This is a genomic window from Cytobacillus firmus, assembly GCF_023715565.1.
Lineage (GTDB): Bacteria > Bacillota > Bacilli > Bacillales > Cytobacillaceae > Cytobacillus > Cytobacillus firmus_C.
The window spans coordinates 57,672-115,342 of sequence record NZ_JAMBOJ010000005.1; the positions used below are offsets into that span (position 1 = coordinate 57,672).

At 41.9% G+C, this 57,671-nt stretch carries 54 protein-coding genes and 1 pseudogene (2 of these 55 cut by a window edge); 6 read left to right on the forward strand and 49 right to left on the reverse strand.

Annotated elements, in window-relative coordinates; genetic code table 11:
- On the reverse strand, positions 1-1,145 hold the 5' portion of the coding sequence (locus M3205_RS03050; protein WP_251168575.1) for a sigma-54 interaction domain-containing protein. Its footprint begins 640 nt before the window's first position; 1,145 of the gene's 1,785 nt are visible here — the first part of the coding sequence; the start codon lies at positions 1,143-1,145; its stop codon lies beyond the left edge, outside the window.
- Between the two features lie 512 nt (positions 1,146-1,657).
- Here M3205_RS03050 and M3205_RS03055 point away from each other — a divergent pair.
- Positions 1,658-2,698 carry a UvrB/UvrC motif-containing protein gene (locus M3205_RS03055; protein ID WP_251168576.1) on the forward strand — a complete coding sequence of 347 codons (1,041 nt, stop codon included), beginning with the start codon at positions 1,658-1,660 and terminating at the stop codon, positions 2,696-2,698.
- 41 nt (positions 2,699-2,739) lie between these two features.
- Here the strand turns inward: M3205_RS03055 and M3205_RS03060 are convergent, their stop codons facing one another.
- The gene (locus M3205_RS03060) at positions 2,740-3,831 is read right to left on the reverse strand and encodes a tetratricopeptide repeat protein (protein ID WP_251168577.1); all 1,092 of its coding nucleotides are present in this window, start codon (positions 3,829-3,831) and stop codon (positions 2,740-2,742) included.
- Between the two features lie 174 nt (positions 3,832-4,005).
- On the opposite strand from M3205_RS03060, the gene M3205_RS03065 reads away from it, so the two are divergent.
- Complete coding sequence (locus M3205_RS03065; RefSeq protein ID WP_251168578.1) at positions 4,006-4,509, forward strand: DinB family protein; 504 nt, start codon at positions 4,006-4,008, stop codon at positions 4,507-4,509.
- Between the two features lie 517 nt (positions 4,510-5,026).
- Here M3205_RS03065 and M3205_RS03070 read toward each other — a convergent pair.
- A complete protein-coding gene (locus M3205_RS03070; RefSeq protein WP_251168579.1) occupies positions 5,027-5,491 on the reverse strand; it encodes a hypothetical protein in 465 nt (154 codons plus the stop codon).
- Positions 5,492-5,890: 399 nt separating this feature from the next.
- On the opposite strand from M3205_RS03070, the gene M3205_RS03075 reads away from it, so the two are divergent.
- On the forward strand, positions 5,891-7,231 hold the full coding sequence (locus M3205_RS03075) for a D-serine ammonia-lyase (protein WP_251168580.1): 1,341 nt from the start codon (positions 5,891-5,893) through the stop codon (positions 7,229-7,231).
- A gap of 403 nt (positions 7,232-7,634) precedes the next feature.
- Here M3205_RS03075 and vanY read toward each other — a convergent pair whose 3' ends face one another.
- The 7 genes from vanY to M3205_RS03110 form a co-directional block, all read right to left on the reverse strand.
- On the reverse strand, positions 7,635-8,483 hold the full coding sequence (gene vanY, locus M3205_RS03080; protein WP_251168581.1) for a VanY-A/VanY-F/VanY-M family D-Ala-D-Ala carboxypeptidase: 849 nt from the start codon (positions 8,481-8,483) through the stop codon (positions 7,635-7,637).
- Between the two features lie 95 nt (positions 8,484-8,578).
- Positions 8,579-9,691, reverse strand: coding sequence for a sensor histidine kinase (locus tag M3205_RS03085; protein ID WP_251168582.1), 1,113 nt, complete (start codon positions 9,689-9,691; stop codon positions 8,579-8,581).
- A complete protein-coding gene (gene vanR / locus M3205_RS03090) occupies positions 9,684-10,379 on the reverse strand; it encodes a vancomycin resistance response regulator transcription factor, VanR-F/VanR-M family (RefSeq protein WP_251168583.1) in 696 nt (231 codons plus the stop codon). The genes M3205_RS03085 and vanR overlap by 8 nt, the downstream gene beginning before the upstream one ends.
- A 205-nt stretch (positions 10,380-10,584) precedes the next feature.
- Positions 10,585-11,013, reverse strand: coding sequence for an organic hydroperoxide resistance protein (locus M3205_RS03095; RefSeq protein ID WP_251168584.1), 429 nt, complete (start codon positions 11,011-11,013; stop codon positions 10,585-10,587).
- Positions 11,014-11,160: 147 nt separating this feature from the next.
- A complete protein-coding gene (locus M3205_RS03100) occupies positions 11,161-12,336 on the reverse strand; it encodes a styrene monooxygenase/indole monooxygenase family protein (protein ID WP_251168585.1) in 1,176 nt (391 codons plus the stop codon).
- 268 nt (positions 12,337-12,604) lie between these two features.
- A complete protein-coding gene (locus M3205_RS03105) occupies positions 12,605-13,435 on the reverse strand; it encodes a sugar nucleotide-binding protein (protein WP_251168586.1) in 831 nt (276 codons plus the stop codon).
- 72 nt (positions 13,436-13,507) lie between these two features.
- A complete protein-coding gene (locus tag M3205_RS03110) occupies positions 13,508-14,176 on the reverse strand; it encodes a Type 1 glutamine amidotransferase-like domain-containing protein (protein ID WP_251168629.1) in 669 nt (222 codons plus the stop codon).
- A gap of 707 nt (positions 14,177-14,883) precedes the next feature.
- Here M3205_RS03110 and M3205_RS03115 point away from each other — a divergent pair.
- Positions 14,884-15,078 carry a hypothetical protein gene (locus tag M3205_RS03115; RefSeq protein ID WP_251168587.1) on the forward strand — a complete coding sequence of 65 codons (195 nt, stop codon included), beginning with the start codon at positions 14,884-14,886 and terminating at the stop codon, positions 15,076-15,078.
- 169 nt (positions 15,079-15,247) lie between these two features.
- Here the strand turns inward: M3205_RS03115 and M3205_RS03120 are convergent, their stop codons facing one another.
- The 10 genes from M3205_RS03120 to M3205_RS03165 form a co-directional block, all read right to left on the reverse strand.
- Positions 15,248-16,201, reverse strand: coding sequence for a branched-chain amino acid ABC transporter permease (locus M3205_RS03120; RefSeq protein ID WP_251168630.1), 954 nt, complete (start codon positions 16,199-16,201; stop codon positions 15,248-15,250).
- 41 nt (positions 16,202-16,242) lie between these two features.
- Positions 16,243-17,112 (reverse strand): branched-chain amino acid ABC transporter permease, encoded by an 870-nt coding sequence (locus tag M3205_RS03125; protein WP_251168588.1) that lies wholly within the window; start codon positions 17,110-17,112, stop codon positions 16,243-16,245.
- Positions 17,113-17,131: 19 nt separating this feature from the next.
- Positions 17,132-17,836: an ABC transporter ATP-binding protein gene (locus M3205_RS03130; RefSeq protein WP_251168589.1), complete on the reverse strand. Its 705-nt coding sequence runs from the start codon at positions 17,834-17,836 to the stop codon at positions 17,132-17,134.
- Positions 17,814-18,587 carry an ABC transporter ATP-binding protein gene (locus M3205_RS03135; protein ID WP_251168590.1) on the reverse strand — a complete coding sequence of 258 codons (774 nt, stop codon included), beginning with the start codon at positions 18,585-18,587 and terminating at the stop codon, positions 17,814-17,816. Before M3205_RS03135 ends, M3205_RS03130 begins: the two co-directional genes overlap by 23 nt.
- Positions 18,588-18,612: 25 nt before the next feature.
- On the reverse strand, positions 18,613-19,791 hold the full coding sequence (locus M3205_RS03140) for a substrate-binding domain-containing protein (RefSeq protein WP_396105062.1): 1,179 nt from the start codon (positions 19,789-19,791) through the stop codon (positions 18,613-18,615).
- A 101-nt stretch (positions 19,792-19,892) separates the two neighbouring features.
- A complete protein-coding gene (locus M3205_RS03145; RefSeq protein WP_251168592.1) occupies positions 19,893-20,897 on the reverse strand; it encodes a 3-oxoacyl-ACP synthase in 1,005 nt (334 codons plus the stop codon).
- Positions 20,897-21,313 carry a MaoC family dehydratase gene (locus tag M3205_RS03150; RefSeq protein WP_251168593.1) on the reverse strand — a complete coding sequence of 139 codons (417 nt, stop codon included), beginning with the start codon at positions 21,311-21,313 and terminating at the stop codon, positions 20,897-20,899. Before M3205_RS03150 ends, M3205_RS03145 begins: the two co-directional genes overlap by 1 nt.
- 4 nt (positions 21,314-21,317) lie before the next feature.
- The gene (locus M3205_RS03155; RefSeq protein ID WP_251168594.1) at positions 21,318-22,799 is read right to left on the reverse strand and encodes an o-succinylbenzoate--CoA ligase; all 1,482 of its coding nucleotides are present in this window, start codon (positions 22,797-22,799) and stop codon (positions 21,318-21,320) included.
- Positions 22,800-22,813: 14 nt separating this feature from the next.
- A complete protein-coding gene (locus M3205_RS03160) occupies positions 22,814-23,398 on the reverse strand; it encodes a TetR/AcrR family transcriptional regulator (protein WP_396105064.1) in 585 nt (194 codons plus the stop codon).
- A gap of 174 nt (positions 23,399-23,572) precedes the next feature.
- Positions 23,573-24,463 carry a Vgb family protein gene (locus M3205_RS03165; RefSeq protein WP_251168631.1) on the reverse strand — a complete coding sequence of 297 codons (891 nt, stop codon included), beginning with the start codon at positions 24,461-24,463 and terminating at the stop codon, positions 23,573-23,575.
- A gap of 443 nt (positions 24,464-24,906) precedes the next feature.
- Here M3205_RS03165 and M3205_RS03170 point away from each other — a divergent pair, with 443 nt between their 5' ends.
- A complete protein-coding gene (locus M3205_RS03170) occupies positions 24,907-26,163 on the forward strand; it encodes a dicarboxylate/amino acid:cation symporter (protein ID WP_251168596.1) in 1,257 nt (418 codons plus the stop codon).
- A gap of 95 nt (positions 26,164-26,258) precedes the next feature.
- On the opposite strand, the gene M3205_RS03175 is transcribed toward M3205_RS03170, so the two are convergent.
- The 19 genes and pseudogenes from M3205_RS03175 to M3205_RS03265 form a co-directional block, all read right to left on the reverse strand.
- Positions 26,259-28,010: an ABC transporter ATP-binding protein gene (locus M3205_RS03175; RefSeq protein WP_251168597.1), complete on the reverse strand. Its 1,752-nt coding sequence runs from the start codon at positions 28,008-28,010 to the stop codon at positions 26,259-26,261.
- A 24-nt stretch (positions 28,011-28,034) separates the two neighbouring features.
- The gene (locus tag M3205_RS03180; RefSeq protein ID WP_251168598.1) at positions 28,035-28,847 is read right to left on the reverse strand and encodes an energy-coupling factor transporter transmembrane component T family protein; all 813 of its coding nucleotides are present in this window, start codon (positions 28,845-28,847) and stop codon (positions 28,035-28,037) included.
- Between the two features lie 30 nt (positions 28,848-28,877).
- Positions 28,878-29,447 (reverse strand): MptD family putative ECF transporter S component, encoded by a 570-nt coding sequence (locus M3205_RS03185; RefSeq protein WP_251168599.1) that lies wholly within the window; start codon positions 29,445-29,447, stop codon positions 28,878-28,880.
- A 32-nt stretch (positions 29,448-29,479) separates the two neighbouring features.
- Positions 29,480-30,532 (reverse strand): NAD/NADP-dependent octopine/nopaline dehydrogenase family protein, encoded by a 1,053-nt coding sequence (locus M3205_RS03190; protein ID WP_251168600.1) that lies wholly within the window; start codon positions 30,530-30,532, stop codon positions 29,480-29,482.
- Positions 30,533-30,550: 18 nt separating this feature from the next.
- Entirely contained in the window at positions 30,551-31,231 is a 681-nt protein-coding gene (locus M3205_RS03195; protein WP_251168601.1) for a GntR family transcriptional regulator, read from the reverse strand.
- A gap of 160 nt (positions 31,232-31,391) precedes the next feature.
- Entirely contained in the window at positions 31,392-32,363 is a 972-nt protein-coding gene (locus M3205_RS03200; protein ID WP_251168602.1) for an N-acetylglucosamine kinase, read from the reverse strand.
- A 186-nt stretch (positions 32,364-32,549) separates the two neighbouring features.
- Positions 32,550-32,903, reverse strand: coding sequence for a GIY-YIG nuclease family protein (locus M3205_RS03205; RefSeq protein ID WP_251168603.1), 354 nt, complete (start codon positions 32,901-32,903; stop codon positions 32,550-32,552).
- 17 nt (positions 32,904-32,920) lie between these two features.
- Positions 32,921-33,676 (reverse strand): DUF2087 domain-containing protein, encoded by a 756-nt coding sequence (locus M3205_RS03210; protein WP_251168604.1) that lies wholly within the window; start codon positions 33,674-33,676, stop codon positions 32,921-32,923.
- Between the two features lie 212 nt (positions 33,677-33,888).
- Entirely contained in the window at positions 33,889-34,035 is a 147-nt protein-coding gene (locus M3205_RS03215; RefSeq protein ID WP_251168605.1) for a hypothetical protein, read from the reverse strand.
- A 649-nt stretch (positions 34,036-34,684) separates the two neighbouring features.
- On the reverse strand, positions 34,685-34,990 hold the full coding sequence (locus M3205_RS03220; RefSeq protein ID WP_251168606.1) for a hypothetical protein: 306 nt from the start codon (positions 34,988-34,990) through the stop codon (positions 34,685-34,687).
- A gap of 482 nt (positions 34,991-35,472) precedes the next feature.
- Positions 35,473-36,981, reverse strand: a complete 1,509-nt coding sequence (locus tag M3205_RS03225) for a tripartite tricarboxylate transporter permease (protein ID WP_251168607.1) — start codon at positions 36,979-36,981, stop codon at positions 35,473-35,475.
- A gap of 51 nt (positions 36,982-37,032) precedes the next feature.
- Entirely contained in the window at positions 37,033-37,437 is a 405-nt protein-coding gene (locus M3205_RS03230) for a hypothetical protein (protein WP_251168608.1), read from the reverse strand.
- A gap of 14 nt (positions 37,438-37,451) precedes the next feature.
- Positions 37,452-38,420, reverse strand: coding sequence for a tripartite tricarboxylate transporter substrate binding protein (locus M3205_RS03235; protein ID WP_251168609.1), 969 nt, complete (start codon positions 38,418-38,420; stop codon positions 37,452-37,454).
- 15 nt (positions 38,421-38,435) lie between these two features.
- The gene (gene ssuD / locus M3205_RS03240) at positions 38,436-39,536 is read right to left on the reverse strand and encodes an FMNH2-dependent alkanesulfonate monooxygenase (RefSeq protein WP_251168610.1); all 1,101 of its coding nucleotides are present in this window, start codon (positions 39,534-39,536) and stop codon (positions 38,436-38,438) included.
- A 448-nt stretch (positions 39,537-39,984) separates the two neighbouring features.
- Positions 39,985-40,410, reverse strand: a complete 426-nt coding sequence (locus tag M3205_RS25535; protein ID WP_285886024.1) for a CBO0543 family protein — start codon at positions 40,408-40,410, stop codon at positions 39,985-39,987.
- A gap of 53 nt (positions 40,411-40,463) precedes the next feature.
- Positions 40,464-40,607, reverse strand: a complete 144-nt coding sequence (locus M3205_RS03245; RefSeq protein WP_251168611.1) for a hypothetical protein — start codon at positions 40,605-40,607, stop codon at positions 40,464-40,466.
- 523 nt (positions 40,608-41,130) lie between these two features.
- Positions 41,131-41,910, reverse strand: a pseudogene (locus M3205_RS03255) (hypothetical protein); the annotation flags it as partial.
- 162 nt (positions 41,911-42,072) lie between these two features.
- A complete protein-coding gene (locus M3205_RS03260) occupies positions 42,073-42,468 on the reverse strand; it encodes a CBO0543 family protein (RefSeq protein WP_251168612.1) in 396 nt (131 codons plus the stop codon).
- Positions 42,443-43,561: a DUF2515 family protein gene (locus M3205_RS03265; protein WP_251168613.1), complete on the reverse strand. Its 1,119-nt coding sequence runs from the start codon at positions 43,559-43,561 to the stop codon at positions 42,443-42,445. The genes M3205_RS03260 and M3205_RS03265 overlap by 26 nt, the downstream gene beginning before the upstream one ends.
- Before the next feature lie 79 nt (positions 43,562-43,640).
- On the opposite strand from M3205_RS03265, the gene M3205_RS03270 reads away from it, so the two are divergent.
- Entirely contained in the window at positions 43,641-45,500 is a 1,860-nt protein-coding gene (locus M3205_RS03270; protein ID WP_251168614.1) for a terpene cyclase/mutase family protein, read from the forward strand.
- A 51-nt stretch (positions 45,501-45,551) separates the two neighbouring features.
- On the opposite strand, the gene M3205_RS03275 is transcribed toward M3205_RS03270, so the two are convergent.
- The 10 genes from M3205_RS03275 to eutB form a co-directional block, all read right to left on the reverse strand.
- Positions 45,552-45,755: a hypothetical protein gene (locus tag M3205_RS03275; protein ID WP_251168615.1), complete on the reverse strand. Its 204-nt coding sequence runs from the start codon at positions 45,753-45,755 to the stop codon at positions 45,552-45,554.
- A 178-nt stretch (positions 45,756-45,933) separates the two neighbouring features.
- Positions 45,934-47,478: a BCCT family transporter gene (locus M3205_RS03280; RefSeq protein WP_251168616.1), complete on the reverse strand. Its 1,545-nt coding sequence runs from the start codon at positions 47,476-47,478 to the stop codon at positions 45,934-45,936.
- 244 nt (positions 47,479-47,722) lie between these two features.
- The gene (locus M3205_RS03285) at positions 47,723-49,165 is read right to left on the reverse strand and encodes an aldehyde dehydrogenase family protein (RefSeq protein WP_251168617.1); all 1,443 of its coding nucleotides are present in this window, start codon (positions 49,163-49,165) and stop codon (positions 47,723-47,725) included.
- A gap of 21 nt (positions 49,166-49,186) precedes the next feature.
- On the reverse strand, positions 49,187-50,242 hold the full coding sequence (locus M3205_RS03290) for a homoserine dehydrogenase (RefSeq protein ID WP_251168618.1): 1,056 nt from the start codon (positions 50,240-50,242) through the stop codon (positions 49,187-49,189).
- The gene (locus M3205_RS03295) at positions 50,232-51,479 is read right to left on the reverse strand and encodes a M20 metallopeptidase family protein (protein ID WP_251168619.1); all 1,248 of its coding nucleotides are present in this window, start codon (positions 51,477-51,479) and stop codon (positions 50,232-50,234) included. The genes M3205_RS03290 and M3205_RS03295 overlap by 11 nt, the downstream gene beginning before the upstream one ends.
- Before the next feature lie 29 nt (positions 51,480-51,508).
- Positions 51,509-52,711 (reverse strand): cystathionine gamma-synthase family protein, encoded by a 1,203-nt coding sequence (locus tag M3205_RS03300; RefSeq protein ID WP_251168620.1) that lies wholly within the window; start codon positions 52,709-52,711, stop codon positions 51,509-51,511.
- 11 nt (positions 52,712-52,722) lie between these two features.
- A complete protein-coding gene (locus M3205_RS03305) occupies positions 52,723-53,730 on the reverse strand; it encodes a cyclodeaminase (protein ID WP_251168621.1) in 1,008 nt (335 codons plus the stop codon).
- Between the two features lie 17 nt (positions 53,731-53,747).
- A complete protein-coding gene (locus tag M3205_RS03310; protein WP_251168622.1) occupies positions 53,748-54,935 on the reverse strand; it encodes a M24 family metallopeptidase in 1,188 nt (395 codons plus the stop codon).
- A gap of 262 nt (positions 54,936-55,197) precedes the next feature.
- Positions 55,198-56,910: a PucR family transcriptional regulator gene (locus M3205_RS03315; protein ID WP_251168623.1), complete on the reverse strand. Its 1,713-nt coding sequence runs from the start codon at positions 56,908-56,910 to the stop codon at positions 55,198-55,200.
- Between the two features lie 184 nt (positions 56,911-57,094).
- On the reverse strand, positions 57,095-57,671 hold the 3' portion of the coding sequence (gene eutB, locus M3205_RS03320; protein ID WP_251168624.1) for a hydroxyectoine utilization dehydratase EutB. Its footprint extends 434 nt past the window's final position; 577 of the gene's 1,011 nt are visible here — the last part of the coding sequence; its start codon lies beyond the right edge, outside the window; it ends in the stop codon at positions 57,095-57,097.

The following is a 57,671-nucleotide window of genomic DNA, read 5'->3' on the forward strand; positions in this document are numbered from 1 at the left end:
TCCAGAAAGATGGTGCCTCCTTGTGCCATTTCAAATTTTCCAGGCTTTCCGCTCTTCCTTGCACCCGTAAAAGCACCCTCGCTATACCCAAACAATTCACTTTCCAGTAAATGTTCAGGAATGGCGGCACAATTTATGGCCCGAAATGGTTTTTTAACTCTTTTGCTCTCTTGATGCAGCGCTCTCGCAAAAAGTTCCTTTCCCGTCCCGCTCTCTCCCAGGAAAATGACTGTAGAATCGGTTGCCGCAACTTTTTTGGCTGCAGCCTTTGTTTGCAATATAGCATGGCTTTTCCCTACTATAATATCGAATGTAGAATCATCTACCTCTGATGTAATAGAATAGGCAAACTTTTGAACTTCAGCTAAATCTTTGAGTGTAATCGCACATCCAATAATTTGCCCGTTATGGATCAAAGGATTAGCACTAATGATGACTTGAATCACTTTTCCGTTCACAACAAGAGAACATTCCTTATCTGAGTATCCTTGTCCGGTAGAAAATACTTTTGTAATCGGCAGATTTTGAATAACTTCGGAAATATTTGAAGTTAACACACTCTGTTTTTTTATATTTAGTATTTTTTCTGCGGAACGGTTCATCTCTAATATAAACCCTTTTTGATCAACAGCAATGATGCCCTCATACATGGATTGAATTGTCACTTGCAGCATTTGTGAGGTTGATAAATATTTCTTTAATAAAGATGTTCCATTTATTTTGCTGCTGATTAAATCCGCCATTTTATCGAGATAATTGGATAATATACGGTGCTTCTCTTTAAATTCATTTTTTTGTTTTTCAGAGAATGCCGTTAAACTGATAACCCCGACAATTTCGCCCTCATGTGTTAATGGATAGGAAACATCTGATTTTTCAGGGCAATTCTGATGAAGGATACAGCTTTTACATACGTCATGGAAACCTGGCTCTAAATTGTAAACAGGCTGATTTGTTTTTAAGACCTCTTCGATGATGTGCCCCCGAACCGGCTCTCCTACAACAGCATGCGTGCCCCCGCCTGTAGCCGTAACAACAACTTTGTTTTTATCATAAATAATAACTTCTAAAGACAACACAGACTTAATGGCTTCTGCTACTAAATTCACTTCTTCTTGAATTTCAAAAAGGATTGATTTACCCATTAATATCCTCCTAATACATTAGTTCCTCCTAATGAGCAGGAAAGTTTATCTGTCTCTCAGATTTGCTTCATGATATATATCATTCGATTTGAAAATCGAAAAACCTCTGGAAAATTCTGAATATTCACGACAGTAGTGGTTTTTAATATAACATTTTTTCTAGGAAATATTTCGATAGTTTATAAGATTGATGGGGCAAAACACTGGTTAGAATCATCCTGCTGGTACAGATCCTGTTCAATATTTTCCCAAGCAAAATAAGCAACTTACTGTTAAAGTTGCTAGAAACATACTATTTTTATTGCATAAATCTCGGTTGGGGCACAGTTTCCTCAAAACTTAGACTAATAATAGTAGTCCCGCCTCTCCCACTACCGTTATACCAATCAGAGAAATACCTGCCAAATCCTTCTCATGTTAAAATACTATTATATTATCTAGTAAAGGAATGAATCCCTATTAATCTCCCTGACAAGATAAAAAACCTGCCAGTAACTCCAGGCGTCTATCTGATGAAGGATTCCCAGGGCCAAGTTCTGTATGTGGGAAAAGCGAAGAATCTTAAGAATCGGGTTCAGTCTTATTTCCGGAACTCTGCGAACCATTTACCGAAGATTAAAAAGCTGGTTAAACACTTAAGGGATTTTGACTACATCCTGACAGATACCGAATTTGAGGCTTTTATGCTTGAATGCCAATTAATAAAAAGCATTAAACCGCTCTATAATCGAATGATGAAGAGTCCGCAGTCATTCATATATATATCGATTGATCTTACTGGCAATCACCGTAAGATTGATATTGCCTTTGATCCTATTGAAAAAGATGGCAAGGTTTATTTTGGCCCTTTTACAAGCCGGAGAAGAGTGGAAAGAGCTATCCGGGGGTTGAAAGAATGCTTTAAGCTGAATTGCAGCAATCCTAATGGAACAAACTCAGCCTGCCTGAATTATTCCTTAGGCTCATGCCTTGGCCGGTGTCTTGGAGGGCCTGCGGAACAACAGTACAATGACATTCTGGACAGGTTTATCAATTTTCTGAAAGGCACAGACATGAGTATCTTGGAAGACATGAATCAAATGATGCTGAGTGCCTCAGAAAATTTTGAGTTTGAAGCGGCGTCCGCCTATCGGGATCATATACAGGCCGTAAGCACCCTGCTGAAAAAAGAAAAGGTAATCGAATTTACGGAAGAAAATCATACCATCGCTGCGATTGAAAGATTATCAGATACAACATTGAAACTTTTCCTTATTAAAAGGACAGATATTCTGTTCAGCCAAAGCTATGCAGCAGTAAACAGCATGGAGGAAAAGATAAAAACGGACATTTTAGCTCATTTTAAAAATGATGAAACACAGGCTGCCGGAGAGATTAGCAGAGAAGAAATCGATGTTGCGCATATTATTTACCGTTATTTACACAGCGGCAGCTGCTCTTATTTCATCATTCAGGAAAGCTGGCTGGATTCTGAGAATCATGCCGCCCTGGATTCAGCATTAAAGAATTTACTGCATAACCAACACTTTGAGCCCCCTATTCATCATGAATAAGGGGCTTTTTCCATTCCAATTTAGCATGCTAATCATCCTGATCAGTTCACATACTCATTCGTGAACGCATCATCCACCCTGAAAAGAATGGTATATGGATGAATATCTTTAAAATAATACGCAGGCTCTCCCCTGTGTTCCGTTAAATCAATTATCTCAGGTATATCAAAATTCCGCAGCTTTACCCTGAGCCTTTCAATGGATTTGGTGAAGGTTCTCTTTTTCACCTCGCCATCACTTCCTGTTCTTCCGAAGAAATCCCGCATCGTGATTCTTGTACATGGATTCTCTCTGCTGGAGGACAGTATTAAATGTCTGATCATATTCGCCTCTGTTGGGGTAATGATGGGATCCTGCCCATTTAATAGGAGAATATTTTCCCGGTCATTAAAGTAGAGAACCAGCTCATCAGCTTCACTGTTTCCAAAGATGGTTTCGCACTCTTCCTTTGAGCAGGTTCCGGTTTTGTTTTTTGTGATTTTGTAGAAGGCATGGTTATGCAGGTAGGTTTCGTTGGCTGTTAAGGCTTCAGTTAACGGGGACAGCTCTGCTTTCGGGAGCTGATCCGGATATGGAAGTTTTCCCATCGTTTCATAGGTTTCGTTCGCAACATGCAGTCCGCTATTGGCTAAATACATATGAGCATGAAGTTCCTGCTGCTGATTAAGGCTGCAGCTTGGGTCACCGATCAGATGCTTGCTTAAGGCCTGCTGGAAATAGCGGACTGCAGAACCGTATTTGCCATGTTTATAGGCTAGACAGCCGAGACGGTAATAGGCTATTGGCAGTTTTCGCTCCAGTCTTACCGCCTTTAAGAGTGATTCCACCGCATCCCCGTCATCCTTGAAGTGATTCATTTTTAAGTAGGAGCCATATTTAATTAGAGTGGATACCAGCAGTCTTTTCGTTTGCTTAAAGGCGTCATCGTAGTATGGGCCATTATTTTTAGCCAGATTGGTAAGCTTTTTAAACATCGTTTCATAAAGGATCACCAGCTGCATGTAATAGCCGTAATCGCCTTTTTCGCCGTTTTCATGCATATGATGCTCCAGTTCCTCCAGCTCATCAAGGGTTAAGTCTTTTATCTTTAACGTTCTCATCATTACACCCCAATCTATTAAGAAACGTACCATTCAACACTTTCACTATATAGAAATCAGCCGCCAGTTTCGCGCGAATATTGTCGAATGAATTGTGAAGATTTTGTAACAGTTCTATGTCTTGCTTATCCAGACTGACAGGATGAGCTCCTTGAAAAACACGAACAGGTGTTTTATAATTTAGTTCAATGAACGGAGGGATTCTTTATGTACGTGACAGTCTCAGACTTTATTAAAGAGTGGAACAAAGAAGCACAGCTTACACAAAACGTTTTAGACGGATTAACAGATGATTCTTTAAAGCAGCAGGTTTACCCGGAAGGACGCACATTAGGAAGAATTGCGTGGCACTTAACAGCAAGTATTCCGGATTATTTAGCTCACTTCGGAGTAAAAGTGCCAACAACAGAAGATGAAGCAAATGTCCCCGCTTCGGCAAAAGAGATTGCGGGTACATTCAAAAAACTGAGTGAAGAAGCAGCACAGGCGATTCAACAGCAATGGACAGAGGACACATTGAGCCAGACACAGAACGCATTTGGACGAGAAGAAACCAATGCACAAATTTTAATGGGCTTAATTAAACACATTGTGCATCATAGGGGGCAATTGACCATTCTGATCCGCCAGGCAGGATTAAAGCCTTTTGGAGTTTATGGCCCGCCTAAAGAGGATTGGGTTCATTTAGGAGTGGACACTCCGCCGCTATAAAATGATCAAGTTCATCGAGCGATTTTCTTTGCATAATGAATCTTGTGGATATACATAGGAAGAAGTCTGCTTGAATAATCAGAACACTTGATGAATAGAATGTATTAGTATATTATTTAAATAAGAACACAACATAAAAATAAAGACTCGGGTGCTGTCACACCCAAGTCTTCATCTTAGCTACTCCGCAGTATAAGTTTGCGGTGGCTGAGGTCGCGATATGAAAATGACTAGTTCCACGACCCGACGGCCAAATCAGGGTGGGCTAGTCGTTTTTATTTTTGCCAGATTGTGCTGCGACAATAATAGTGACGACTAGAGTAGCGAAAGCAATCATAACATTTAGATCATCATTCGTTACGTACACGACAGCACCCCCTTCCTGACCTCGGGGGTAGCCACCGCTCCCATACCCTGCCTTGTAGCTATTCTATATTATACCATAATTGGAACTTATGTTCTAATAGTCCCAAATGACCAAAAATAGGTACAGTATGCGATAAAAAAACTGCACTGCTTAAAATGGATTGATGTGTTTCTTCCTTATTATCTTCATTATGATAACCCCCACACCGACTCCCGGTATTACACACAAAATGGGCAGCCAGATCGGCCCTAATAATACATCAAAGGGTTTAAAGGTAGAGGAATATATACACCCCACTGTTACAAAATAAGCACAACATACAAACGGTAGAAAAGAATAACTGTTCCTTCCTCCACCCGCATCCTTATAGGAATCCCACATCGCAAAGAAATACAAACAAGGATAAAACATCAGCCACAAATAATTGGTTTCCTCAATTGCCTTTTCAATATTCCCATGAAAACTTAAAATAATGACCCCGTTGAAATTCGCTTTTACATTAATAAGGAACTCTAATAATACAATAACCATTCCCTTTATTACTTTTCCATTTAAAAATTGCCCAAAGCCAGGCAGTGCAATACTCCATAATAGCCTTTCTACAGATGTTGCCATTCTATCTGAGCCCGTTACTCTGTATCTGATATGTTCACCTCCACTTCAAGTTAATACTCATGTATCAATTACCCGAAGATAACAGTTAATATTACTTAGCATCACACTTATTATTATGTAAGCACTCTTCACAAACTAAACTCCCTATGCAGCTAAACTCTGCGTTTTTTCGATTATCCAATGATTTTCTCTTCAATTTACTTACCTATCTAGGTTGAAAGTCTTGAGAATTGAAGGTTAATTTTGATTCCCATCGAATACATAACTGTAACCATCATTATGGATGGCAAGGGTATATACATAAATGCCGGAGCTCATTGCCCGGCCCTCTTCTATAAAATGTTAAATTAAATGTGAAAATTCGAAAGCATATCATTGCACATTAGGAGGATTAAACAAATGAAAGACTTACAAGCATGGAAAGACAAATATCCTTTACTAAACAAGCTCATATCGACAGAAGAGGTTTTTTGGATCAATCCTAATCTGGAAAAGTTTCAAACTGGAATTAAAAAATCTCCCCTTACTCTAGAAGATGTAAAAGATGCAGAGGAAAGGCTGCAACGTTTTGCACCCTTTATCTCTAAAGCTTTTCCTGAAACAAAAGAATCCAATGGTATTATTGAATCCCCTTTAGTAAGAATACCTTCAATGAAAAAATCCTTAGAACAGAATGATCAGCAGCCGATTTCAGGAGAATTATTATTAAAGTGCGATAGTCACCTTCCTATATCCGGATCTATTAAAGCAAGAGGCGGGATTTATGAAATTCTTAAGCATGCAGAACAATTTGCTATCGAACATCAATTGTTAACCATACAAGATGATTATTCGATTTTAGATAGTGATAAATTCCGTACCTTTTTCTCACAATACTCAATCGCAGTAGGCTCAACTGGAAACTTAGGACTTAGTATTGGCATCATAAGTGCAAAATTAGGTTTTAATGTTTCTGTTCATATGTCAGCTGATGCAAAACAGTGGAAAAAAGAGTTGCTCAGAAGCAAAAATGTCAAAGTGATTGAATATGAAGCGGATTATAGTAAAGCGGTAGAAGAAGGTCGATCCCAAGCAGATAGTGACCCAACATGTTATTTTGTAGATGATGAAAATTCCCACGACCTATTTCTAGGCTATGCAGTGGCTGCATCACGATTGAAGAAACAATTAGCAGAGCTAGGGATAAGAGTAGATAAAAATCACCCATTGTTTGTTTACCTTCCATGTGGCGTAGGCGGCGGTCCCGGAGGCGTAGCTTTCGGTTTAAAATTATTGTTCCAGGACGATATTCACTGTTTTTTTGCTGAACCTACCCACTCACCATGTATGCTGCTCGGCTTAATGACTGGTCTTCATGATAAAGTTTCTGTACAAGATATTGGCATTGATAATCTTACAGACGCTGACGGGCTTGCTGTAGGAAGGCCTTCGGGCTTTGTTGGTAAAACAATAGAGCCGTTTCTAGGTGGAAATTATACTGTTAGTGATGAACTGCTGTATAAATTATTAAAGGAACTGTCTGATACTGAGGGTATCCAGTTAGAACCTTCTGCACTAGCAGGGCTGATTGGACCAAGTAAATTATTTAATGAAGGCAGAGATTATTTAAAGAGGAATGGTTTGACGGAAGCACTTAATAAGGGGACACATATTGTTTGGGCGACTGGCGGCAGCATGGTTCCTGAAGAAATGATGGCACAATATTATCAAAAAGGCTTGGAAGTAGCATCGGAGAAATAAAAGGAATATAGACATTAGAATCCGAAACTGCCTGATAGCCAATGGGACATAAACAAGTAATAACCGGCATATAATGATTGTAACTGGGAGAACCTTAAACCTCTCCTCAGTCCTGGTGAATTCCAGCCAGAGGGCGACAACAGGTGAATCTTGGTGCGTGGGTGGGCGAGTTGCTAATGATCCACCCTTTTTTTGATCTCTTAACCTTTGTGAAACTTTTTGGAATCAGAAGAATATATACATAGATAGAAAAGGAAATCCGTAAGGTGCACGGATCTCCTTTTAAATTAATAACTTAAATTTAACGCATAAAAAGCTGGATCAACAGCGCTTGTTGGAATAATAGCTAAAGCTGCCATATACTCTGTAAATGCTGGAATTCCAGTAATTTAATAGCCCTGATTCATCCCTTTACAGTTACAATCACGCCATCCATATTGTTCCCTGAAATCTCATAATGTTGATCCTCCGGTACATTAATCGTACCTGTTTGGGATATCGGGTAATAAGTAATATTGTATGTCTCTCCATCAATTTCAGCAGAGATTTGCTTTTCTTCTTTTACATACTCTAAGTATTCTTCTAAAACAAGATTCTTTTCCTTCATAATTGCACTATGAGGGAGGCCGACATAGCGGATATGCCAAGGTTCATATTGTATTCCTGTTATGTCTGTCTTGTCCTTCGGATAACGCAGGATGAACCCGTATTTCCATGCGTTTTCTTCAATCCACTTGCCTTCAGGTGCATGGGCCATCTTCGTTTGCGTGGAGCCTACATCAAGCGATAACCCTACATTATGCTCGCTATATCCAGCTGGCAGGGCATAATCAGAACCCATCTCCTGATACAGCATACTTTGCTCGTCAAACCCTCGAAAGCCGCTGGTAATGGAGAAATTCCGGATCCCTTCTTTTTTGGCCGCAGCGATCATCTTAGAGAATTCCTGTTCCACAGCCTCGGACAAAAGAGTGTCTCTGTTTAACACAGTGTAGTCCCTTATCCCTCCATAGCCCTCGGACAGATTGATGATATCTGATTTCACACTTTGCGGGTGAACCGGATATTGATCATTCACCAAAAGCAGATTTCCTTGATAGATTTGTTCTTCATCTATTTCCTTCTTATAATCATTAACAGAGCTGCTATCCTCTATTTCATTTTGGATCTTTACATCTGGTTCAAAAAATGTGTCCAGGTTAACGAATGTTAATCCTATGAAAACTACTAGTAAAAAACCCCACATCTTCATTTTACAGCTTCCTCCTTATTCTTCCTTAATTAAAGAATAGGAAAAACTATTTAAATAAAGAGTAGGGTAATGTTTAAATTTTTCTTAAATCCCAGCTAACCTTCATTACTAGGTTCACTTTCTAACGGCAGCCGCACTTCAAAAATAGTCCGAATGACGCTGCTCTCTGCGGTAATCGTACCATTATGCTGCTCTACAATATTTTTCGCGATAAACAATCCCAGACCAGTGCTGTCTTCCTGATGGGTACGTGCTTTGTCACCGGTATAAAACATATCAAATAGATGCGGAAGCTCATCTGGAGGAATAGTATCTCCATAATTCACCACTTGAACGGCCACTTCATCCCCTTCAATGGTTCCGTTAATATCGACATACTGTCCATCATACCCATATCGGATGGCATTCGTTAGAAGATTTTCAAATACACGAGCGATCAGTTCTCCATCAGCCAAAATAGGCAGATGAGGGATGCAATCAATACGGGCAGTCAAATGATTCTTTTTGAAAGCAGGGTACAATTCTTCCTTCAATTGATTAAGCAGGTCCGTTAAATTAAACCTCTTTTTTTCAACTGGGAGCATGCCATAATTCATTCTCGTAATTTCAAATAATTCATCAATCAATTTATCCAAACGCTGCGATTTTGTAAAGGCTATCGTCAAGAAGTGCCTGGCTTGTTCCTCACTCAAGGTCCCATCCTTCAGGATTAAATCCAGATATCCCAACACAGAAGTCAGCGGTGTCCGCAAATCATGAGCCAGATTTACGACCAGCTGATCCTTGCTGCTTTCCGAAAAGTCTCCTCTTTCTACTGCTTGTTTAAGCTTTTCACTTGCCAAGTTGATATCACGGGCAATATCCCCAAATTCATCATTGGACTGTATGGGAACATGATGCGAAAAGTCTCCCCTGGAGAGATGATGGATCCCGGTTGAAATTTCGTTAAAATAACGGGAATACCGCTTTGTCAGCAGGTAAAAGAATAGGAACGAAAGCGGGATAAACAGCAGCAAAAAGACGTTAATGTCGCCAATTTGTGCTATCAATAGACGATAGTATTGCAGCCTGTCCCCATACTGGACATTCTCGTGATAATAAAATTGCAATGATTTAAAAATGATAAACGTGATTAATCCGGAAAAAACCATACTTAAACTAAATAGCAGAACCATCTTCGACCGAAAGCTGCTCATCAGTTTACCCATTGAACGAATACCCGACTCCCCACACGGTTTTGATCCATTTGTGGTTATGTCTGTCCTCTTCAAGCTTTTTCCTGAGCGTCCGAATATGCACCATCACCGTATTGCCGTTTTCAAAGTAGGCTTCTCCCCACACCTGCTGAAAAATATTTTCCACACTGAACACCTTCTTTGGATGACTGGCAAGCAAATATAAAATATCGAACTCTTTCGGCGTAAGTTCAATGGTTTCACCATATAGGTTTACTGTGCGCTGATCAGGGGTGATCATCAACCCGCCATATTCAAGCCAATTTTTAGGGTCGGCTTTCGGCTGATTCAGCTGTTTAAAACGCCGCAGCTGCGCATTTACACGGGCAACCAATTCGATCGGGGCGAAAGGCTTTGTCATATAATCATCCGCTCCAATGACCAGCCCCTGTACTTTATCAAAATCAGATGTTTTAGCACTCAGAAAGATAATGGGCATATTATGCTGCCCGCGAATGCGGCGCGTTACCTCGTACCCGTCCATCTTCGGCATCATAATATCCAAAATCAGCAAATCAACCGGTTGTGTCTCGACGACCCGAACCGCTTCCTCGCCATCGGAAACCTTAATCACATGATAGCCTTCTTTTTCTAAATGGATGGCAACCAGATCCGCAATATCCTCCTCATCATCCGCAATTAGAATCGATATATCTCTCATCTTTCCACTCCTAAAAAAAATGATCATCCTGCTAGTAAATCATGACCTATTCATTTTCTATTATTTCCGGTTTTTTTTCAAAGAAATAATCACAAGGTGATAGCAATAGTTTTCTTCTAAGGAGTACAGAATGATTTTATCAATCAAAATAAAAAGTGCCTATCTTTTTCAAGATAGACACTCATAAGTGAATCCTTTTGACTGATTACTCAACAACATTTGTAACTACTTCAATATTCCCCTCAGTTGCTCTCGCATAAGGGCAAACCTTGTGAGCTTCTGCAACGATTTCTTCTGCCACGCTGGTTTCAACACCTTTTATGGTGACATCCATAGTAATGGCAAGAACAAAGCCATCGTCCGCATCCTTTCCAAGCGTAGCTTTTGAATCAATCGTAATGCCGTCAGCTTTAATTTTCTTTTTCCTCATCACTGTGCCCATGGCTCCCTCGAAGCAAGCAGCAAAGCCTGCAGCGAACAGCTGCTCCGGATTGGTTCCTTTTCCATCCCCTCCTAACTCCTTAGGATACCCCAGGTCTACATTCAGATTATTATCATCAGAGACCGCTTTTCCTTCCCTGCCGCCTTGAACATTAACATTAGCTGTGTACACATTCTTTTCAATCTTCAGCAATTTGACAACTCCCCTTAACGTGATAGATTGCACCTGGTACTAACTTATAGTAACCATAGACTGTTCCAATCTATTCCCCGTTAAAGGGTCATTAAACAAAGAATAGAACATCAGACTTAATTAACTCCGGACATCATTCTTCTATTCTTAATGCAACGGTTGAAAAAAAGCGTTATAAGCTTTTCGCGGGTTCTCGAACCACTCTGCTGCTTCGTCTGCAATCTTTTGATTTTCTGCGCCTGCTAATAAGGTTTGAATAACATGTTGAGGCAGTGCCTGAGTCATTGCATTGGTCCATGCTGTTACTTCTTTTACAAATGGTTTTGTACGTGTCCAATATGCCTCCCCGAGCCCGATGTCCCATTTAGAATTTTTATATTGAATTAATGTTTCGTATAATTGTTCAGCACAGTAAGAAGACAGATTACAGCCTTGGCCAGTAATCGGATCATTTAGAAAAACACTATCTCCACAGCCGACTGCCAGTTTATTTTTTATTGTTGCATAAGGTTTTCTAATTACAGGATTTATTGCAACCTTAAGGAAGGCATTCTCATCGGAAAGTGCAAAGCGATCCTGATCGATGCGGTCATGGATATCTTTGAAGTATTTTTTTGTGACATGCCTCATTTGATTTGTAAATTCTTTTTCATGCTTAATTTCTTTAAATACATCTAACTCCCTGTCTGGAATGGCCATAATGAACAATATCGTAACTGGCCCATGTTCTGTGATTGCAGGAATCTCAAACATTTCACCTATTTCAGGCAGGACTGTTACGCTTACACCAGAAGGCTCAACAGGTTTTACTCCATTAAAATAACCAACGATACATTTTCGCTGAGGCACTTGGAAAGGAGAAAGCTCCTCTTCAATAGGAAAGGGAAAGATAGGGCCCGATTTTCCTGTACAATCAACGATTAAATCAAATTCATCTGCCAAATTTTCGGCCTGATCTTTATTAACTCTTAGAAGCCGAGTAGATACACCCTTGTTTTCAAGATCTTCCAAGCAATGGGAGAAGTAAAGTCGCTGGTCAACAGATAATGCTGGCTCTTTTAGCTTTCCAGCAAATAACTTATGATCACCTATCGTCATATGGATACTATTAATAAGCGTTTTTTCATCCCACTTTGGCATGTTAAAACGGTTTTCCCGGGTTCTTGTTGGACCAAAGTGCACTTGTGTAGACGTAATTCGTCCATGATGAATCTTTTCCGAAGAGTTTGAGTGAATAATCGTTACATCAAATTCATCTTTAAGAGAATAAGCCAGTTGCAACCCTGCTGTACCACTGCCTAAAATACATATTTTCCTGCTCATGATTCTCTCCCCTTTGTCATATAATATCCGTCCGACAGGCATAAAATTTCTTAATTTTCCAACTTTTACAGTCTAAATAAAACATACAGTGTTGTAAATGCGTCAATTTATTTAATTTACTGTTATTATTTCTAAGAAATAGGGTGAAATTAAAGGTGGAATATGATGATGGGGCTATGGCTTAGACAAAAAAACGGAAAAGGCCTATAACACCTTTTCCATTTTTTTATGAATATAGTTTGGGACTTTGATAACCCGCCTGTCCTGTTCAGGGGTTCAATTCTCCCAGCAGATAAGAAATAATATCTTTATTCTTGCATTGCAGAGAATCTGGAATATCTTCGCGAATTGATTTCAATGCAAAATAATGGGTGTTCTCATTGTCTTGAAATAGGTTATATTGCAAAATATTCTTTTCACTTGCAACAGCATTTACGATCTGTTCAAAGAATTCTCCATAAGCTATTAGATCCTGTGAAGCTAAGTGAAAAATGCCCTTTAGTTTATTTTCAATGATGTACCGGAACTGTCTTGCTAACACGACATCCAAAAGATTGCTGCATATTAAATTACTATACACATCAATCATTTTGTCTTGTTTTATGCTTTCTCTAATTAAGTTCAATCTTGGAGAATCCTTCCCCCATATCGCGGGGATTCGGATAATGATCAATCCCTCACCTAAAACTTTGTTTAGCATATTCTCACATTCAATTTTGAATTTCCCATAATCTGTTTCGGAAATCGGTATATCCATTTCAGTATGCGGTTTTGAAAAGTCACCATCAAAAACATTTGTGGTAGACAAGAAATACAAACTGCTGCCGAGACTCCTTAACTCCATAGCCAATTCTTTATGAAACTGGAGCTGGTGATCGAAATCCCCTCTTATGCAAGAAATCACTGCGTCAGGCTTAATTGATCGTATAATTTGTCTCATCTTATCGATTTGCTGCACTTCCAATTGGAATTGCTTACTTTCGGGAAGGCTTGTAGATGAAGAAGAATAGGTTCCATATAGGTCAAATCCCTCTTTAAATTCATCAGCTAAGGATCTGCCTACTAGACCGCTTGCACCAAGGATTAGAACCTTTTCCATTGTCATTTCCCCTTTATCAGACCCTTTTTTATCATAAGCTAGACATTTTGAACTGTTAGCGGCGGAGTAATTTCATTTCGAAAACAGTTTCCATTCCCCTTCGGAGACAATTTCGATCTCTCCGTCGATCACCTTGATGGCGGTGTGATCGTCAATTGCATAGGCCGGCCCCTTCATCTCAGCGGCCCATTTCTCCGCATTAGCCATCGTGTTATATGGCAGCATCTTGTGATCCAAATGCGGGAACATGGCAAAATCGACAAGTCCGAGCGTTTCATCACCACCGTTGGGTGGATCCCAGCCAACGAAGAAGTCTCCGATGTTAGGTGCCATCACCATGCTCCCGGCACTCATACCCACATAAACTGAGTTCAGTGACGGCAAGAGGTCTGCGAGTCCTGACTTCCTCATCCAATGGCAAAGGTAGAGGGCATCTCCGCCCGACACCAGCAGAGCGTCTGTCTCCCGGACCAGCGGCACCCATCGGTCTTCTCCGATGCTTGGCAGCGCTGTGAGTTCCAATACGCCGACAGACTTCCAGTCCAGGGCGACCATCGGATTCTCTTCTTTCCCGCTAATAAACTCCCAGGCTTTGACACCAGGACCGACCCCTGGATGTCCGTACATCGCGGTGGGAATGCACAGTGCGTTGGATTCGGCGATTGGCTTGCCCAGCATATCAACCAGCGCGTCATGTATGCTTTTGTTATTGATGCCTGCAGATGTAAGCAGTAATTTCATCATCACAACTCCTTGTCGTTACAAGCTACAACTTTTTTAAATCAGGTAATTCCTTTTTAACCTTAAAATAAAATATCTTTTGGAATGAAAAACTTTATTTAGTATTACTACTTCTTCAGTCGTTGTTTAAATTCCTTGTCTAAAATAGCGTCCCGTTAGTTGGATATGAAAAACTGCCGCCGTAGTGGGATTTTACTAACAAGTTGCTCTCTAAAAAAAGTGTGCAAATAGTTCTTGTTCAAAAACTGTGACTGTATATTTATATAAAAAGAGCTGTACAATCTATAGCTCGTAGGTTATTGTATCCTGGTCAAAAGGTGATGTGATAACATCTCTTGTTGCATTGAATATCACTGTTATTATTTTTAAAAACACCGATCACTGTAACACTCTTAAAAGAAGTTCTTACGTTGTAGGAGTATGTGTTGCTGCAAGATTTAAAGATTCCTATCAACTAAGAAGTGAAATAAAAGATTATTATGCTGCAATCAATGGGTCCAAGTATTTTACTAACAAAATCACTTTAAGAATACTATACAATCTATAACCAATTTAACGGAAAACAAAGCACTGTGTAGATAGGGCAACTTGTCTCTGCATCAGGACTGGAAAGCCTGCAGGTTACCAAGTAATGTTGTTTCAAGATATTATAAATTTGTATAATTCAACTAATTGTATATAAACTGCTGTATTATAGGGGTTCTAGCGTGAGAAATATTAAACTTGGGACAATACTATCATTAATCATCTTAGATACTGAAGCACAAGCTCTAATACTTGTTAATCAGTGGAATCCCTTTAAATCTGATAAAGGATACCTTTTTATAGGTGAAAATGCCAAAAAACAAAAAATAACGATATTTGTCGATCCTACTACTGGTAAACTTATTGAAATTAATTAATACTTTTACAAAGGATTCTTTGGGATATAACGGAATAAATATTTATGGAAATTGGCATTTTCTCTATCCCCCGCAGATAACCTTAATAAAAAATGACGTGCACAAATTCACACGTCAACTTAACCGGAACTTTTATTTATTTTTATGACAAATTTTCTGCCGCCTCATACTAAGCTGCTCTACCCGCTTCCCTGTTCTTCCTACCCTTTCTCCCGTTTCTCAAGGTCAATCTTTTAATAACACCTGCCAAACCGGAAGGGAACCCTAGGAGCACCACGATATACAGAATCCCTAGGATGATCGTCCAACGTTCAAAGATTGGATAGGTCATCGCAAGCTCTGAAAGATAATGTCTCAAAAACTCGATGATCCCTGCACCTGCTATGGCACCTGCGAGTGTTCCGAGTCCCCCAATCATCGTCATTAAGAGTGCATCCAGAGTCACTTCAATTGAAAAGACATTGGTATTAATGAACCGGAGTGATATGGCATACAGGGCTCCGCTGAAAGAAGCAGCAACACCGGCCGTTACACTGGCAATGAGTTTATAGTGCAGAGTTTTATAACCCAGGGCTTCTGCCCGATCTTCATTCTGGGAAATGGCTTTTAGCACCCTGCCTGTGGACAATTCTGTAATGAGCTTCAAGAGGATAAAAACAATGGCCATACTTATAAGAGTAATATAATAGAAGGAAGTACGGTCTTTAAATATGTCGGGCACACTGAAGGTAAAACCGTCTCCCCCATGTGTCAGCCCCCTCCATTTCTCTGCCAGTACAAGAAAAAGCTGCGATACGGCCAGAGTCAGCATCGCATAAAAGTGGCTCTTCAGCCTTAGTGACAGCAAACCAATTAAATAGCTTACCAATGCCGATAGAAAGATGCCTATCAGCAATCCTATTAAGAAGTTTGGCATTGTGGCATCCAGCTTATTGAAAATAATGGCCGTGCTGTATGCACCGATTCCAAAGAACATACAATGCCCGAATGATACAATGCCGGTATAGCCTAACAAAATATCAAAGCTCATCGCAAAAATAGCAAAGATAAAGATTTGTGTAAGCAGAATCAGCGTGCTCCTGGTGTCATTGACAAAGGGGAACATCAGCATAAACAAAAGAATGGCAAGCCCCCAATACAGCGGCACTTTAGAGAAGACCCCTCTCATATGGCACCTCCCTTTTCTCCGAGCAGCCCTGTCGGTTTCACCAATAAAACGATGGCCAATAGAAGCATGTTCAATGCCAGGGACAAATCAGGCATATAATATGCCATAAACGCTCCTGCAACCCCTACGATCAGGGAAGCCAGTGCCGATCCCTGCAGGCTGCCCATCCCGCCGATAATGACAACAATGAAAGCCAGTATGGCATATTGCATGCCCATTTCCGCAAAGACCACTCCGGAATATGGTGCCAATAGCGCGCCGCCTACTGCAGCCAATCCGGCACCGAGTAAAAATACGAATGTAAAAAGTCCCTTTACATTGATTCCGAGCGCCTGAACCATTTCTTTGTCCAGCACTCCAGCCCTAATCATAAGTCCAATCTGTGTACGGCTCAGCAAAAGCCATAATGCCAGATACAGCAGCAGTCCAACGGCAATCACAAACAAACGGTATTTTATAATAATGATGCCATCAAACTGGTAGCTTCCTTCGAGCCACCCTGGAAGGTTTACCCGTATCGGATTCGGTCCCCAGAGGATTTTAATACTTTCAGATAGGACCAGCATCCCGCCCAATGTGATCAGCAGCTGCCGGACATGATTCCCGTAGACAGGGCGGATCAGGAATCTCTCCAGTACCCAGCCCAGGACTATACCGACTGCTGCAGCACCAGCTATGGCCAAGAAAAAACTGTTTGTCTCTTTAAAGATCCATGCACCTGAAAAAGCACCCCACACGAATAATCCTCCATGGGCAAAGTTCAGGACACTCATCAGCCCAAAGATTAAGGTCAGTCCGGCAGCCAGAAGGAATATCAGCAGCCCGGTTGAAACTCCATTGACTAATAAATTAATAAAGACTTCCATCTCCAGCCCCCTTCGCTTCTTAGGCTATGCCCAAGTATTTTTGGCAGGTTTCTTTGTCTTCCTTTAAATCCTGCATCCAGCCATCATGGACAATTTTTCCGTCATCCATAATGTAAAAATAATCGCCAATTTCACTTGCCATCAGGAAGTTCTGCTCTACAAGCAGAATCGTCGTTTTTTCCTTCATTTTCAGAATCGATTCCATGAGTTTTTCAACCATGATCGGCGATAGTCCTTTGCTTGGTTCATCGATCAGGAGCAGTCCATCTCCATTGATATACGCCCTTGCAATTGCAAGCATCTGTTTTTGGCCGCCGGACAGCAAACCGCTTTTCTTGTTCCAGAACTTCTTTAAATCCGGAAAGAGGTCCATCATCCACTCCATTTTTTCCTCTGTCTCACCGCTACTCTTTGCCCTGGCCAGATTCAAGGTTTCTTCTACTGTCAGGGCGCTGAACATCCCCTGATTCTCCGGCACATAGCCGATTCCTTTTCGGGAGATCAGGTGGGTAGCAATTCCGCTGATTTTCTGATCGCGATAATGAATGGAGCCTGAGGTGGCTGGATTGAAGCCCATGATGGTGCGCAAAGTTGTCGTTTTGCCTGCCCCATTTCTCCCAAAAAGAACGGTAATGCTTCCCTTTTCCACCGACATGGAAACCCCCTGAAGAATATGATATTGACCTAGGTAGGTTTCGAGATTATCCAGTTTTAATAGACTCACGGTGCAAGCCTCCTAAATATGCCGTCTGAACTCTATTATCCTTAATAATTTCCTTCGGATTACCGCTTGCCAGGAGCTCTCCATTAAAGAGAACTACCAGGGTATCAGACAGATGCATAACCATCTCCATTTTGTGTTCGATTAAGACAATCGTGTACATGCCTTCTCTCTTTATATTTTCAATTACCTCCAGAATGGCAGGGATCTCTTCAACCGATATGCCTGCTGTTGGTTCATCAAGCAGAAGCAATTCTGTTTTTAGAGCCAGCAGCATGGCCAGCTCCAGTTTTCGTTTTTCCCCATGTGCCAGATCCTTTGCCAGGACCTCTTCCTTGCCGCTCAGCATACATCCTTCAATAGCCGCTTTTGCTTCATCCTGCTGGTGATTCATGTTTGTAAGACTTGGTAAAATAGAGTAGTAATCTTTGCTTGATGATTGGATAGCAAGCCTGATATTTTCGAGCACGGTCAATTCCGGAAAGATATTGGTAAGCTGGAAGGAGCGGCCGATGCCTCTTCTTGCCCGCAGAGGTACCGATAGCTTCGTTATATTGGAGCCCTTAAAATAAATTTCTCCCTTTGTTGGGGCAATCTGGCCGCTCAGCAAGTTGAAAAGTGTCGTCTTGCCTGCCCCATTGGGACCGATAATCGAAGTCAGTTTCCCCCGCTCTATTTCCAGGTTCACATCCTTGATGACATCATGCTCGCCAAAGGAAACAGACAGGCTTTTGGTTTCCAGAATATGTGCCAAATTGGCGTTCCCTCCCTCTGAATGTTTATCGGCCATTACGAATTGGCGGCTCTGTTTCTTCCATATTCAATTCCCTGATCAGCACCGGTACCGGATGATCTATGTCATCCTGTTCTTCCAGGGTTACGGCATACAGGGACTGCAATGCCTGATGATCCTCAGCCCGGAATTTCATGGTTCCTTTTGGTGTCTCAAACTCCATGTTTTCCATTGCGTTAATCAAGCCGTCCACATCCTTATCACCCTCTGTTTTCTTCAGTGCCTCTACAATGGAGATGGCAGCTGTCATGCCGCCTGCAGTAAACAGGTCAGGAACCTCCCCGTCGAACTTCTTTTTATGCTCTTCTACCAGCCAATCATTCACTTCATTATCAGGAAGAGTATGATAGTAAATGGAAAAGCCGCTCATGCCAATCAAAGAATCCATCGTTTTTAAGGATGCAATATCCTGTGCTGCAGTGGATATCTTAATTCCCTGCTCCTCCAGCTGCATATCTTTTAACTGTTTCCATGGTGCATTGGAGCCTGCCCAGACGATATAAAGGTAATCCGGCTTTTCATTGATAATGCTTTGAATATTCGCTGTGAAATCAGTCGAATTTGGGTCAGCATACTGTTCATTCACAACAGTGGCACCAAGCTTTTCGGCACCTTCCTTAAATGCAACAATTCCTTCCCGGCCATACGCATTATCCTGTGCGAAGGTTGCGATTTTCACATCCTTTTCCGCAATTGCAGCTGCACCGGCTACAGCATCCTGTGACGAATTTCTTCCTGTTCTGAAGATATACTTGTTCCAGTTTTGGCCGGTGATGCTGTCAGCAACAGCAGGCTCCACCACCATGATCTTTTCGTATTCCTCAGCAAGCGGCAATACGGCCAGTGTGTCACCGGAGCTTGATGAACCCACTAAGAAATCAACTTCATCCTCTTCCAGCAGCTTGGTTGCTTTTCTTACCGCTACATCAGGCTTTGTTTCCGTATCTTCCACCACGAATTCAATTTTTTTGCCTCCTACTTCATTGGACCCTTCTGTTGCATAATCGAGCCCCAGTTCAAATCCGGCAACTGTTTGCTTCCCATAAGTCTCGAGAGGACCGGTTAAAGAGGCAAGCACCCCTACTTTAATGATTTCTTCCTCTGAACTAGCTGTGTCTCCGGAACAACCGGAAGTAATAATAAGAGTAAGCGCAGTTCCAAGCATGAATAGCGATTTAATTAGGTTTACATTGAATTTCATAGCCTTTCCCCCTAAATTGATATTCTTTCGGCCATGTAAATCTCGCTGACTTTCCAGTTACTTTTTTAATTGCCCATCCATTCCACAACCGTCGCAGCCCACGTATAACCGGTTCCTGCACTGACCGCAACCGCAATATCTCCGGGAGTTAACAGGCCACGTTCCTGCGCAAAGTGCAGTCCAATGCACGGATCGAGTGAAGACATGTGCCCATGGTGATCTAAGTAAATGGCTTTTTCTTCTGGAAGTTCGAGTAATTGTAAGAGTTCTTTGAACATGGAACGTTTCGTATGCAGTGGCAAAAGGAGTTTGATATCTTGAGGAGTATAACCGCTTCTATGGAGTGCTTCGCGAACTACATGATCGAAATTCGCAATTGATACAGGATCCAGTCTTTCTTTCATGGATTGCGGGTCCTTCACATCAATAAAATGAAGGTTTTGTTCAATTGTTTCATGGCTGGCAAAATGTTTGGATCCTCCTGCAAGTGCTCGGACATCATCATGAAATGAGCCGTCTGTCAGGATGGCACTTTCTAGTATTTCATTCCGTGTGGCATCCCGGGTGACCAGTGCAGCGGTTCCGCCGTCTGCAAAATTGAACATAAAACGTGAGCGCGGATTCGCATAATCGATAATTTGTGATTCTTTGCATCCCCCGACAAGCAGGATGTTTTGAATGGAACGGTCTGAGACTAGCATGTCTTTGGCGACCTTCAGCGCAATCGGAAAACAGGAGCTGACATTCATAATTTCAAAGGCATAAGCATTTTTCGCCCCTAATTCATGCTGTATTTTCGGAGCACAGGACCAGACATAATAATCTTTATGGGGACTGCCAAAATAAATCACAACATCGATGGACAGCGGATTCATCCCTTCGATTGCCTGCCTTCCCGCTGCAATAGCCAAGTCAGAGGCATGCATAGAGTCATCAGCCACATGCTTCTGGATTAAACCGAACTTTTCAATAATCACTTGCTCCGGTATTCCCGTTTTTACAGCCAGGTCGGCTGCTGATTCGATTCCAGGGGGGAAAAATACTCCTGTTGATTTAATGCCGATTCCCATCAAATTACCCCTCCTTCCTCAGGCACCATCATCTTGGCCGTGCCTGTCAGCACTTTTATTCCATCCTGATTGAAGCACTCTGTCAAAAGCGTCAGTATTCGCCTTTCAATGTCAATATCCTGAACTGTTCCTTGTGCGGTAATTGTATCGCCAATGAAAACAGGCGCTTTAAACCGGATGGTCTGTTCCACATAAATCGATCCCTTTCCGGGAAGATGCACACCCAGAAGCTGAGATAATAGACTGGATGTTAAGAGACCATGTGCTATGCGCTTTTTAAATCTCGTTTTTTTAGCGTATTCTCCGTCTATGTGAACTGGATTGAAATCCCCGCTCAGCCCTGCGAACATTACAAAATCTGTTTCTGTAATCGTTTTGCTGCAGGAGGCCTGCTGGCCGACACTATAACTGATCATCTTTTCACCCTCTTACTAATAGTTTTGTTTTCTGTATTTTTCCGGTGGCATTCTTAGGGAGCTCCTTTAAGAATGTAACCTTCTTTGGAATTTTATATTTTGCAAGATTCCCAAGACAGTGCTGGAGAACATCCCCTTCCGATAAAGCGCTTCCAATTTCTTTTACTATAAACGCTTCAGGCACCTCGCCCCAGAGTGGGTCAGCATTTCCCACGACGGCGACCTCGATAACATCCTTCAATTGACTGATCACTTGCTCCACTTCAAGCGGATAAATATTTTCCCCTCCGGAAATGATCATTTCTTTCTTCCTGCCTACAATGTAAAGAAAGCCTTCTTCGTCCGTTTTTGCTAAATCCCCTGTCAGGAGCCACCCGTCCTTCAGGGCAAAGGCAGTCGCATCTGGACGGTTCCAATATTCCTTCATGATATTCGGTCCTCTTACTGCCAGCTCGCCAACTTCTCCTTCTGCGGCTTCTTTCCAATTAGAATCTATCAGCTTATATTCGGAAAATAACACCGGCTTTCCAATCGATCCTCTTTTCCGTGGTGCATCTTCTTTTGTGAGCATAAAGAGAGTTGGGGACGTCTCTGTCATTCCAAAGCCCTGCCCAAATAGAAATCCTCTATCAAAATAGGCATCTATCAATTCACGCGGGCATGGGGCTCCTCCATTATAGAACCAGCGGACTGTGCTGAGATCAGCTGTTTTGAATGATGGGTTTGTCAGCAGTGCCTGATGGATGGTCGGAACTCCCATCACAATGGAAACCCTGTGCTTTTCAATCATACTGAGAGCTTTTTCGGGCTCAAACTTCCCCGGGATGACAATCGTTCCGCCTGAAAATAAGGAAGGAAAAGCAAACAGCCCGATTCCCCCAATGTGAAACAGAGGAAGTAGTACGATACAGCGATCCTCGGATGTCAAATCAATCGCAAGGCGATTATTCACCGCATTCCAAAACATATTGCTCTGTGTTAGCACGGCCCCTTTCGGTTTGCCGGTCGTCCCTGAGGTGTAGCAAATAATATAAGCTGCTTCCTCGTCAATTGGGTTTTCATTAATAAAGCATGATTGTGAAAGCTCTCCTAAATCCTCCATAAACCCGACACTCTCAAGCCCGCTTTGGTTGACAAGGGAAGCTGCAAACTCGGCATTCTCTTTTTCGGCAAAAATCAGCTTTGAACCGCTGTCATTGAGCTGATAGACCAATTCCTTTGCACTTAGACGAATATTGAGCGGGACGGCCACGCACTCTATCTTTGCTATGGCAAATAGCAGGACAATGTATTCGATGCGGTTGTGTGACAAAATGGCGATGCGTTCGCCCTTTCTTCCCTGCAGCTTTTCATGAATATTCACCGCAGCTGAATCAATCATTTTATTCAGCTGCCTGTAGGTCACTTCTTCGTTTTCTGTAATAATTGCTGTTCGATCTGGATGTGTAAATGCCCATTTTTGTATCCAATAGGCAATCCCTTTCATCGAACTCCCCCTCCTTACTTTTTTAGACCCTGGAAGATAAGAGTCATCGCTGCATCAAAGGCTTCTTCAGGAACCTCTTTCTTTTCCCAATACACCCATCTCATACCGAGGAACTGACCGATCGACATTAAACAGTAAGCCACTGTCTCCTGGTCCAGATCCTTAAACTCACCAGCTTCAACCCCTTGAGACAGACTCTTTAAAAAACCATTGGCGAGCTTACCGTAATACCACCGGAACAGCTCCTGATCCACTACTACTGCCTGCTGGACAATGCTGTACAAATTCGGATGGTTTTTGACCCAGCTGAAGAATGCGAAAAAGCCATTTCGCTGTGCTTCCTCAAATGAGGAGCTCCCTGCCATTCCTTCTTTAATTGCACTGCGCAGATCGCGGCTGTAGCTGCGGATCAGTTCATCATATATATCTTTCTTTGAAGGAAAATAATTATAGAAAGTTCCCTGGGCGACTTTCGCTTCCTGTGAAATATTGACTATGGAAGCTTCAAAATAGCCTTTCTGCCCAAAGATCTCCTCAGCTGCTTTTAATAATTTTTCACGCGTTTCAATTCCTCTTGGGGTTAGTGCTTTTTCCTCAATTCCATTTTTAATTGACACCTGAATCACCTCTCAACTTTATTATAATTAATATTCTTAAAATTACAACAATAATTTTCATTAATATTTATAGACAAAATAAATCTAGTAAAAAATCAGCAACAAAACCCCCGCCCAGACTAAAGTGGCGGGGGTAGGTAATATTAACCTAATCAATTAATCGTTTCTTGTAATTTTCCCAATCAGATCAACTTCTAATGCAAACCATATAGTCCCATCATCACAGGATGTAATGCCATGAGGTTCAGCGTTAGCAGTTTCAATTGAGAATTCCTCAATCAGCCCATTGGCTGTAAGCCTTCCAATCTTATTAGCTCCCCATTCAGTAAACCATATTTCACTTCCTCTCCCTGCTGTGATGGCATGCGGCCTGGCGTTAGATGTAGGAATTTCGTATTCTGTTATTTCTCCTGTTTCAGTAATACGGCCAATTTTATTGCCGTTAATCTCTACAAACCAAAGTGCTCCATCGTTTCCTTTTGCAATTCCGACCGGCCCGGAAGCAGGAGTGGGAATGGCAAACTCCGTCACTTCCCCATTTTCCGTAATTCTTCCAATGGCATTATTTTGGTTTTCAGTGAACCATAGCGCACCATCAGAGCCAAGTGTGATAAACGATGGGTACGAACCTTCAGTAGGGAGATCATGTTCTTGTATAGATCCATCATCCTTAATCCGCCCAATGCGATTTCCGTTTAATTCAGTAAACCAGATATCACCATTTCTCCCTTCCGTAATCCCATACGGTGCTGAATCTGGCTGGGGCAAGGGATATTCCTGGATAGTCCCTTCCTTCGTAATCCTACCAATATTGTTTGCCCCATTCTCGGTAAACCAGACCTCATCTTTTGAAGACACCATTACACACATGACCTTTGCATCCAGTGTCGGCACTGGGTATTTAGTTATTTCTCCATCCAATCCGATGCAGCTGATCATATTGGCTTTATGCTGTGTAAACCAGACATCGCCCTTTTCTGAAGCAGCGATTCCATATGGGGCAGTATTTGTACGATCAAGTATGATCTCCTGTAATATAAATTCCATCATTTTACCTCCGAATCACAAAAAATTCCCTAAACAAAAGCCTCCTATCCCGAATTTCCCAGACAGGAGGCAGTGCCGCTAAACCATAGACTTAAATAGGCTTTTTGAAATATAGCCGTTCTTCAAGTCAAAAAGCACACACATTCAATCCTGTCTCAGAAAAAATCATCGATACCTAAAGCCCATTTCACATGGTATTGAACGGAACGCGAGGCTGTACTATCGATTTTCTCTAATTGCAGGATTAAAGGATCATGTGCGTTTCTTCACCCTTTCAGCTTTGAATACTCTCACTTTATGACATTTACTGGATGATGTCAATTGTTGCTTGACCAATAGAGATGAAATAATTAGAATAATGGGAAATATTCAAACGGTCTTCTTTTAAGAAACCATTTTAATATATAATAGAGTGTTGAATTACACAGAAAGGTTGAGACATCATGAAAAAGGTTTTTGCAAATTACAAATTAACCATCTTCCTGCTCCTTTCCATCCTGGTCGGCGGAGTTGCTGGAGTGGTTTTTGGCCCGAAAACTGCGGTTGTAAAGCCGTTTGGGGATTTATTTTTAAATTTATTGTTTATGATCATTGTGCCGCTTGTCTTTTTCAGCATCGCATCGAGCCTTGCGAATATGGGAGGAATGAAAAGGCTTGGAAAGATCATGGCTGGAATTTTCACCGTATTTTTTATTACGGCAGTCATTTCAGCCATCTTGGGCTTCATCGGAATCTCCATTGTGGATCCGCTGAAGAATACAGATGTCTCTGCCATTAAAAGCATCATGACAGATGCGTCCATCGATCCTGAGGCAGAAGAAATCACGTTCCTGGGGCAGCTCGTTCAGGCCTTCACGGTTCCTGATTTCCAAATGCTGTTCTCGAAGAATAACATGCTGCAGCTGATTGTGTTCTCGATTTTATTCGGATTGGCAACAGCGATGTCAGGTGAAAAAGGCAAACCGATTGCCAACCTTCTTTCATCTGGTTCAGCCGTGATGATGAAAATTGTTGGGTTTGTGATGTACTATGCACCAATCGGTCTCGGCTGTTACTTCGCGACGATCATTGGTGAGCTTGGTCCGCAGATTCTCGGCGGATATGTACGTGTGTTTGTTCTTTATCTGGTATTAACGCTAATTTACTTCTTTGGTTTCTTTACGCTGTATGCCTTTGCGGCTGGCGGAAAAAATGGCATCAAGGTGTTCTGGAAAAATGCAATCACCCCTTCTGTCAGTGCGATTGCCACATGTTCGAGTGCCGCCTGTATTCCAATTAACCTTGCGGCTGTCAGAAAAATGGGTGTTCCACAGGATATCGCGGAAACCATGATCCCGCTTGGGGCTAACACGCATAAAGACGGCTCTGTTCTTGGTGGAGTGTTTAAGATTATGTTCCTGTTCAGCTTGTTTGGGAAAGACATGTCGAGTATCACCAGCATCCTGACTATTCTGGCTGTTTCGTTCCTGGTTGGAGCTGTTATGGGTGCCATTCCTGGCGGCGGAATGATTGGCGAAATGCTCATCTTGAGCGTGTTCGGCTTCCCGCCAGAAGTCCTGCCGATCATCGCTGTTATCTCTACAATCATCGATGCACCGGCTACCCTGCTGAATTCAGCCGGCAATACGGTTTCGGCCATGATGGTCAGCCGGATTGTTGAGGGGAAAAATTGGCTTAAGGAATCATTGCTTGCAAAATAACATGTAAATAGTAAAGAGGGCTGGGATGAACTCGAATCATTCCGGCCCTTTTATTATTAAAGGACACCGGATTCCCTCCAGTGCCCTTCAATCTATTAAATAATAGATTTTTTCCCGAACTTATCAGAATTAATAATATGACTGCTGAACATATCCCAATTTGTAACCTTTGGAAAACCCTCAACTGCTAAATCTGCCGAAAACTGCGAGATAATTGGCGGCTTTAATTTTAGTGAATTCAGCTTTTGGTAGCTTTTGAAAAATACTTCACTCGGATCCCCATCAAGTACAATTTTTCCCTCATCAATGACCACTACCCGGCTTGCATATTGGGCAACCACCTCCATATCATGTGTAATCATGATAATCGTCGCATCCTTTTCAACGATCAGTTTATTCATTAGTGTTAAAAGAGCTTTAAGGCTCTGCTCATCTTGGCCTGTAGTCGGCTCATCCAGGAGGATGATTTTAGGGTTTGATACCAGCATGGTAGCTACTGCCAGCCGCTGTCTTTCGCCTCTGCTGAGAGAAAACGGATGTTTCCTTCTTTTCTCCTGTAATCCCACTGTTTGAATGGCCAGCTCTACTTGTTCTTCAATCACTTCTTTGCTGCAGCCCCGGTTGATGAGACCGAATTCCACTTCCTCTTCTACGGAATTGCAGAAAAGCTGATTGTCAGGGTTTTGAAAAACATAGCCAATATCCAATATAATATCCTGCACTTTATGTTTTTTCGTATTTTTATTATTAATCATAACAGAACCCTGGCTGGGCTTCAGCAGCCCAATTAAGTTTTTCATTAAAGTGGATTTTCCACAGCCGTTGTGCCCAACAATCGCCAGGAACTCGCCTTTTTGCACTTCAAGATTTATCTCATAAAGAATCTGCTTGCCCTTTTGATAGCTGAAATTTACACCTTCCAGCTTAGCCACGCACTCTCCGTTCACATTCTTCATTTCGGCCTGCTGCTGCGGCAGGGCAAGTTCTCCGGATTCCAGAAGTTCTTTTACCCATTCATTAACCTCTTTCCTGGAGATGGGATTAGAACGACTAGAATGTCCTGTATCAATCAGGTATTTTGCCAGTCTGATATGGTCCGGTATTCGGATTCCGAGTGAGTCCAGTTCATCAAAGTGAGCATAAAAAACATCGCTCGGTACTCCATTATAAAGAATTGATCCCTCGTGCATAATGATTACTCTATCAATGGCTTCGATCAAATCGTTTAGATCATGTTCGATAATGATAAAGGTTGTATCGATTTCTTCTTTCAATTCCATGAGAATGTCCATTACTTCCTGCTTGCTTACTGGATCGAGATCGGTTGTGGGATCATCTAATATAAGGATAGACGGAAGCATCGCCAGGTTGCTGGCAATGGAGACTTTTTGCTTTTGCCCGCCGGATAGTGAAAAGGTAATTTGCTTTTTAATGTTTTCGAGCCGCAGCTTTTTTAGCGCGTAGTGAACTCTTTCCCGAATGACTCCCTGCTGATAACCCTGGCATTCTACTCCGAAGGCAATTTCATCCTCCACCCGTATGGAGAAAATCTGATCCTCTGGATTTTGAAAGACCATTCCGATCTCGCCGGCAAGGTCATGCATTGGAACTTGCTGAGTGTTCTTCCCATTGATGTCAATATTCCCTGATAACTGCCCTTCAGCCAGATGGGGGATGATTCCGTTCAGACATTTCGCTAGAGTCGTCTTCCCGCTTCCGCTTGTACCGCAGACAAGAACAAATTCCCCCTTGCTAATTTCCAGATTGATATCATCCAGTGCGTACTTTTCTGTGCCTGGATAAGAAAAATGGAGTCCTTTTATATCCACAATTGGATTGCCAGCCATTTCTTCTCTCCTTTCTAAAGAGATTTAGCTGTAAACAATGGAATTGGTCCCTCCCAGCCCCAGAACGTAACGAATATAGATGGCAGCAGCAAAGAATAGAATCGTTACAGCGATTGCCATCCAATCCCTTTTTGTTAATTTCATATCCTGATAGTATTCCTTCCAGGCCATCTTACTGAAGCCTTTGCTTTCTACAGCCAGGCCCATTGTCCGGCTTTTCCGCAAAGAATTGATTAATAGCGGAAACACAGCCAATTTAAAACTGTTCCAGCTGCCCTTCAGCCCTTTTTTATTTACACCTCTTATGGTTTGCGCATTGGAAATGTTCGTAAGTTCCTCAAAGATCAGCGGGAAAAATCGTAAAGTGCCAAGGAACATGAATGCTACGTTGATCGGCACCTTCATCTTCATCAAGCCTTTAGCCAGCAGAGCCGGGTCTGTTGTGGAGATGATAATAATCGTCATAAAACAGGGAATGCCAATCCGATACCCCAGGATTAACCCTGAATAAAGGCCGACATCAGTTGCCTGAAGGGAGCCTATGGAGAAAAGGATGGCTGCATCCGGCTGATTGTAATTGTAAAAGGTTGCAAACACTATAGCTGACATCGCCAAAATTAAGATGGTCACAAGTAAAGGAAGAATGGGTTTTATCTTAATTCTGGCTGAAAACCACAACACCATTCCCAACAGAAGGATGCCTGTTAAATAAAGAGGATCCATAAATAAAAGCGGAATAATCACAAAACCAAGAATCATAAACAGCTTTGCCCTTGGATCCAGTTTATGAACCCAAGTATCTTCATCCAAGTTTGATACAAAATCTATTGCTGCCAATTATCACACCTCCTGGGATGTGGACTGAATTTAGCCCATGAGCGTTTTAATCCGCATACCGAGCTTCTTGCCAAACAGCGTCCCAATGACCATGCCCACAATGGAAATAGCAAACACGATGCCAATTAAATGGAATGGAACAGGAATTTTCATCACGCTGACAATGCTCCACCAGACAAACGCCTCATAAACGATGTTGTAGAGAACGGCCGCGATGATCAGATGTTTTGTGCTGGAGTAGACTTCATCCGGATTTTCAAAGGCTTTTTTGCTCATGTTCAGGTAGAGCTCGGGAAGGAGCGGAGCGATGACGACCAATACCCAGTAAACCGGAATTTCTCCCTGGATAAAGAAATTAATCGCGCACCAGGCAACAGTATAGTAAAAAGCTGCATAAGGCCTTCTGACAATGACCCAGCAAAGAACCAGGCAAAAAGCACAAAATAAGTAGACAAAGGTATGATTAAAAGGGAACACAATTCCTGCAAACTTAAAGAAGTACCAAAGGACCCTGTACAGGACAGCGAAGATGACAATGGTAATTAAATCTACAGCGGTAATTCTTCTCTTTAACTGCTGCACTTGATTGTTCATTTCCATTTCATTACCCCCTCAGTTTTTAAAGGAATACCTTATTTTGAGTGAATAATCCCTCCGAGAGTTTGTATGCTCTCACTTGTTAGTCCGCTAAAATGAACTCCTTCCTTGCGAAAATCCTTGTCCGTCAGCAGTGATGCCGTTTCAATAATCGCGTCGGTATACAGTGTCTTCATTCCGGCTAATTTCCCTAATTCCGATATTGGAACAAGTCCATAAGGAATATCTTCTGTAAAATACCTGTGTTCCAGTGTTGAAGGTCCGCTCCCATGAGGGAAAAGTCCTGGTAAAGCTCTATACAAGCTGGAATAGTCCGTGCCATAAAATTTATTTAATAATGTCAGAATATCTTGTGTCTCTGCCTCCAGCAGCCGGGCTAAGGTCAATCTTTCTTCATCCAGTTTTTCAATATATGCGACGGTTCTTGGGGAGACACCTTGAGGATAGAACTGAAATTCCTCAGAAGCATCAATCCGGCTGGCGTTGAATAAGGCGATAGGTGTGTGGATAACGACATTGGTATTATTTATGGAAGTTTCAAAGACATTTTTAGTCGGTGTTAATTGCGGAAAAGTATCTAATAACTTTGATGAGAGTGGAGTATTAGCGGAATTTGGAATAGAGCCTATGAGTACATTCTGTTTCACTTTACTGATATGAACTCTGCCATTATTGTCAGCTTTGCTTACAAAAGGCATGGCACTTGTCTCTGCAATTGTGATCTGTTTATCTTCAAATGTCTTGCCCAGGATTTCTTTGCATTCAATCGCTCCCCAATACCCAGGGAAGATTGCAATCATTTGATTGATTTTTACTAATGGCTTTAACTGATGAAAAATAGGTTTGTGTCCGGCTGCGGTCGTTGTGATAATAATAAATTCAGCGTCTTCTGTCACTTCCTTAAGGTCAGCTGAGGCTTTTATTGATGCTTTGCCTGAATACACACCTTTTAAGGTAAGCCCGTTTCTGGAAATTCTTTCTGCTTTCCGGGAATCTCTGCTATATAATTTCACCTCCTTTCCATGTAAAGATAGATAACCGGCTATCGCTTGCCCTGTATTGCCAGCCCCAATCACTGCAAATGTCATAGAATCCTCCTTCTTTTTCTATTCATTTTCATTCATGGTGTTTTCATATTGTTTAAGAGCTGTTACAGCCTTCTCCATTGCCTTTAATACGTGCTTTTTCATCATGAGTTCTGCATTGTGCTTATCTTTCTTTGCTATCACTTCAAGAAGGGCCTCGTGCTCGAAAGATGTTTCCTTAGTATCGATAAAATGAGCGAGTCTTCGATACCGCATAATGTGATCATTAAGCTGGCGCAGTATTTTGACAGCTGTTTTATTCTGGCTTACTTCATAAAGATACGTATGAAATTGACTGCCAAAAGTGCTGACTGCCTCCATATCCCTTTCATTTGCAGTTTGTTTGATCATGTTAGCAAAATAGGATAAATGTCTAACATCCTGTTCGGTACACTTCTCTGCCGCTTCCGCTGCAATTATGCCCTCAAGCATGCTGCGGACAAGAAAGAGCTCTCTGACCTCCTTGACAGATACAGGTGCAACCTTTAGCCTCCCATTCGTCTGCCTGACAACCAATTCCTCAAGCTCTAGCCTTTGCATCGCTTCACGGAGAGGTGTCCGGCTAATTTTAAGATCCTTGGCCAATTCTTCTTCCGCAATTGGCTGATTAGGTGTGTATTCACATTTAAGAATCCGCTCTTTTATTTCCTGATAAGCAAAGTCTTTTGCTGAAATTCTTACTGAAACTGAATTTTTGTTCAAACCCGCACCTCACCTTCGTATAATTGTATACAGTTATATTTTATTTCAGAATTTTCGTAATATTACTTTTATCACTAAAAAAGACGTGTGGATCTCCACAACGTCTTTTTGCTTCGTTTTATATCCTTACTCAACGAAATGGCCTGCAAAGTTCTGCCCTCTAATCATTCTTAAAATTATCTATAAAACTTGCATCAATTTCTGCACCAGTATTTATCAAACTTGCAATAACCGAACCAGCGACAGGCGGCAAATCAGGTAAAATAATAACCGGTTTTATGTTTTGAAATTGAAGACTATCTTTTATATTAGGAATAAACCATTCTGCACTGTTATAATTTCCTCCTGCTAATACGATGGGGAGCTCTTTATTTACCCCTTGATCCTTAAACAACTTAAGAATCAGTCTGCGAATGTTTTTCCCCATCTCTATGCCAGCCTGCTTTAGAATCTCTTGCGAAATGAGATCCCCGCCTTCTGCAGCTTCAACAACCAACCTGCTTAATGACGCTATCGTCTCTTTCGCTTTTGTGAAGTCATAGATAACTGGAATCAGCTCTGGCACTATCTTTACTTTTAAGGTATTGATAATAGCAGGTGTTAAGAGCGTTTTCTCCCCAAATCCGTCATACTCGTCAAAAACGGCTTTTAGCGCGAGTTTTCCAATTGAAAAGCCGCTACCTGAATCGTCAAGCAAAAATCCCCATCCACCGACTCTTGTTCGCTCACCTTCATCGTTGATTCCGAAAGTAATCGAACCTGTACCGCTGATATTGACAACCCCCGGCTGTCCCAAAGTCCCCGAATATAGGGCATTAACAGCATCATTATCGACTTTTAAAAGGCAATCTTCCGGAAAGTATTTTTTGTATAACTGCCCCATTTTGCTCTTATCATCTTCACGGTCAACCCCGGACATCCCTGCAAAAAAACTCTTTACCTCAGCAAACTTCTCTGGTGCACGCTGCTGTAAATCTCCTAGTAATCTGCTTAGCTCTTTTTCAACAAATTCATAGCCAAGGCTATTCGGATTAGTTGGTCCTACAGCTGCTTCTGCATGAACTCTTCCTTTTTCGTCACATATGACACCTTTAGTTTTTGTACCGCCTCCATCAATTCCTAGTACATACATATTGTATTAGCCTCCAGTAAAACTTGTATTTTAACCTGCATGAAGCTGCAGCGAATGCAATTGTGAAAGCTACTTGATAAAGCCGACCCATTTTAATAGCAGTCAATTATTTTGTACCGTTAGCTTGAACTGTAAGCAAGCTGCCTGCTCATACAAGCCCCGAAAAAACGTGTGGAAACCCACACGTCATTTTTTCTTATTATACCCTTTTTCGCCATATGGCTGTAGTTCCTCCAGCCACTTTTCCTCCAGTTTCCCCAGGGCTTCCTTCTCGTTGAAATACGGATCGTCTTTCTTTTTCAGCTTCTCAAGAATGCTGATTTCAAAAGCCTCTTTTCCATATTGATTCCATTCGTCCTGCAGCTCCCGATTTGGCATATAACTATTTGTTTCAAGTGAAAATTTAACCCCGTTCAAGTTTTTTAAATTATTTGTGCTGCCAATGAATACTTTATTGTTCACTGTATTTTTTATTTGATAAACCCCCGCTTCAATGGGCGTTTCTTTAAACTGCTGCTTCAATTCTCTTTTACGTTCCATAGGAATCCCCCGTTTTTCTATTTTTTAAGCCAATACTCGCTGCCATCGGGCTTTCTGTCTAAAAATCCATAATCAATCAAATACCGTCTGATCAGAGCATAATCCTCATAAATGCCCTTAAGTGCCTGGTTTAACTCTTTCTCGCCATATATGTGTTCAGACTTCAGCCTGCCCGCAATCTCCCGCAGTACAATCAGCCTTTGCTTCTCCCTTGGCGGAAACTTTGCAAGAGACATACTTTGGCCCTCAGTGAAGTAGTTCTTGAGAACTTTCACTTGTTCTTCCTCTGTAATGTTATAGCGTTCATCCACCATCGTGGCTGTTTTATGGACCGGCAGGAACGCTGGTGCGTGCTCATCCTTTTCCTTCAGCAATTCCATAATTGCGAGAAATGTCTTCGCCTGACGCTCCTTTTCCTTTAAGGCAAAACGGTGATGGCGAATGGTCGAAGTGCTTCCCATGTCCAGTTCCTTTTGAATATTCTTATCGCTTATGCCTTGATAAAAAAGCTGGAGAAGGCTTTTTTGATGATCCGTAAGCCCTGTAAGTTTTTTATCCATCGAAAGCAGATAGTCAAATACAGAAATATGCTCCGTTTCAATATGAATGCGCATATAGCGTTCTGCTTCATAAAATCGATCTTTGTATGGGTAGACGATCCCTTTTTCCGTCTTTTCCCCGCATAACAGGCAAGTGTATGCTTCTTTTTCTTCAATGAAGCCTTGCTTTAGCTCCTCCAAGGAGGAGTCCCAAAATTGATTTGATAATTCCATTTTGACAACACACCCTAATTTATTTAAACAAATTCAATATTTGTTTGGTTTACATTAAACATAATAAGATATCGTTTAGATATAGTCAATATTTTATAAACAAATTTTATTTTTATTCTTAAACAAAATAGGCATATGTTTATAAAATAAATAAAGACCTTCAATAGAAGAAGGTCTTTTCACATTTTAGGTTCCCGATTTCCAGGAGTATGTTATTTATTTTCATAATCCCTATAATGAATGATTTCAGATAGAATTTTGCATCCTTTAGCTTTCTTTAGCTCCGCTCTGGCTTCTTCTCTGTTGTCGTACTCAAACATTTGGATCCGGTCCTGTAAAAATAGCGTTAATATCCACATATCGAATTCCTCCCTGGAGATCAGATTCGTTAAAGAGGTGCACGAGCCGCATCGTTCTGAGTGCATGCAGAGAAAAAGGATTTAAAAGGTTTTCATTTTAAAAACAGATTAAAAACAACCGTGATCAGCCACCCAAGGGCAATCGTTAGAGAAATATATGTACTGACATACAGCAATATCTCCATCATGGTTCCTCCCCCAATGCTGGAATTTATTTTAAGGAGTGATTTCTGCTGCTGTGAATGAACCAATACTCATCTCCCTTCCTTCTAAAATAATGTCATTATAACAAGCGATAATTAAAAAAATGTCGAACAAGCAGAGCTTTATCAAATTGTAAATAGAGTGTTATCTTCCTTTAATATAGGGACTTTTTTGTTTTATAAATGCAAAATAGCGAAATAATTTTTCGTCAGGTTCTATTCAGCGACTTCCCTTAAATCAAAGTAATGAAAGCAAAAAAGCCCAATTTGTATCACCAATAAAAAGCGAATGTCTCGGTAACTCAAATTAGGCCATCAATAAATTCCTTTCCTCCATAGGAGGGTGGGGATCATAAGAAAATAATATAAAGCAGAAAGATGATATTGGCACTTTGCACAAGATCTTAATGTCGCTTAACAGGATTTCCCTCCACTCTGCTAATATTTCAGTATATGGAATTAAATTCTTTCAGCCTTTTAACAAGGCCGCCATTTCCAAATTTAATATACTTATGATTTTCATGCTTAAGCCCTTTATCGCTGATATATTCCAAAAATGATAAGAGCAGGATTCTCCGGGTAAGAATATTTACGTTACCCTCCTGAAAAAACCACTCATCAATCGTATTATATACGCCCTTATTGATCCCATATCGCCGATTACACCAATTGAAAAAATGCAAATCCGGCAAGTTAAGGATTTTACTGTGAAAAATAGGTTTTTGTCTATTTATCTTTAACAATGACTCCATAGGAACCCCCTCCTTTTTATATGCTTGCAACTTAACTGATCTGTAATTATTAAAGCAATTCAAATAAAATAGGATTTATATTTTCGCCTGGCAAGTTTTAATAGCTCAGGCTCTTTCTTGTAAGCTGTTTTCGTAAAGTATGTTGCTATTTGTATATATCTACTGAGTTGATTGTAGCTGGTGTGCGAGATCCTCGAAAATGCATGCGCATTTTCTTCGAGCGGTGAGTACTCAAGGAAGCTTATTCAACGTCCTGCGGGAGTAGCGGGACAGGCGAGAACCCGCAGACGCGTAGCGTCGAGGAGGCTCAGCGCCCGCCCAGCGGTTCGCTGAGCCTCCCCTCGCTGCAATCAACGGACAACTTTGATTAGGAATATAACGATTTATTCGAAAGGTCCTCCTATTATTAAAGCTCCTGTATACGAATGCATTCAGGAGCCCTTGCAGGACTAATCAAATAAAATAAATAATACTTTTTATCGTTATACAGCTTTATAATTACTATCATTCTCTTTTCCTTTATTCCTCTTCAATAGCGGGAATACAAACAATACGATAGAAATAAGAATAAAAGCTCCTCCTGCCGGTCTTGTAAAAAATAATAATGGATTGTTTTCATACATGATTAATGCTCTGAGCAGATTAGGCTCCAGAATTGGTCCTAATATTAATCCCAATACGATTGCCGGAATTGATATATCTAACTTTTTTGCCAAAAAGCCGATTAAGCCAAATATCAGCATAACCGTGACATCAAATATCCTATGACTTGCCGCAAATGAACCCATGATTGAAAAAACGGTGATAAATGTCCAAATAAAGCTTTGCGGAAGCTTCATAATGGATACAGCGGCCTTCACTTCCATCATTCCAATGATTAAGACAAAAAAGGTTGCCAGAAATAAAGAGGCAAAGATCGTATAGACCAAATCACTATTTTGTGCAAATAGAAGTGGTCCTGGCTGCAATCCATGTATTTGGAATACACCTACTAAAATAGCAGCAACTGCTCCTCCGGGAATACCAATTCCAAGCAAAGGGATAAAAGTGCCAACCGCTGCCGCTGAGCTTGCTGTTTGCGGTGCAATTACACCTTCATGCACACCTTTTCCAAACTGCTCCTTCTTTTTTGAAACCTTTTTTTCAGTCGTATATCCTACAACACTGGCAACGGTTGCTCCTATCCCTGGAAGACTGCCAATCAGGAGCCCAATTAGGGAAGACCGAATGTAAGTCCATCTCATTTTGATATGTTCTCTTATTTTAGGCAAAACAATTTTGGATGATTTTTTTTCAACCTTGTTTGATTGCTTAAAATTAGATATTTTAACAAATACCTCTGACATCGCAAATAGACCTATGATGACAGGAACAAAATCAAAGCCATTTTGTATATCGGAAACTCCAAATGTATATCGGTCAATTCCTGTTAATGGAGCAATTCCCACAGTGGATAAAAACAGGCCGAACATAATGGAAAATACGGTCTTATACGTATTGTTTCCTGTATAGATCATGGAGGCAAGAGCAATCAGCACAAGTCCCATGATCTCTACGGGACCCAAAAACGAGCTGAATTCCGCCAAAAGATTCGTCCCAAAAACAAGGCCAATTGTTCCAATCAGACACCCTAAAGCAGTTGAGACAATGGCAAATCCTAATGCCTTTGGAGATTCGCCTTTTTTGGTAAGCTCATAGCCATCTACCGCTGTCATCGCACTATCGCTATCTCCGGGTATATTGAACATGATCCCAGTTGTGGTTCCTCCATATAAACCGCCAATAAAAATCGAAATTAGAAACACAACCGACGTGATCGGATCCATCGTATATGTGAAAGGCACCAGCAAAGATATCGCCATAATGGCAGATAACCCAGGTATGCTTCCAAACAGCATGCCTAATAGAATTCCCAATATACAAAAAAGCAGATACTCAGGTGTGAAAATTAACGTAAATCCACCCAATAGCCCACTTGCTAAAGTCTCCATAAACCATTACTCCTTTTTGATGCATACTGCTACATTCATATAATCGTGATATCAATTCCAGAAGGTTCCCGCGGGAAATGTAATCGCAAGAAGCTCCTGGAACAAAACAATCAGCAAACTCCCAAAAATAATGGAACTGGCCAGATTTATTACTTTCAAACGCTTATCAAGAAAAGCCTGTAATATTACAATAAATAAAAGCGTTGAAATCCAAATACCCACAAATGGTAGAGAAAAAGAGTAAAGGATGATGAGTAAAACCGGGAAAAAGCGAAGTGATTCACTGCTGTTAATCACTCCACTATTTTTCATCCAGCCAAAGCATGCGAACAGCATGAATATCAAAATGATTACTGGAAACAGAAATGCCTGCCAATCATTCAATAAATTTGTCACTGTAATGCCAATCAGGATCAACAGAATTGGCACCAGTATTTTAGGAATATTTATTGTCATAGATTTGCTCCTCATTAATCAAGCTTGGAGGATTGCTCTTTTAAATAAGAGTACTCATCCTCTAAAAATGTCTTTAATGCTTCTCCAGTTAATATTCCTTCTCTTATATTCAGATACTGCTCTTTTTCATATTTTTGATAGCTTTCAGTTTCCATTGCTTTGGTAAATAACTCCTGTAACTTCTCTACCACTTCCGGCGGTGTCCCGCTTTTCACTGATACACCCCTCCAAAATCCGGTTGAAAGATCTAAATCATATTGCGAAGTCACTGGAACATCTTCAAAGCCTTGGACTTTCTCAGCGGACATGGCGATGACTGGCTTATAATCTTCATTATCCAGAAAGGACTTTACGTCACCAGGCTGTTCGTGAATAATATCGACGTTCCCGCCTAATAAAGCTGCATAGCGTTCTGAAGGCTCATCATATGGCACATTCTTAAACTTAACATCAAAATGTTCTTCCAGCCTTTTAATAGCGATGGCATCCGTCCCATTTAGGCCAGTAGTGGCAACCTTCAGTTTCCCGGGATGTTGTTTGGCATATTCGATTAATTCATCAAAGTTCTGAAAGCGGTCTTCCTGGCTTTTGATAAACCACATGTCGATATTATGCTGATTTCTCATAATAGGTTCAATTTCCTCTAAGGTGTGGTTGCTGTTGCCTTGAACCATTGTTAATAGAACATCTTGTGTATTTCCAAAAATGGTGTACCCGTCAGCTTTTTGCTTCAAAAAATGGTTTAGTCCAGTTCCTGTCATGGCACCAGGCATATTGATGGGAACAATATTATATCTGGGATCTACTTCCTTCGCAGCCTGGATTAAATTCCTGGCAAATTGATCTGACCCCCCGCCAGTTCCATAAGGAATGATCCAGTTAATCGTTTTATTTGGATATTCATCCTTATCCGTGGCTGTTTCCTGGCTGGAGCAGGCTGTCAGCAAACCGGAAAGGACGATAAGCGCTATTAATTTCTTCAAAGTGACTCCCCCATTCTACCTAGCAAAAGTCTTAAATTCTTTTTGGTTTGCAAATATATTTCTCTTCTCAATCGGCAATAAAGGAAACAGCAATTCCGCAACTGTATATGCCTCTTCAAGATGCGGATAACCGGATAATATGAACGTATCTATTCCAAGCTCTGAATACTCGATCAAACGTTCCGCTACACTTTCAGGACTTCCAACCAGTGCAGTTCCCGCCCCTCCCCTTACTAAGCCAATTCCGGCCCAGAGGTTGGGACTAACAACTAATTTATTTTTATCTCCGTTATGAAGAGCGAGCATCCGCTGCTGGCCGACGGATTCCGTTTTTGATAATTCTTTCTGGGCTGCTGCAATTGTTTCATCGTCAATATGCTCTATTAACTCATTTGCCGCTTTCCAGGCTTCATCTTCTGTTTTTCGAACGATGACATGTAATCGAATCCCAAATTTTATTTCGCGCCCCTCCTGTGCAGCCAATTCTTTCATTGCTTTCACTTTCTCACTCACTAAATGAGGGGGCTCCCCCCATGTTAAATATACATCTGCATGCTTGGCTGCAACCTTTTGCCCGGCTAATGATGATCCTCCAAAGTATAGAGGCGGATATGGGGTTTGGGCCGATTGAAATTGAACCTTTGCACTTTCCACACGTAAATAATTTCCCTTGTAATCCACTACTTCTCCCCGCAGAAGACCTCTCCAGATATCCAGAAACTCGTCCGTCAGGTTATATCGTTTAGAATGATCCAGAAATACACCTTCACCAGCTAATTGCTTTGAACTCCCGCCCGTCACAATATTCAGCAGCAGCCTTCCTTCCGAAATCCGATCCAGACTGGCAGCCATCCTGGCGGCGACAGTAGGTGTAATCACACCAGGCCTTAAAGCAACTAAAAACTTTAAACGATCTGTATACGTAATTAAAGAAGATGCCAATGTCCAGCTTTCTTCGCAAAATTCTCCTGTTGGAATTAGCATTCCATCGTATCCCAGTTCTTCAACAGATGTTGTGATTTGTTTCAAATAATTAAATGAAAGCTCCCGCTGTCCAATGGAAGTACCAATGTATCTCCCATCCCCATTTGAAGGCAAAAACCAAAACATTTCCATAAGAAACCCCTCCTGTTCAAGATCTAAACCGTGTTTTTTCTTCTAAAAAAAACACAAAGAGGCTCTAATTCAACATACTGATAGCTGTTGAATTAGAGCCTCTAGTGGTCTAGTCGACTCATCCTTATTCTAATAAAACACATTGAATTACTCGGTTTTATAATTTTATTTAATCCTATAGTATTTTTTTCGATTAGTCAATGATTTTTTAACATTTTATATGAAGATAACTTTTAATTCGATATCCTTATTCCTAGGTTTGTAATAGGTAAGGACGACCCTAGCTGGAATTTTTTCAATGCTATGATGATGGGCAGTGCACGCTTTGGTGAATCAGCAATGAAATTGGTGTGAAAGAATATTTTTTTGGCCATGTTCATAAGGCAAGAATAAAGGATGTAGAGATTCAGGGTTGTAATATTCCTTTTCAATTTTTAAGCGCGGTAACCTAGCCTACTCTTGTGAACCACTTGTAATATACTCTTGAAATATAATAAGAAATCCATACAGTAACAAAAGTCCAATACCAAGTCCATCTTTTATACACAATTAACCGTGTATACTTTAAAGCGTAAAGTTCTAAAAGAGTAATAATGCCGGTGTGCCAAAAGTAATGAAAAGCTTTATACAAATAATTTTTTTTATCAGGATAATACAGATTGAATAGAACACATAAAGCAGGATAGACAAAATACTCAAAGGTAAAGCTTGATTTGGTGAATTTTCTAAAGAACATTCTGTAAGGATATTTAATAAGTCTATATTCTGTAACCATTAATCCAAATAGCCAAGTAATAACTTGTTTAAATAAAAAGGCTATATTTGCTTCCCTAAGGCGATTCCTTGGTACGTATTTAATCAGCAGGAGCACCATAACAACCCAGGAAGCCGTTTCAATAAATTTTTCTTTCCTATGTCTCAAGTTACTCACCTTTTTTCGATCAGAATATCTTTGATATTCCCTGCGTGCAGACCAATACTTAACAGAAAAACAATAAAAGAAATGATCATTGTCACCCATTCCTTAAATGCAAATGCATTTGTATTTACATGAAAGATGGAATTGTCCATAAGGCTATAGGTCCTTACATTAATGCTTTTTACTTTTAATCCAACAAACTCATTGAACTGCCGCAACACCTATTGCATAATGTTTGAACAGTATGTCCTTTACTAACTCAGATTGTTGTTCTTCGCAGTTAACGATAAGTATTATCTCCGAATGCTTCCCTTTTATTAGCCTCTTCTTTTTCTTCAAAATGACTTCAGTAAATATTCTGATAGAAAAACCTGCTGCAAAACCGATGAACGCAGCGATAAGTCCCCAATATATTGGTCCCCATTCTAATTTGAACCCTATGCTTGCCCCAATGACACCAAAGGCTGTTGCAAGAGCTATGCCTATATCGACGAGAGACGTGCCATCTGACCGATGAACAGAGTCAAATAACCTGCGTGCCTCTTTACGATTATCAAGAGGAAGAGCATAAATATCTTCCTTTCTTATTCCGTTTTTCTCAAGTGTAGAAATCGCCAATTCTATAAAAGAGTTACTTTCAAATGTTGAAAATAACTGCATTTTATTCACTCCACCTTTTAGTCTTTTCAATACTTGGAAACCCTTTGACTGATAATGTTCTGTTAAATACCTTCTTTGTTCCTCTTCATAAAGTTTATTATTTTCAACTGAATTTATGTAAGAATCATACGCTGCAAAGCCATAGTGGGATGGAAGAAATAGAAGCCATTCCGGATTTAAAACAGAGGTCGCCTCCTGAATTTTCCCAAGAAATAAGAGAGACACTGCCTGCTGTGCATGCGAAAGATAAAAAAAGACCACAACCCAGAATATAAGAAAAAATGCTGTCAGAATTCTATGTATATAGAGCTGTCCAAGTCCTGGTACAAATAATGACCACATAATGGGCATAACCGGGCTTCTTTTATCAAGATAATTTATTTCAACTGGCCCTAAACTAAATGTGTTGATTCGATGTCCTTCATTTTTGGCTAATATATATACTTTATTCATATCTACAGTGGTTCTGTAGCTATCCCATATAGCAAAAAAGTAGACAGGAATATACATAAGCAGCCATCTGGTATCTAAAATTTCTTTCGCCATATCAATATCGCCTTGAAATGAGTAAACCATAGCTAAGTTGACATTCGCTTTAATATTAACAAGGACTTCCCAAATAAATAAGACATAACCCCTAAGATATTTTGACAAAAGCAAATGTCCAAATCCAGGGAACGCAGCTGACCACCATCCGATGATATAAGGGTTTCTCAAATGAATTTGAGAGGTGCCCCAAACGCTCACGTGAGCTTTGTAATACCTTGCGGTGTTATCATTTTCAAAATTGTCCATTGCTAAGCACCCTGTATGAATGATTAATTTAAGATAGCTTCCCACAATATATTCACTTTATACGGCAGAGCAGCCCGCGCACAATATGAAAAGGAGCTGCAACAGCAGCCCCCTATGTTGTGTCCAAGCTAATCTATCACAAGTAACCGGAACGCTTTATTCCTACCTATTCATCCACCCATGAAAGAAAGCGACCAATCCAATAAACAGGCAATAGCCTATAAAAGTATAAAGATGATGCCAGGTTTCAGCATGAACAAACATGCCAAAACTCTCTGCCAGTTTTTCTCCAGCAGCCATCGCTAGACTGATGATCAACACAAATATTCCCCGAAACCAGCCCTTTAGACTTTCCATTATCTTCAACAAAGGAATCATGAAGATCGGCAACACGGCAAGCGTAAATACTATATTGATCGAAAAGATATCCGAGAATGGACGGGTTGGGAAAGAGTACATCCCCTTCCCGGTAAAATACAAATCTAAATATGTGCCTAATAGCGATGACAGCAGCATGGCCGGCATATAGGCTTTAATTCCAGACGGCCTTTTTGGCAAGGGCTGCGAGCTCGAGCCTTTCAAGTGTTTGACAGTATGCATGCCTGATCTCTCCATTAATCATATCGTCAGACTCCAAAAAATACTCCAATACGTGATCACTTTTATACCAATCTCCTAATTCTGCTTCAGGCTGACTTACATTTTTCCAGGCTATTTCAAGGCTTGGGCTAAAAATCCTTCTTCCCCCAGGCCGGAGCTGGCAAGACTTTAGCTGAAATTGATATTGTTTACCTGGCATCCCTTCATGAACATCATTGAAGATATGTGGCCAGTAATCCTTTCTTGAGCCGGTATGGGGATATGCATTCGCCCATTGTTCCGTTAAGGCAAGCACCTCTTTGTTCTTAAATAGAACATCGTAAAGCCTTTTTCCTAAAGTAATCCGTTCGTGCAGCGATTCAAAATGATTTAAGGTCTGTCCTTTCAACTGCATGACACCGTTTTTTTCATAAGGAAAAAGGATGTGATTTAAGGACAGCAGCTCCTGCAGCTTAAATTCCAGCTTTTGAAATATCTGAAGTTTAAATTGAGGGTTTTGAATAACTCTTTTTTCTAAATAGCTTTGTTCATTGATGATAAGGGCAATGGTCAGCATATAAGGATCAGGCTTCCTCCAGAAACAGCTCCAGACTGTTTCCATAAAAATGGAGATATTAATTGGATAAAACAGGTAAAACAATGGCTTGTTTCGCTTCAGGCTCTCTTTGTAAATCAAGAATTGCGGATAGGCATCCTGGAAAATGAGCCAGTTCCCTCTTTCCAAAAACGCAAAAAAGGTTTCCTTTTCGCGGGGTGATAATAAACGGGATAGAAGTTCCCCTTTTAAATCTGTCATATTCCAGCCGCCATTGCGTGAAACCATATGGCCCAAAAAGGCCCAATGGATTTCTGGATGCTGTCTGTAAAATTCGAGATAGGCTTTTGTACGGGTGACGTTATTCACGTTCCATTTTATGGTCTCCCTTTTTACCTGGTCCAAGATCTCCTTTTCTTCATCTGAAAGATTCATATGCTTTTTAGCAGCTGCTCTTTTCTTTAATTCTTCCTTTAACCAGCCCATTGGGTGTTTCTTTTGAAAAAAGATAGTCATCCCTCCTCCATGAATTCTCTCACTGTGATATGAATATGTATTTATAGGAGCAGATTAACCGGAGAGGAATGTGCATGAAATGACCAATACCGCTGCTGGCATGAAACGACTCATCGCCACATTAAGAAAAAAACAGTCCCCCGATGGTTCATGGAAATATCCTTTTGAAACCGGCATTGTGACGGACGCTTATATGATCATTTTATTAAGGACATTGGAGATACATGATGAAAAATTAATTCGGGGGCTGGCTTCAAGGATCCTGAGTCTGCAGGAAGATAATGGATCCTGGAAGCTTTTTCATGATGAGCCGAAAGGAAATGCCAATGCTACGCTGGAGGCTTATTATGGACTGCTGTCTTCAGGCTATATCGGGAAGGAAGATAAAAGAATGCAGGCCGCCAGGAAGTTCATACGGGAGCATGGCGGGATGGAGAAAGCTAATATTTTCACCAAAATTATGCTATCTATTACGGGACAGTACCCATGGCCTGATGACTTTCCGCTTCCCGTTGAAATTATGCTTTTTCCCCTGTCCTTCCCTTTCAACTTTTATCAATTTTCGGTGTATGGGCGTGTGAATCTGGCCCCCATCCTAATTCTTGCTGAAAAGAAATTCAGCATCAAAGGAAAAAACAGCCCTGACCTTTCAGACCTGCTTTTAACTAGAGCCCAGTGGGACACTGAGCCAGAATACCGATCGTTTTTATCCCTTATCAAAGAAGGCATTGAAGGGCTTTTGGGTCTCCCGGAACAGCTTCACTCATTGGCAATGGACCGGGCAAAGGAATATATGCTCCAGCGGATAGAGCCTGATGGAACCTTCTATAGTTACTTCAGCTCTACCTTTTTAATGATTTTTGCGCTTCTGTCTCTTGGGTATTCCAAGGATGAGCCTGTTATCAGAAATGCTGTAGAGGGGCTCAAATCGTTTCGGACCAATATAGACGGCCATCCTCATATGCAATACACAGACGCCAGTGTTTGGAACACATCTCTCATCAGCACAGCTCTCCAATTAGCTGGTGTCACGCCGGAAGATCCGGCAGTAAAGAGTGCAAACGCTTATTTGCTGAAGCGTCAGCATACTAAGTATGGAGACTGGGCCATTCATAACCCTCATGGACAGCCGGGCGGATGGGGATTTTCTGATATCAACACGCTTAACCCTGATGTCGATGATACCACTGCTTCGTTACGGGCTATCGGAAGGGCCGAAAGCAGTTCAGAATACCAGAGAGCCTGGGACCGCGGCAATCAATGGCTGCTTTCCATGCAGAATGATGATGGCGGATGGCCTTCGTTTGAGCGAAATACCGAAAATCCATGGCTCGATTTCCTTCCGATTGAAAAGGGTGAATACATGTTTGGCGACCCAACCTCAGCCGACCTGACCGGTAGGACGCTTGAATTTTTGGGGAATTATACAAATCTTCCAGCGGACGACCCGCTTATAAAAAACGCGGTTAACTGGCTGTTTGACCATCAGGAACGAGATGGCTCCTGGTATGGCAGATGGGGCATTTGCTATATTTATGGCACATGGGCCTCAATAACAGGGCTTTCAGCAACAGGCAATTCCAGCCACCCCTCTGTCAGGAAGGCCAAAGACTGGCTGAAAAAAATACAAAACGAGGATGGCGGTTGGGGAGAATCCTGCTTGAGCGACAGCCAGAAAACATATGTTCCTTTGAAAGAAAGTACACTTACTGATACCGCATGGGCGGTGGATGCACTTATTGCTGCGGAACATCAGCCAACTGTACAGATTCAAAGGGGAATTCAGTATTTGCTTAAGAATATTGAAAAAGAAGATTGGACGACAGACTATCCAAAAGGGCAGGCTATGGCCGGAAGCTTTTACATTCATTACCATAGCTACCGATATATCTTTCCGCTGATCGCTTTAGCAAATTACCAGCGGAAGTTTGGACAGTGAGCGCCCGTTAATTAAAAACACTCAGAGTGATAGTCTCTGAGTGTTTTTATATTAGTTATTAAATACTTGATAATCCTCAACATAGAAAGAAACATTGCCGCAATTTGGGCATACAGCAGCTTTCGCTTTTGCAGAGACATTTTTAAAAAGCCCTTTACGCTTTTGACTAATTTTAATTCCGGCCAAGTCAGATTCAACAGTTGCCCTGCAATCTGTGATCATTTCAGTTTGACACTGATTGCACATTCTTTTCATTTTTAGCCCCCCATTCAGATTAGAGCAAAACTATTTTTACAGTTCTCACATATTACTATTTCACCTTATATTAAGAATTTCCCTGTCCACGTTCGTTTTTAAATCAAAATAAAAAACGCTATCCCTTCCATGATAGAAAGAACAGCGATTTTATTGTCCAATCCCTCTTGAGAAATGATTACTGTGCTTTCTTCAGAGGAACCGATTCAGCTTGTTTTTGTACCTCTTTCGTCTCCCTGGACAATGATTTAAAGAGTGAAACGCTAATAATGCCCAGTATGATGGTAAACGGAAGAGCGGTGACCAGGGAGGCCGTTTGCAGCCCTTTTAATCCGCTGCTGGCAATTAATACAGCGGTAATGCCAGCCATTAAGACTCCCCAAATCACTTTAACCATGTTGGATGGATTCAAATCTCCATCTGAGGTCATCATCCCCAAAACGAAAACAGCCGAGTCCGCTGAAGTAACAAGGAAAATAACAATAAGGACAAGCATAATCACTGACATTAATGAGTATAACGGAAATTCTTTCAGCAGAACGAAAATGGCAGTGGTCACATCTTTTGAAACGGCTTCTGATATGGCCGTACCCTGGAATAAATCCATGTACAATCCGGTTCCTCCGAAAATGGCCATCCATACAAAACCGATAGCTGGAGGGACAATCATGACGCCTATAACAAATTCCCTGATCGTTCTTCCCTTTGAAATCCGGGCAACAAAGGAACCGACGAATGGAGACCAGGCAATGACCCATGCCCAATAAAAAATGGTCCAATCCTGAACCCATGCATCACCAGTGTACGGGGTCAGATAGAAGCTCATTTCGACAAAGTGCTGGATGTAATCGCCAATGGCCAGAACAAAGCTTTCAAATATGAATACAGTAGGGCCGCTGAACAGGAAGATCACCATTAGGGCAATAACCAAAAACATATTCGTATTACTCAAAATCTTAATCCCTTTATCAATACCGGTTGTCGCTGAAACAAGATAAAGGACAAGCATGATGCCTACAATGCCGATTTGCATCAGCGGATTGTTCGGGATTGAGAAGACATAGTTCAAGCCGCCATTAATCTGCAGGACACCCATTCCCATCGAAGTCGCAATCCCTGTTACTGTCGCAATAACCGCCAGTATATTCACTGCTGTCTTCAGCTTTTTTCTTTTTTGGGGCTGATTGGCGCTTAATACTTCACCTACAAGCACCTTTCTTTTGTGACGGTATTGGTAATATGCAAGAGCCAGTCCAACTACGGCAAAGACTGACCATTGGTGGATGCCCCAGTTAAAAAAGGAATAGCGCATGGCAACCCGTGCGGCTTCTGCTGTTTGCGGTTCTACTCCAGGAAGGGGTGGCGAGGAAAAGTGCGAAAGCGGTTCTGCTACACCCCAGAAGACAATCCCTACCCCGAAACCTGCGCTGAACAGCATGCTGATCCAGGCAAATAAGGAGTATTCCGCTTTTTCTCCCTCCGGCCCCAGTTTTATGTTTCCAAATTTACTAAAAGCAAGGTATAAACAAAAGAAAACAAAAAGAGCTACACTGAATAAATAAAGCCATCCAAATGATTTACTTGTAAAGTTAAAAACGAGTGAAGCATTTTTAGCAAGACTATCAGGTGAAAAAGCTCCCCAAATGGTAAAAAGTCCGACAATGATCGCTGAGATTTTAAAGACTGGATTGTTATATGAAGCCCGTTCCCCGTTTTTCTTCAAAATAAAATCCTCCTTATTAATCTTTCTTTTATTTGACATAGGTACTTGTTGCCTGCGAGTTTGATAGAGCTTTTTCCTTTAAAGCCTGTCTGCATTTCAAAGGCTTATGAATGTTGTAGAATGACATAAAGTATAACTTCAGCTATTTAGAAGGAAAGGAAGACCCCCGGAGCATCCGGTCGTTCTTCCTCACCCCTGTTCAGGCAGCCTTACAGCTGTCTTGTATGATTAAATTAAGAAACTGTTAAGCGTTTGCTAATTTAAAGCAGACTACTTTCGGCTCTGTCATCTCCTGGATGGAAAATTTGATTCCTTCCCTGCCTAACCCGGAATTTTTCACACCGCCAAATGGCATCGCATCAATTCGGTAATCGCTGCTGTCATTGATCATGATTCCGCCTACATCCATTTCGGCAATGGCTTTATGCGCTTTGTCGATATCCTTTGTAAATATTCCGGCCTGCAAGCCATAATTTATGTCATTCGATTTATTGATTGCTTCGTCAAGGCAAGAAACTTTGTACAGAAGTACCACCGGACCAAAAATTTCTTCCTTAGCAATGGTGCATTCCTCCGGTACATTGGCGAGAACGGTAGGTGAGTAAAATGCCCCGCTCCTCTTTCCGCCTGTTAAGACGGCTGCTCCTTTTTCAACAGCTTCATTAACCATCTTTTCCACACGGATAGCCTCTTTTTCTGTAATGAGCGGTCCCATATCTGTCTGTTCTGATTGCTTATCTCCTACACAATATTGGCTGGTCCTTGCAACGAATGCCTGCTGAAATGCCTCATATACAGAATCCTGGATGTACACTCTCTGGACCCCCAGGCAATTTTGACCTGCTGCCCAAAATGCTCCCGAAACCGATGATTCCACAGCTTCTTCCAAATCAGCATCCTCGAGGACAATGACAGGCGAATTGGATCCCAGCTCCATGCTGATCTTTTTCAATCCCGCTTTCCGGGTAATTTGTTCCCCTGCGTCAAGTCCGCCCGTAAAGGTAATCATGCGCACCGCCGGATGTGTCACAAGCGCATCCCCAATTTCGCTCCCATGCCCCGTGATGACGGATAACACCTTTGCCGGCAAACCGGCACTTTCAAAGGCTTCAGCAATTAAAAGGGCGCTAAGTGGTGTCACAGTAGCAGGCTTTACGATAATCGCATTTCCTGAAGCAATCGCAGGACCGACCTTATGCGCTACCAGATTTAATGGATCATTAAATGGTGTAATGGCACCTATAATTCCAATGGGAAAACGGCGGTAGTATCCCAGGCGGTTTTCACTCCCGGGCATCTGGTCAAACGGAATGGTTTCTCCATGAATTCTTCTTGCTTCTTCTGCACTGATTCGGAAGGTCTGAATGGCTCTATCCACTTCTTTTGAAGCTTCCCGGATGGTTTTGCTTCCTTCCCTTGCAATCGTTCGGGCGTATTTTTCTTTTCTGGCTTCAATATAGTCTGCAGCCCGATTAATAATCGCCATGCGCTGATGAACAGGCAGGGAAGCCGCAACTTTAGCTCCCTTTTTCTCTTCTTCAATACAATTCAGCATATCTTCCCTGGAAGCTGCCGGTACTGTATCAATGATGCTGTTATCCTGCGGATCACGAACTTCAATTACTCTTTCGCCTGACGTCCATTCGCCTGCGAGAAACATTCTTTGTCCGGTTAATTGAGTGGTCATGCTTATTACCGCCTTTCCGTATTAGATTGAAACAAGCTGCCTTTGCCGATGAATGGAGATTAAGTCAATCAACAAGGAGAATCCTGTCTCTATTTTCCCTGCTCCTGCACCGCTTAAAGTGACTGTTCCCAACAGATCGCATTGATACGTAATGGCATTCACAGCTCCTCCAATGGAAGCGAGCGGGTCTTCAGCATCTAATTTCTCAGGAGTGATCGATGCAATTACCTTGCCGTTTTCCTTTTTGGCTTTGGCAATGAGCTTCCAGGACTTCCCTTCTGCCTTAGCTTTTTCAATATCGTTTAGCGTGATGCCTGTAATGCCCTGGCATTTCACTTCCTCGACTGATAAAGGAGCATTCATGACATGGTTTGCGAGAATGACAATTTTATATCTGGCATCATAGCCCTCTACATCGCTGACAGGGTCTGCCTCCGCATAGCCGAGCTCTTGCGCCTCTTTTAAAGCCGCTTCATACGAAACGCCCTCCTGTTCCATTTTGGTCAGAATGTAGTTTGTTGTCCCGTTCAATATGCCGCGGATTTCCGTAATGTCGTTCCCGGCCAGAGTAGCTGCCGGCATCCGTAATGCTGGTGTGCCGCTCATAACCGTGCCCTCAAACCCCCATTGGACATGATGCTTTTGTGCAAGCTCCGATAGCTCCTGATATGCAAGGGCAACAGGGCCTTTATTGGTCATCACGACATTTTTTCCTTTTTCAAATGCAGCCTTGCAATGGTCTATGGCAGGCTGCCCAGTTTTGATATCTGTATACGAAACCTCGACAACCGTATCTGCATTCGTTTCCCGGATAGTTCGGATGCTGTCCCATCCCCTGATCAGCCCCGGTGTTTCCGGATAATTCTCCAAACTTCCGGTTTCCTGCACTACTTGCAAAACGGTATCGATATTCAGGCCGCCCGGATGGTAGATCGACCCCTTCTTTAAATCGGAAATAGCCACAATTTCAGCTTCAAATCCTTCGTTCTGTTTCAGGGACTGCTTTTTATCACGGAGGATTTCCGCCAAGCCCTGGCCAACAACGCCAAATCCTATAAACGCCAATTTATGTGCCAAGCATTTCCACCTCCAAATTCTCGTTCCTCTGTACTTTCGGTTTCTTTTTTAAAAATTGGCCAGCCGTTTGTGCCAAAATAGCTGTCCCAATCGCCAAGCAGGCTTCATCCAAATCAAAAATCGGGGTATGAAGATCGCGCTGCCCTCCCTCTCTTGGTGCACAACCAAGAAAAAACATTGATCCCGGTATTTTTTCAGTCACATAGCCAAAATCTTTCCCGCCAAGTCCAAAGGGACGCCTTGTAATTCTCATGCCTGGATACGTCTGTTTAATGGCGTCCGTTATCCATTTATTAACGGCAGGATGATTTTTTAAAGCCGGCTCCCCTCTTTGGATATTCAGGGAGAACGTTCCTCCCAGATGTTCTACAATAGAAAGCGCCTTCTTAATTTCAGTTACCAATAAATCACGCACCTCGGGTGTATAGCTTCGAATGGTGCCTTCAATCACTGCTTCAGTTGGGATAATGTTGCTCGCTGTACCTGCATGTATTTGGCCAATGCTGATAACGCCAGCATCCAGCGCTGAGACTCTCCTAGCCGTAATTCCATACAGTGCCTGCATAACCGGCCCAAGCATCCAAATAGGGTCTGTGCCAAGCTCCGGATATGCTCCATGACCGCCAGTACCATGAATTTTCGCTTCAAAAACATCTACATTCGCCATACTGTAGCCATCGCTGATTTGAACTTCCCCGACTGGAAGCCACGGACAGACATGAAGGGCAAGGGCTGCGTCAGCCTGATCATAAGCCCCTGCAGCGATCATATATGGCGACCCGGAAAGTCCATGATCGTCCGTACTCTCCTCTGCCGGCTGGAAAATGAATTTAACGGTTCCTTTCAATTCACCCTTTTTAAATTGGTCAGAAAGGATGGAGGCTGCTCCGAGTAGAATGGAGGTGTGTGCATCGTGTCCGCATGCATGCATCACACCCTCCGTTTTGGACGAATAGCCTGTTCTATTTTCCTCCATAATCGGCAAGGCATCCATATCAGCTCTCAGGGCAATGACAGGTCCATCCCCCGAGGTCAAAGTGCCTGTCACTCCTGTTTCAAGGCCAACTCCTGTTTCCACTTCGATTCCGCCTATTTCCTTTAGGACATCCGCAACAAAGCGGGAGGTCCCGAACTCCTGAAAGCTGAGTTCGGGATGCTGATGAAAACGACGGCGCCATTCTGCGAGACGGCCAGCCAGGTTGTTAGCATTCTCAACGATAGGATGATAATCTGACATCCTCTCTCACCTCAATCGAAACTAGTAATCTACTTTACTTGCAAAACACTTTCTGCATGGCTGAATGCCTGCTCGAAGTCTGCAATGATATCCTCAATTTCTTCAATTCCGCAGGAGACGCGGATTAATCCTTCCGGAATGCCGACAGCAGCTCGCTCCTCAGGAGTACATTCCACATGGCTTGTTGTTCGGGCCGGTCCTACTGTAGTTTCAACAGCGCCTAGGTTGGCTGCACGGTTAGCGAATTGCAATTTTGGCAGCAGATCACGGACTGTATCAACTCCGCCTTTAACAGCAAAGCTGAGCATCCCGCCAAAATCCTTCATTTGCTTTTTGGCAATGTGATGGTTTGGATGTGTCTCCAGTCCTGGGTAATAAACCGATTCCACCATATCTTTTGTCTGCAGGTATTTGGCAAGCGCCATCGCATTTTTACATTGCTGGCGGACGCGAAGGTGAAGCGTTTTCATTCCGCGAATCATCAGGTAAGCTGCCATCGGATCCATTGTGGCACCGTTGATTTCGCGATAATGATAGATTTTTTCTACTAAATCATGCGGCCCGCAAACGACTCCGCCAAGGGCATCGGCATGCCCGCCGAGGAATTTTGTCGCACTGTGGATAACCAGATCGACACCAAGTTTAATAGGGTTCTGGTTCATTGGTGTTGCAAATGTATTATCTACCACCACAATCGCACCGGCTTCGTGTCCTGCTTTTGCCATGCGTTCGATATCCGTAATCTTAACCGTTGGATTCGTCGGTGTTTCAAGGTAAAGAATTTTACAGCCCTTTGCCACTTCTTCCTCTATCTGTTCATGATTCCCTGTTTCACAAAGTACTACATCGATTTGCTGGCGCGGCAGGAATTCTGTGAAAATCTTGTTCGTTCCGCCATACGTGTCCTTCATGGAAACAATGCGGTCTCCCGGCACCAAAAACGTCGATAATGTATTGCTGATGGCAGCCATGCCTGTTGAGAAGCTTGTGGCAGCTTCGGCGCCTTCGAGGATTTTTACTTTATCTTCAAATGACTGGACCGTTGGATTTGTATTTCTTCCGTAAATATGGCCTTTTTTCTTTCCAATCGCTACATCATACCACTCATCCATGTCATCATAGCCATATGCCACACTGAGTACGACCGGCACCTGGGTTGCTCCATGCACCAAATAATCCTTTTCCCCAGCCCATACCGCTTTTGTACCTGCCTGAACGTTTTCTTTTACCATACGATCACTCCTCATCTATTTTTTAATGCCAATTCTTTGTTCCCAATCTTCAAGCCGCTGTCCCGCTTGACCAGTTCACTGTAGGCAAACAGGGCAATGGCAGTATCCTGGACTCCTGTTCCAGTTAAATCACAGACCGTAATCTCCTTGTCATTTATCCGGCCACTTACCTTTCCGGATGTTAATTGCCCCAGTTCAATAACCTCCGATTCATCGGTTAATACTCCCTTATCAAGGGCATGATGCAATTCTCCAAGCCTTGCACACTGTGCTTTTGTATCGCATATAAGCTTATCCGCACGAGCTAGAACCTCTGCCTCAAGCTCCTGCTTATGTTCGGCATCTGATCCCATAGCCGTTATATGAAGTCCTGGATGAAGCCATTCCACTTTGATCACCGGTTCTGCTGCCGGTGTCGTCGTAATGACCGCATCACTATTTCGGACTACATACTCGGCACTCCCGGCCACTTCGAGCTCCACCCCTAATTCAGCGGAAATGTCACTGGCATATTGTCTGGAACGTTCATCTGACCTGGAATAGACCAGAATCTTTTTAAAATCACGCACCAGCTTGAGCGCCCTTGCCTGGTACCTCGCCTGGCTGCCTGCTCCTATCACGCCAACCGTTTCAATGTTTTTTCTGGATAGATACTTTGCCGCAATCGCTCCCGCTGCAGCTGTCCGCACCTCGGTCAAATAGCCGTTATCCAAAAGGATTGCCTGCGGGATGCCTGTTTGAGTGCTGACCAAAAGCATCAGTCCATTACCGCTTGGAAGTCCCAGCTTATAATTATTGAAAAATCCGGAAGATACTTTGATCGCAAACATATCTTCCCCTTTGACATAAGCGGTTTTGACATCTACCTCGCCATTTTGGTCGTGCAGGTCCACCCGCATAATCGGCGGCATGACAGCTTCATCCTCTGCAAGTTTCGTAAAACCTGCTTCCACAATGCTGATTGCTTCTTTGTTCAGCTGCACATACTGTTTTAGTTCCTGTTCTGTAAAAATGAGCATCTCTCGGCCTCACCCCTTTAAATTTTTGAAAGTGATGCTTCTTTAATAAATAAATCCCTTGAGAGCTCTGCGAATGTTTCGCATCCCGTTTCGGTTACCCTGAAGGATTCACTTGCTTCGAATCCGTATTGATCAAGCCAGATGCCCGGAATTAAATGGAATGTCATATTCGGCTGAAGGATTGTCTTATCCCCTTTGCGGATGCTCGCTGTATGCTCGCCCCAATCTGGCGGATAGTTCAGACCCATTGAATAGCCAAGACGCGATTCCTTGATAATGCCGCTTTTTTCAATCGATTTTTTCCATGCGTCCTCTATTTCCTCGCAGGCAATCCCTGGCTTGATCATATCCAGACAAGCATTCAACCCTTCCACGACCACTTCTGAAAGTGCCTTGATTTCGTCTGATGGCTGGCCGATATGAACGGTTCTGGCAAGCGGAGAATGGTAGCGCTTATAGCAGCCGGCCAGTTCCAGAATCACTAGCTCGCCTGATTTATAACGCTGGTCCGTCCAGGTTAAGTGTGGAGTTGAAGTTCTTTCCCCGGATGGAAGAAGAGGCATGATTGACGGGTAGTCCCCTCCGAAATCTTCCGTGCCTGTTATTTGTGTATGAAAGATTTTTGCCGCCACGTCACATTCCCGTACACCTTCATTTACCAGCTCAATTCCTGCTGCCATTGTGTTCTCCACTATTTTGGCTGCTTTTTTCATATACTCGATTTCAGTATCGGACTTTATAATGCGGACCCAGTTGACCAATAGGGTTGCATCCCGGAAACGGGCATTGGGAAGCCCCTTTTTCAGCTGCTCATAGCATTTTGCCGTGAAATAATAGTTATCCATCTCAACACCAATGGACCGATTCTGCTGTCCGATTTGCTTTAAAATTTCTGCCACAAAATCCATTGGATGTTTGGTTTCAGATTGTACATAATCATCAGGGTAGGGAATAATATTTTCATGGTAAAGCCATGTCGTGACCTTGGCTCCGTTCGCATCCTGCCCCCGGCCAATCCAAATCGGCTGTTCCTCATCAATGATGATGACAAGCATTTGATGCACGTAGAAAGACCAGCCGTCATAACCCGATAAATAATTCATATTGGCCGGATCGGTAATAAGCAATACTTCAATCCCTTCTGCTGCCATTCTTTCTTTTGTTTTCAAGATCCTCATTTTAAACTCTGCTGTCCCAAATGACATGGTGGCTCTCCCTCCTGCAAAACCGGATATTTTTCAGATATTAAGTTTGTAGGTTCATTATAGTGTCATGGTAAAAAAACAATCATCTGCAAATTTGTATGAAAATTCAAATTTTATTTTAGTAAAATTATCAAAAGGTTGTTAATTTTTAAAATATTTTTAATGAAATTTTCCTACGAAAATATTAATAGGGAAATTTTGAGATTAGGAATCAAAAAAATGCGGAAAAACCATAAAGGATTTTTCCGCATTTTTGGTATTATTAAGATTGACCTGCCATTACACCATGTTCTCCTATTTTCCAAATCTTTATGCTCAGATCCAAAAGAAATAAATCATCCGGATCAATAAGGGATAGACCAGTCAAGGATTCAATCTTCCTTAGGCGGTACAGCAGAGACTGCCGGTGGAGATTTAGTGATCTCGCTGTTTGACTTACATTCCCATGAAATTGATTATAGGCGATGAAAGTTCCAATTAAATCCATGTGCCGTTGCTCGTCATATTGTACAAGAGGTTCTATAGTTGACATAATGATGTCTTCCATCTCTTTATTGCCAGCCAGATTTAGCAGCACCCTGTCCACTCTTGTTGACTCATACATCATCCGATGGCCGATCCCCTTTTTCCTCCTGCCGATGCTTAAAGCAGTGCCAGCATGACGGAAGCTTTCCCCAAATCCTGCAATGCCTTCAAACGCGTTGCCGATGCCCCAGGATAAGACGACTTCAGGAAGCAAGTTTCCCAGACGCCGTTCGACAAGATCAAGAAAATTTGTAGCGTTTTCATTTTCCTTTACCTCAGTTGTTTCCAGGAAAATAACAAGCTGTTCACCCTGATAGGTCATCAGGATTTCCTTGTTAAGTGATTGGGCAGCATAATAGATTTCTTCTTCGATATATTGAATCATGCTTTCAAGCCAATGTTCGTAAGAATCATAGTCCTGCTTGCGCTTTTGGAATAATATTTTCATATTTTCCGGATACCCGACAATACACACATATGGGAGTTTAAGATTGTACCCAAGCAACTTTGCCCTTGTATCGGCTTGTTCAAGTGATAGGAATTCGTCCTTGGAAAGCTCTTGGACAAAATCACTGCGAAGGCGCATTTTTGTCTCTTCAATGGCATTTCTTCTTGAAAGCCAAAGAGCAATTGTGGTGGCTGCGTGCTCTAACACGTTAACACGAAAGAGAGTGAGAAAGGATTCGATTGATTCGGAACCGGGAACCAACACAAAAATATAGCCTTGTGGTTTGTCGGCTACCTGAAGCACCGGAAGTTGAAACACAATCCGGTTTTCTATTTTAATCATTTGGAACTTCTGAAACATTGGATCTCCTTTTAATAGGGTGTCTTCTGCCCTTGAAGGAAGAATTCCTTGCAGGACATATTTTTTCCACTCCTTTAAAAAAGATTGTGTATGGATGCTTTTTTCATGAAGGCTGCCGGATCGGTCTGTAATAACGAGCGGATGACCGATATGCTTTTCAACGAATTTTGAGATACCCTTCAGATCCGCGTCTTTTAGAATGAGATTAAGAAGTTCCTGCTGAACCTTTTCTGATTTTTGACGTTCTTTATATTCGATGTCATTAATCTCTTTCATGACCCATTCGATTATACTGGAAAAACGGATTTCCCATGGAAGCTCAATAATAATAAAATTATTCTTTTCAGCCAGTTCTATGACCTCAGTAGGAATATCAAATATGTATCTTCCCAAAGCAACCATCAGGGCCGAAGCGTCGGAGTCGATCACATCCTGAACAAACCTTTTGAAAGTTTCAGCATCCTGTCCGCAGCCTATCCCTGTCGTTAATACCGCTTCATTTTTCCGGACAAAGTTTTCCACCGGCATTTCCATGGCTGAAATCCACTGAATATACCGTTTTTCAGCAAATTCCTTTCCGGTTACAACCTTGGCACTGTTGAGAATTTTGGACTTTAGCACATCTTTTACTGTTAATCTCATGTTGGCTCCCCTCTGAACACTTTAAGATTAAAATGATAGAAGACTTTTATTATAGGAAACCATATTCAGAAAGGCACGTCTACTATTAATTTTCCATTATGCAAGCACAAATTTTATCAATATAATATATTCAGTATTTTTCTATATTTACAATTAGAGCTAACCATTACTTTCGTTCGTTCACTCATTCTCTCACACCCATGACTGATGCATAATCCTGAATAATCCGGTGAATGACAGAAAGGTCCACATTATGTCCGCTGATGATTACAGCAACATCTCCCTCCTGCCGGGGAATCTTTCCGCCTAAAACCGCTGCAACTCCAGTAGCTGCTGCGCCCTCCATAATCATTCTATGCTTATCTATCATAAAAGCCATACTGTATGCAATCTCCTCTTCGGGAATCAGATAAGCGTTATCCATATATTCCTGAACCATACGAAGTGTGTAGCTGTTATTCAGACCAATTCCGCCCAGCAAGCTGTCAGCCAGAGTCTCACTCTCTTCAAGCACTACAGGTTTCCCTGCTTTTAAACTCTCATACATTACAGCAGATTTTTCCATGCAAACACCTGAAACCCTTATCCCTCTGTCATTTGATTTGACGGCAAGCCCAACCCCTGAAAGAAGCCCGCCGCCTGAAAGAGGAACAATCACATCTGTTACATTCGGAAGTTCCTCCAGAATTTCCAAACCAATTGTTCCTTGCCCTGCAATCACATGAGGATCGTCGAACGGCTGGATTACAGTCATCCCTTCC

What these genes read in the sequence shown, in the direction of transcription:
- M3205_RS03055 (WP_251168576.1), top strand. Translation starts at nt 1,658, where the DNA reads ATGAAGGATTCCCAGGGCCAAGTTCTGTATGTGGGAAAAGCGAAGAAT.
- M3205_RS03060 (WP_251168577.1), bottom strand. Translation starts at nt 3,831, where the DNA reads ATGGTACGTTTCTTAATAGATTGGGGTGTAATGATGAGAACGTTAAAG.
- M3205_RS03065 (WP_251168578.1), top strand. Translation starts at nt 4,006, where the DNA reads ATGTACGTGACAGTCTCAGACTTTATTAAAGAGTGGAACAAAGAAGCA.
- M3205_RS03070 (WP_251168579.1), bottom strand. Translation starts at nt 5,491, where the DNA reads ATGGCAACATCTGTAGAAAGGCTATTATGGAGTATTGCACTGCCTGGC.
- M3205_RS03075 (WP_251168580.1), top strand. Translation starts at nt 5,891, where the DNA reads ATGAAAGACTTACAAGCATGGAAAGACAAATATCCTTTACTAAACAAG.
- vanY (WP_251168581.1), bottom strand. Translation starts at nt 8,483, where the DNA reads ATGAAGATGTGGGGTTTTTTACTAGTAGTTTTCATAGGATTAACATTC.
- M3205_RS03085 (WP_251168582.1), bottom strand. Translation starts at nt 9,691, where the DNA reads ATGGGTAAACTGATGAGCAGCTTTCGGTCGAAGATGGTTCTGCTATTT.
- vanR (WP_251168583.1), bottom strand. Translation starts at nt 10,379, where the DNA reads ATGAGAGATATATCGATTCTAATTGCGGATGATGAGGAGGATATTGCG.
- M3205_RS03100 (WP_251168585.1), bottom strand. Translation starts at nt 12,336, where the DNA reads ATGAGCAGGAAAATATGTATTTTAGGCAGTGGTACAGCAGGGTTGCAA.
- M3205_RS03105 (WP_251168586.1), bottom strand. Translation starts at nt 13,435, where the DNA reads ATGGAAAAGGTTCTAATCCTTGGTGCAAGCGGTCTAGTAGGCAGATCC.
- M3205_RS03110 (WP_251168629.1), bottom strand. Translation starts at nt 14,176, where the DNA reads ATGAAATTACTGCTTACATCTGCAGGCATCAATAACAAAAGCATACAT.
- M3205_RS03125 (WP_251168588.1), bottom strand. Translation starts at nt 17,112, where the DNA reads ATGGAAGTCTTTATTAATTTATTAGTCAATGGAGTTTCAACCGGGCTG.
- M3205_RS03140 (WP_396105062.1), bottom strand. Translation starts at nt 19,791, where the DNA reads ATGCTTGGAACTGCGCTTACTCTTATTATTACTTCCGGTTGTTCCGGA.
- M3205_RS03145 (WP_251168592.1), bottom strand. Translation starts at nt 20,897, where the DNA reads ATGGGAATCGGCATTAAATCAACAGGAGTATTTTTCCCCCCTGGAATC.
- M3205_RS03150 (WP_251168593.1), bottom strand. Translation starts at nt 21,313, where the DNA reads ATGATCAGTTATAGTGTCGGCCAGCAGGCCTCCTGCAGCAAAACGATT.
- M3205_RS03155 (WP_251168594.1), bottom strand. Translation starts at nt 22,799, where the DNA reads ATGAAAGGGATTGCCTATTGGATACAAAAATGGGCATTTACACATCCA.
- M3205_RS03165 (WP_251168631.1), bottom strand. Translation starts at nt 24,463, where the DNA reads ATGGAATTTATATTACAGGAGATCATACTTGATCGTACAAATACTGCC.
- M3205_RS03170 (WP_251168596.1), top strand. Translation starts at nt 24,907, where the DNA reads ATGAAAAAGGTTTTTGCAAATTACAAATTAACCATCTTCCTGCTCCTT.
- M3205_RS03175 (WP_251168597.1), bottom strand. Translation starts at nt 28,010, where the DNA reads ATGGCTGGCAATCCAATTGTGGATATAAAAGGACTCCATTTTTCTTAT.
- M3205_RS03185 (WP_251168599.1), bottom strand. Translation starts at nt 29,447, where the DNA reads ATGGAAATGAACAATCAAGTGCAGCAGTTAAAGAGAAGAATTACCGCT.
- M3205_RS03190 (WP_251168600.1), bottom strand. Translation starts at nt 30,532, where the DNA reads ATGACATTTGCAGTGATTGGGGCTGGCAATACAGGGCAAGCGATAGCC.
- M3205_RS03200 (WP_251168602.1), bottom strand. Translation starts at nt 32,363, where the DNA reads ATGTATGTACTAGGAATTGATGGAGGCGGTACAAAAACTAAAGGTGTC.
- M3205_RS03205 (WP_251168603.1), bottom strand. Translation starts at nt 32,903, where the DNA reads ATGGAACGTAAAAGAGAATTGAAGCAGCAGTTTAAAGAAACGCCCATT.
- M3205_RS03210 (WP_251168604.1), bottom strand. Translation starts at nt 33,676, where the DNA reads ATGGAATTATCAAATCAATTTTGGGACTCCTCCTTGGAGGAGCTAAAG.
- M3205_RS03215 (WP_251168605.1), bottom strand. Translation starts at nt 34,035, where the DNA reads ATGTGGATATTAACGCTATTTTTACAGGACCGGATCCAAATGTTTGAG.
- M3205_RS03220 (WP_251168606.1), bottom strand. Translation starts at nt 34,990, where the DNA reads ATGGAGTCATTGTTAAAGATAAATAGACAAAAACCTATTTTTCACAGT.
- M3205_RS03225 (WP_251168607.1), bottom strand. Translation starts at nt 36,981, where the DNA reads ATGGAGACTTTAGCAAGTGGGCTATTGGGTGGATTTACGTTAATTTTC.
- M3205_RS03230 (WP_251168608.1), bottom strand. Translation starts at nt 37,437, where the DNA reads ATGACAATAAATATTCCTAAAATACTGGTGCCAATTCTGTTGATCCTG.
- ssuD (WP_251168610.1), bottom strand. Translation starts at nt 39,536, where the DNA reads ATGGAAATGTTTTGGTTTTTGCCTTCAAATGGGGATGGGAGATACATT.
- M3205_RS25535 (WP_285886024.1), bottom strand. Translation starts at nt 40,410, where the DNA reads ATGGTGCTCCTGCTGATTAAATACGTACCAAGGAATCGCCTTAGGGAA.
- M3205_RS03245 (WP_251168611.1), bottom strand. Translation starts at nt 40,607, where the DNA reads ATGGACAATTCCATCTTTCATGTAAATACAAATGCATTTGCATTTAAG.
- M3205_RS03265 (WP_251168613.1), bottom strand. Translation starts at nt 43,561, where the DNA reads ATGACTATCTTTTTTCAAAAGAAACACCCAATGGGCTGGTTAAAGGAA.
- M3205_RS03270 (WP_251168614.1), top strand. Translation starts at nt 43,641, where the DNA reads ATGACCAATACCGCTGCTGGCATGAAACGACTCATCGCCACATTAAGA.
- M3205_RS03275 (WP_251168615.1), bottom strand. Translation starts at nt 45,755, where the DNA reads ATGAAAAGAATGTGCAATCAGTGTCAAACTGAAATGATCACAGATTGC.
- M3205_RS03285 (WP_251168617.1), bottom strand. Translation starts at nt 49,165, where the DNA reads ATGACCACTCAATTAACCGGACAAAGAATGTTTCTCGCAGGCGAATGG.
- M3205_RS03295 (WP_251168619.1), bottom strand. Translation starts at nt 51,479, where the DNA reads ATGTCAGATTATCATCCTATCGTTGAGAATGCTAACAACCTGGCTGGC.
- M3205_RS03300 (WP_251168620.1), bottom strand. Translation starts at nt 52,711, where the DNA reads ATGGTAAAAGAAAACGTTCAGGCAGGTACAAAAGCGGTATGGGCTGGG.
- M3205_RS03305 (WP_251168621.1), bottom strand. Translation starts at nt 53,730, where the DNA reads ATGCTCATTTTTACAGAACAGGAACTAAAACAGTATGTGCAGCTGAAC.
- M3205_RS03310 (WP_251168622.1), bottom strand. Translation starts at nt 54,935, where the DNA reads ATGTCATTTGGGACAGCAGAGTTTAAAATGAGGATCTTGAAAACAAAA.
- M3205_RS03315 (WP_251168623.1), bottom strand. Translation starts at nt 56,910, where the DNA reads ATGAGATTAACAGTAAAAGATGTGCTAAAGTCCAAAATTCTCAACAGT.